The organism is Pseudomonas linyingensis (assembly GCF_900109175.1).
GTDB classification, from domain to species: Bacteria; Pseudomonadota; Gammaproteobacteria; order Pseudomonadales; family Pseudomonadaceae; genus Geopseudomonas; species Geopseudomonas linyingensis.
This window is the reverse complement of the sequence record NZ_FNZE01000004.1, coordinates 263531-318974: the sequence shown is the minus strand read 5'-3', so window position 1 is coordinate 318974 and position 55444 is coordinate 263531. Positions and strand designations below refer to the sequence as shown.

Below are 55444 nucleotides of genomic sequence, written 5' to 3'. Positions count from 1 at the left end.
GCCGGATCTCGACGCGCTGCTGAGCCACCTGCAGGTGCAGCTGCCTAGCTGGCGCGCCGCCGGCCCGCAGGCGTGGATCGGCGTATGCCTGGAGATCCTCCAGCGCCTCAACGCGCAGAGCTTCGACATCGCCCACGCCGCCGTGCACACCACCGGGCAAGGCCTGCCGATGGCCTTCCAGGCCGCCGGCCCGCATTCCCAGGATCGCGGCCTGGAGGCGGTGGCCCAGGCCTGGAAGCTGCTGCGCGAGGTGCCGGAGTCGGCGCGCTGGACCAAGCCGCAGGGCAAGCTCGACCCGCTGGTGGTCGACAAGCGCTTCCATATCGTGCCGCGCGGCATCGCCCTGGTGATCGCCTGCTCGACCTTCCCGACCTGGAACACCTACCCGGGCCTGTTCGCCAGCCTGGCCACCGGCAATCCGGTGCTGGTCAAGGCGCACCCCGGCGCCATCCTGCCGGTGGCGATGACCGTGCGCGTCGCCCAGCAGGTGCTCGCCGAGGCCGGCTTCGACCCGGCGCTGGTCAGCCTGGTGCCGGACACCCTCGATGCCCCAGTGGCGAAAGAGCTGGCCGTCGACCCGCGGGTCAAGGTGATCGACTTCACCGGCTCCAGTGCCTTCGGCAACTGGCTGGAGGACAACGCCCGCCAGGCTCAGGTGTTCACCGAGAAGTCCGGCCTGAACAGCGTGGTGATCGACAGCGTGACCGACCTCAAGGCGGTGGCGCGCAACCTGGCGTTCAGCCTCTGCCTGTACTCCGGGCAGATGTGTACCACCCCGCAGGCCATCTACGTGCCGCGCGGCGGCATCCGCACGCCCGAAGGCGTGCTCGGCTTCGACGAGGTGGCGCAGGCACTGGCCGGCGCGGTGAGCAAATTCCTCGCCGACAACGAGCGCGCCTGCGCGGTGCTCGGCTGCATCCAGTCCGAGGCGACCCTGGCGCGCATCGGCGCCTGCCATGCCCTCGGCGAGGTGCTGCTGGACAGCGAGGCGCGCGTGCATCCCGAGTACCCCGAGGCGCGCGTGCGCACCCCGCTGCTGCTCAAGGTCGACGGCAGCGAGCGCGCGGCCTACGCCGAGGAGCGCTTCGGCCCGATCAGCTTCGTGATCGCCACCGACGACACCGCGCACAGCCTGCAGCTGGTGCGCGAGACGCTGGGCGAGAAGGGCGCGCTGACCCTGGCCGTATACTCCACCGACGAGCAGGTGCTGGAGCAGGCCGAGGAACTGGCGCAGGATGTCGCCGTGGCGCTGTCGATCAACCTGGACAACGGCCTGTTCGTCAACCAGTCGGCGGCGTTCAGCGACTTCCACGGCACTGGCGGCAACCCGGCGGCCAACGCCGCGCTGACCGACGCCGCCTTCGTGGCGCGGCGCTTCGTGGTGGCGCAGAGCCGGCGCCACGTCGCTGCCGAATAACGTACCTGCCCGTAGGGGCGAATTCATTCGCCTGACGCGGCCATGTCGGGCGAATGAATTCGCCCCTACAGGTGCACAACAACAAGAAGAGGAATACCCATGCCCTGCTACCGTTACGCCGGGGTCACCCCGGTGGTCCATCCCACCGCCTTCGTGCATCCCACCGCCGTGCTGATCGGCGACGTGATCGTCGGGCCCGGCTGCTACGTCGGCCCGCTGGCCAGCCTGCGCGGCGACTTCGGGCGCATCGTCCTCGAGGAGGGCGCCAACCTGCAGGACACCTGCGTGATCCACGGCTTCCCGGCCAGCGTCACCCGCGTCGCCCGCAACGGCCACATCGGCCACGGTGCGGTGTTGCACGGCTGCCAGATCGGCGAGGACGCCATGGTTGGCATGAACGCGGTGGTGATGGACGACGCGCACATCGCGCCGCGCTCGATCGTCGCCGCCTGCGCCTTCGTCAAGGCCGGCTTCGCCTGCGAGGAGCAGTCGCTGGTGATGGGCGCGCCGGCGCGGGTCAGCCGCCAGCTCACCGACAAGGAAGTGCGCTGGAAGCAGGCCGGCACCCGCGAGTACCAGGTGCTCGCCCAGCGCTGCCGCGAGGCCATGGAGGAGTGCGCGCCGCTGGCCGAGCTGGAAGCCGAGCGGCCGAGCCTGCCGGCTTCCGAGGTCAAGCCCAAGGATGCCTCCTAATCCGCCACCGGGCGCTGCTCGGCATGCGACATGCCGGACAGCGCCGAGTGCGAGGTGAGCAGCGATGAACACTAGGCAGACCACGGTGGACGAGGCGCTCGACGGCTGGCTGCAGCGGGTCAACGCGCTGTGCGGACGCTTCTGCGCCAAGGCGCTCGGTCCCGAGTTCGCCGGCGCCATCGAGCAGTACCGCGGCGGCGCGCTGCAGATGTCCTTCGTCGACATCGCCCATGCCCGCCTCTACCGCACCCCGCAGGAGGTGGCGGCGAATGACGGCAAGGGTTACTACGCGGTGTTCCAGCTCGCCGGCAGCGCCTGCATGGCGCAGGACGCTCAGCGCATCGTGCTCGAGCCGGGCGACATCACCCTGATCGACGCCGCGCGGCCCAGCGACTTCAGCTATGGCGCCGGGGCGCGCCAGCTCAGTCTGATCCTGCCGCGCGAGGTGGTGGAGCGCAGCCTGCGCTTCGCCGCAGTGCGCAGTTGCGAGGTGATCGCGGCGCACACGCCGGTGGCAGTGCTGGCCAACAGCCTGGTGCACGAGTCGGCGCGCCAGGAGGGGCTCAGCCTGCTGGAAAGCGAGGCGACCCTGGATGCGCTGGTCAGCCTGCTGCGTCCGGCGATCAGCGCCAGCGAGAACGCCGACGACCTGCACGAGCGGCTGTTCCGCCGCGCGCTGGCGTTCATCGACCGGCACATCTGCGAGCCGGAGCTGTGCCCGGAGCTGCTCGCGCGCGAGATCGGCGTGTCGCTGCGCGGGTTGTACCGCATGTTTGCGCGCAAGGAACTGGTGGTGGCGCAGTACATCCGCAACCGCCGCCTCGACCTGTGCGCCGAGGCGCTGCGCCATGCCGGCAGCGACCTCAAGCTGTCGGCGCTCGGCTACGCCTGGGGATTCTCCGACTCCAGCTACTTCTCCACCGCCTTCAAGGCGCGCTTCGGGGTGGCGCCGGGCGAGTACCGCAAGCGTTATCAGTAACGCCCGACCTGGCGACAGCCATGCCATGGCCGGCTGGCGGGTTTCATGCGCATTGCTCAGGCTGGCAGCCTGAGCAATGCGCCTGGCATGCACACACAAGAAGCCCCGCCATCCGCCTGCGCACAATGGCCAACCCATGCCGGACGGGGAGGGGGACTCTCAGCCTCTCTCGCCTTCCGGTGTCCCGTGGCGGCGCAGCCAGCGTCGCCCGTGCCAGAGCGGATACGAGGTGTGAAGATGAGTGTCGTCAGTGTCCTGCCGCAGGTTGCGGCCTTTCTCGAGCGTCGCCACGGCTGTTTCATCGACGGCCGCTGGCTGGTCGACGACAGCCCGCGCAGCCCGGTGGTCAACCCGGCCAATGGTGAGCGCATCGCCGAGGTAGCCGAGGCCGACGAGGCGCTGCTCGACCGCGCCGTGCAGTCGGCCCATGCCGCGTTCAAGAATGGCGTGTGGTCGGGCCTGCGCCCGGCCGATCGCGAGCGCATCCTGCTGCGCTTCGCCGCATTGGTCGAGGAGCACGGCGAGGAGCTGGCGCAGCTGGAAACCCTCAACCAGGGCAAGTCGATCAATGTCTCGCGCATGCTGGATGTCGGCGCCACCGTCGAGTTCATGCGCTACATGGCCGGCTGGGCGACCAAGATCGAGGGGCAGAGCCTCGACGTGTCGATCCCGATCCCGCAGGGCGCGCGTTTCACCGCCTTCGCCCGCCGCGAGCCGGTGGGCGTGGTGGCCGGGATCATTCCGTGGAACTTCCCGCTGATGATCACCCTGTGGAAGGCCATGCCGGCGCTGGCCTGCGGCTGCACCGTGGTGATCAAGCCGGCCAGCGAGACGCCGCTGTCGGCCCTGCGCCTGGTCGAGCTGGCCCATGAGGCCGGGGTGCCGGCCGGCGCCTTCAACCTGGTCACCGGGCGCGGCAGCCGCATCGGCAACGCCCTGGCCGGTCACCCGCTGATCAGCAAGGTTTCGTTCACCGGCTCCACCGAGGTCGGCCGCGGCGTCGGCATCGCCGCCATGCAGAACATGACCCGCTTCGCCCTCGAGCTGGGCGGCAAGAACCCGATGATCGTGCTGGCCGACGCCGACCTCGACAAGGCGGTGCAGGGCGCGCTGCTCGGCGGCCTGCTCAACCAGGGCCAGGTGTGCGCCGCCGCCTCGCGCTTCTACGTGCAGCGCTCGCGCTACGCCGAGTTCGTCGACAAGCTGGGCGCGGCGGTGACCGGCATGAAGGTCGGTCCGGGCATGGATACCGCGGCGGCGATCAACCCGCTGGTGTCGCGCAAGCAACAGCAGAGCGTGCTCGAGCACGTCGAACTGGCCCGCCGCGAGGGTGCCCGCGTGGTTGCCGGCGGCGGCGAGGTGCCCGGCGAAGGCTTCTACGTGCAGCCCACCGTGCTCGCCGACGTGCGCCAGGAGATGAGCATCGCCCGCGAGGAAGTGTTCGGCCCGGTGCTCTCGGTGCTGGCCTTCGACAGCGAGGACGAGGCCATCGCCCTGGCCAACGACAGTCCCTACGGCCTGGCCGCCAGCCTGTGGACCAACGACCTGACCAAGGCGATGAACCTGGTGCCGCGCATCGAGGCCGGCACCGTGTGGGTCAACGCCCACGTGCTGCTCGACCCCAACATGCCGTTCGGCGGGGTCAAGCAGTCCGGCGTCGGCCGCGAGTTCGGCCGCGCGGTGATCGAGGCCTACACCGAGATCAAGTCGGTGTGCATCGCGCACTGATTGGCTGAGTGGTGTTGAGGACGGGCGGGGCAGCGATGCCCCGCCCGTTTCTTATTTCGCTATTGCCAATCAGAAGTTGAACACGTAGTTCAGATAGAAGCGCTCGGCATTGTGGGTGATGATGCCGGCCGGGCCGCGTGTGGTCATGAAACGGGAAATGCCGTCGGGTGTGCCTTCGGTCTCGAACTCGACGTGCAGCCAGGCTGCGCTGAGACCTTTGAGGACGCCGTCGAAGTTGTATTGCAGGACGGTCTGCAATTCGTCGCGCGAGAAGTCGTTGAATCCGGCGGCGTGGCTGGAGAAGGCATAGTGGGCGTCGAGGCGAAGTTGCGGCAGGCCGATATCGGCGAAACTCATGCCGGCACTCAGCTTGAACATTTCTTCGTTCTCCAAGCCGAAGTAGTAGAACAACTTGGCGCTGCTGTTCCAAGTGCCGTGGTCCTTGGCGAAGAATAGGCGGTCGAAGTCATCGCCCCATACCTTGTTGTAGGCAACGCCCGCGTAATAGGCACCGCTGCGATATTTGGCCGACAGGTCGAGATAGCGCGCATCGTGCGACTCCTCGGCCTCGTACAGGCCTTTCACGCCGCCGTATTCGAACAGCTTGCCGGCGTCCTGCTGCAGGCCGCTGGTGGCGTACAGATCGAGGCCGCGGCCTGCGCCGAGATCGAAGCTGTGCTCCAGCTTGACCATGGCCTCGCGCAGGTAGTCGTCCGACTCGGCGTATTCGGCTTGCAGGCTGCTGCCGGTCGGCAGCTTCCAGGCCAGCGCGTAGAGGCGCAGGTCGTCGATCTGCTCGCCGCGGAAGTTGGTCAGCTCGTCGCCCCAGCCGTTCTCGTGGCGCGGGCTGAAGGCGTGGATGCGGCTGAAGCGCAGCTCGACGGGGTCGAGGCGGTAGCCGAGGTCGAAGCCGACGGTGGCCGCCGGCAGGATGCGCGTGGTGTCGTCGCGGTATTGGGCGTAGCGGCGGATCTTCTTGCCGGCGCCGAGGTTCAGCTCGCCAGCCCCGCCAGCGAATTTCCCGCGCAGGTAGGCTTCCACCGGCTTGGCGATGCCGTGCGGCGACTGCACCGAGTCGTCCTTTTCCAGGTTGCTGATGCTGTTGGCGTCGTCGCCGACGTGAATGTCGTTGGCCAGGCCGTAGCTGTAATCGACGCCCAGCATGTCGCGGTACCAGCCGGAGTTGAAGCTGAACTGGGCCGCCTGCACCCACTCGTCGCGGGTCGGACCGAAACCGCCGCCGTCGTTTTCATCCCAGTAGAACTGGCTGTAGCGCAGCGATGTCTTGCTGTCGTCGAGAAAGCCCTCGGCGTGCACTCCGGCGGCCAACAAGCAACCAGTCAAGCCCGCCAGATATTGCCGCTTAATTCTCATGAACCCACCTCTTGTTATTGTGACTTGGTGCATTGATTCGTCCGCTTGGACGGCAACCTAGATTCACGGGAAGAGTTCAAGTGGGCAACGCAATTGGGTTCCGCGGCGTGGAATAGCTTGGGAAGGTTGTCGGTAAGTCGTGCGTGTTGCGGCTGGCGAAAGAAGACGGTGGGGATTTTCCGGAGTTGAGCGGATTAATTATTAAGGGTGCGCAATGAGTGCACCTGGCGGTGCCCCCCGTATGTATCAGTCGAAGCTTTTCTGCAGCTGGCTGACGGTCTCGGCGAGGGTGAGCAGATAGCGGCGCTGGACCTGCTCGACGCTGTCCTGCTCGCGCGGCCAGTGCAGGGCCAGGCCGCCGACCAGGCGGCCCTTGGCGCGCACCGGCAGGGCCACGGCGCGGATCAGGAACGGCAGACGCAGCGGGTATTCCCAGTGGCCCTCGGTGCGCTCGCCGAAGCCCTGGCTGTGGGCCTGCTCCTGCACCTGTTGCAGCTCCTCGGCGCTGACCTGGTGCTGCTGCGCCAGGCGCTCGACCTCGCCGCTGTCCAGCTCGCCGAGGCAGGCCTTGCCCATCGCCGAATGGAACAGGCTGGCGGCCTGGCCGACCACCATGCGGTGCAGTGGGTAGCTCTTGCGCAGCGTCTGGGGGATGGCGCTTTCCAGAACGAAGAGGTTGTCGCCGTCGAAGAACGACAGGTCGGCGACCAGGCCGGTGCGCTCGCTGAGCTCCTGCAGCAGCGGCGCGGACTGCTCGACCAGGCGACGGCTGAGGCGCTTGACCGGATCGCCATACAGGCGCCGTGCGCACAGCCGGTAGCGGCGGTCGCACAGGCCGCGGTAGATCCAGCCCTGCTCCTGCAGGGTGTGCAACAGGCGCGACACCGTGGCCTTGGGCAGGCCGGTGAGGTAGTGCAGTTCCTCCAGGCCGAGCTCCTGATGCTCGCCGAGCAGCTCGACGATGGTCAGCGCCCGTTCCACTGAGCGCACGGTGCCCGCTTCTTCTTTGCCTTGCATCTTCACCTCCCGCGCCTCCCGGCGTTACCTCGAAAAGATGTGCAAGAAACAGGCCCGTACGCTCAGGGAGCGGTGCGGCCGCTAGCGGCCGTCCTTGAGCAGGCCCGGCGGGAAGTCGCGCACCCACTGGGTGAGCTGCTCGTGGGCGTGGGCCAGCTGCAGCACGGCGAGGTCGGCCTGCGCCGGGCCGATGAGCTGCAGGCCCATCGGCAGGCCGGCGGGGCTGAAGCCGACCGGCACGCTGATCGCCGGCAGCCCGGCCAGGCTGACGCCGACCACCACCTCCATCCAGCGATGGTAGGTGTCCATCTCGCGCCCGGCGATGCTACGCGGCCACGGCTGGGTTGCGTCGAAAGGGAACACCTGGGCGCTGGGCAGCAGCAGATAATCGTAACGCTCGAACAGCTTGCCGAGCGCGCGGTACCAGTCGCTGCGGTCGACGCTGGCGCGGTAGACGTCGGCGGCGCTCAGCGCCAGGCCGCCCTCCACCTCCCAGCGCGCCTCCGGCTTGAGCTGCGCGCGCTTGACCGGATCGGCGTACAGCTCGCCGAGCAGGCCCTGCACCAGCCAGTGGCGATGCACCAGCCAGGTCCGCCACAGGCGCTCGGGGGCGTAGTCGGGGAGACAGGCCTCGACCTCGCAGCCGAGCTCGTCGAAGTCGGCCAGCGCGCGCGCGCAGAGGTTCAGCACGCCCATCTCCATCGGCAGGTGGCCACCGAGGTCGCCCAGCCAGCCGAGGCGTGCGCCCTTGAAGTCGCGCTGCAGCGGACCGAGCGGGGCCGCCGGGTCGTCGCGCAGCGACAGCGGCGTGCGCGCGTCGTAGCCGGCCTGGGTGTGCAGCAAGCGGGCGACGTCAGCCACGCTGCGGCCCATCGGCCCCTCGGTGCCCAACTGCTGGACGAACAGCTCGCCGCTGGGGCCGAACGGCACGCGGCCCTGGGAGGGGCGCAGGCCGTAGACATTGTTGAACGCCGCCGGGTTGCGCAGCGAGCCCATCATGTCGCTGCCGTCGGCCACCGGCAGCATGCGCAGGGCCAGCGCCACCGCGGCGCCGCCGCTGCTGCCGCCGGCGCACAGCTGAGGTGCGTAGGCATTGCCGGTGGTACCGTAGATGGTGTTGTAGCTGTGCGAGCCGAGACCGAACTCCGGCACGTTGCTGCGGCCGACGAAGATCGCCCCGCTGGCGCGCACCCGCGCCACCGAGATGGCGTCGTGGCCACTGACCTGCCCGGCGAACAGCGGCGAGCCCATGCTGGTGCGCGTGCCGGCGCAGGCGGCGAGATCCTTCACCGCCTGCGGCATGCCGTGCATCCAGCCCAGCCACTGGCCGCGGGCCAGCAGGCGGTCGCGCTCGTCGGCCTGCATCAGCAGCGCTTCGGGCGACTCGAGGGCGACCAGCGCATTGACCTGCGGGTTGAACTCGTCGATCTGCTCCAGGTAGGCCTGCATCACCTCGCGGCAGGACAGCTGGCGGCTACGGATCGCTTCGGACAGTGGCAGGGCGTCGAGGGCGACGATCTCCCCGCGCAGGCCAGCCGATTGGGCGGTGTGCAGCGCTTGTTTCACGGTGGACATTCACAGGCTCCTGGTGCTGGCGGTGAGCGGGGTGGCGCGGCGCTGCTGGCGGGCCAGCGCGGCAGGGGCCGCTTCGCGCAGCAGGCCGAGGCCGCCGAGGCCGATCAGCGAGGCGAACAGCACGTAGTAGGCCGGAGCCACCGGGGTGCCGCTGGCTTGGGTGAGCCAGGTGACGATGAACGGAGCGAAGCCGCCGAACAGCATCACGGCGATGTTGTAAGCCACCGCCAGGCCGGTGGAGCGCACCTTGGTGGGGAACTGCTCGGCCATGGCGGTCGGCGTTGGGCCGAAGAACAGGCCCATGGCGGAGCACAGCAGCAGCTGCATGATCAGCAGGCGCTCCACGCTGGGGACGGCGGCGACCCAGACGTACAGCGGGTAGATCAGCAGGAAGAACGCCAGCATGCCGGCGAACAGCACCGGGCGGCGGCCGAGGCGGTCGGAGAGCAGGCCGGCCATCGGGATCACCACCGTCATCAGCGCCACCGCCAGCATCTGCACCATGAACACCTGGTCCAGTGGCAGGCCGAGCTGCTTGTGGGCGAAGGTCGGCATATTCACCAGCACCACGTAGAAGGCCACGGTTCCGTTGATGGTGGAGCACATGGTGGCCAGCACTGCGCGCAGGTTGCCGCGGATGGTCGCCAGCAGGCCCTGGCCCGGCTCGCTGCTCTTCTGTGCGGCGACGAAATCCTCGGTTTCCTCCATGTGGCGGCGGATCCACAGACCGACCGGGCCGATCAGCAGGCCGAGGATGAACGGCACGCGCCAGCCCCAGCTGTCCAGCGCCTCGGGCGTCAGGGTGTGGGTGACCAGGGCGCCCATGCCGGCGCCGGCGAACACCGCCAGGCACTGGCCGAACAGCTGCCAGGCGCCGTACAGCCCGCGGCGGTTCGCTGGCGCGCACTCCACCAGGAAGGCGGTGGCACTGGCGTACTCGCCGCCGGTGGCGAAGCCCTGCAGCATGCGCGCGATCACGATCAGCAGCGGCGCGCCGATGCCGATGGCGGCGTAGCCGGGGGCGAAGGCGATCATTGCGATGGACACGGTCATTAGCAGGATGATCAGTTGCATCGCCGCCTTGCGGCCCTTGCGGTCGGCGTAGAGGCCGAGCAGCACGCCGCCCACCGGGCGCATGAAGAAGCCGACGCCGAAGGTAGCCAGCGCCATCAGCAGCGAGGTGTGCTCGTTGTCGGCCGGGAAGAACAGCCGGGCGATGATGCTCGAGAGAAAGCCGTAGACGATGAAGTCGTACCACTCGAGGGCGTTGCCGATGACCGCGGCGGTCACCTGGCGGGAACGCGAAGTCCCGCTCGGGGAAGCGTGCATGGGGATGTCTCCTGTGAGGCGCTGAGGATAGGGGGTTAGTCGACCAAGATGGTCTGCGGTTGGTCGGCGGGTGTCGCCGCCAGCCAGGATTCGGTGAGCGCGGCCCAGTAGGCGGCGCCGCGCACCAGGATGGTGTCGTTGAAGTCGTAGGCCGGGTTGTGCAGGCGTGCGCAGTCGTCGGCGTCGCCGTTGCCGATGAACAGGTAGCTGCCCGGGCAGCGCTGCAGCATCCAGGCGAAGTCCTCGCTGCCCATCACCGTGGGCGCCTCGCTGACCTCTCCGGCGCCGGCCAGTTGCACGCCGACCTCGCGGGCGAAGGCGGTTTCCTGCGCGCTGTTGACCAATACCGGGTAGGCCGGGCGGTGCTCGATGTGCGCCCGGCAGCCGTAGCCCTGCGCCTGCGAGTGGATGATCGCCTGCACCCGCTCCAGCACCTGCTCGCGTACCCCGGCGTCCAGTGCACGCAGGCTCAGGCGCAGCAGCGCCTGCTGGGGGATGACGTTGGCGGCCTCGCCGGCCTGCAGGGCGCCGACGGTGACCACCGCGGCCTGCTGCGGGTCGACGTTGCGCGCCACCACACTCTGCAGGGCCATGACAGTGCCGGCCGCCGCCAGCAGCGGGTCGACGGCCAGATGCGGCATCGAGCCGTGGCCGCCGACACCGCTCAGGCGCACCTCAAGCAGGTCCTGGGAGGCTAGCAGCGGGCCGGCGCGAAAGCCCAGCTGGCCGGCGGGCAGCCCGGGCATGTTGTGCATGGCGAACAACGCATCGCAGGGGAAGCGCTCGAGCAGACCGTCGGCGAGCATCGCCTCGGCGCCGCCCTGGCCTTCCTCGGCGGGTTGGAAGATTAAGGTGAGGGTGCCGTCGAACTGGCGGGTGGCAGCCAGGTAACGGGCCGCGCCGAGCAGCATGGCGGTGTGGCCGTCGTGGCCGCAGGCATGCATGCAGCCGGCATGGCGGCTGCGGTAGGGCAGGCCGCTGGCCTCGTCGATCGGCAGGGCATCCATGTCGGCGCGCAGTCCCAGGCGGCTGGCGCTGCTGCCGACGCGCAGCACGCCGACCACCCCGGTACGGCCGATGCCGGTATGCACCTCGTAGCCCCATTCGCCCAGCCGCTGCGCCACCTTGGTGGCGGTGCGCTGTTCCTCGAAACCCAGTTCGGGGTGGGCGTGGATATCCTGGCGCAGGGCCTGCAGCTCGGCGCGGGTGTCGTCGAGCCAAGCCAGGATGTGCTGGTGTCGAGCCATGCCATTGCTCCTCGTAGCCGGGCTCGTGCCCGGTCTTGTTGATCGGTGGCCGGGCAGCGGGCGGAGTCCCGTGGCGGCCTGTCTCCAGCTAACCGCGGCGGGCGGGAAAGGACAACGAAAGCCGGTTCCACAGGGTGGAACCGGGCGGGGTGCCGCTGTGCGGCCATCCGGGGTAGCGTCCTTGCCGATAGCTGGCGCGGAACTTGCTGTGAATTCGCAGCCTGGCCGGTCGCCTGATTGACCTTTACGTCAACAGAATGCCGTGCAATTCTCTCCGCCCGTCTGCATCGCGCCTCCGGCCTTGTCCGGTCGCGGGCGCAGCGACAAGAATCGAATTGAACGACGGCCATTCGCCGGCCAGGCGATGGTTTCCCCTTGCCGCACGGTGTGCGCCCGAGGGGTGGTTTCTACTCACTCCGGCGTGTACCGGGGCGAGGTTCCGAGTCGTGATTCGCTGGAGTGACCGATGACCCTGTCGACAAGAACAACAGAAGACTTCATCGGGGCTTCTCGCAGGATTCGCCAGGCCTTGTGGTCCGGGGAACGCTTGCCTGAGGGAGCCTTGCGTGCGGAGATCGACGCCTCCTGGCGGCGCAGCCTGGGCCATGGCCTCAGTTGCTGGGACGAGCAGGCGCCCGCCAGCGACAGCGCGGCCGATGCCGAGCGGCTGCTGGGCAGCAATCGTCTGCTGCTGGACGCCGCCACCCCGCAACTGGACTACCTGGCGCGCCAGCTGGGCGAGACCGGGCTGATCATCCTCGGCGACAGCGAGGCGCGCGTACTGGCCATCGAGGGGCAGACCGCCCTGCTGCCCGGCCTGGGCCTACACGATCTGCAGGTGGGCAGCTGCTGGAGCGAGGCGCTGCGCGGCACCAACGCCCTCGGCACCACCCTGGTCGAGGCGCGGCCGACGCTGATCGACTGTGGCGAACACTATCTCGACCGCCTCAGCCCGTTTTCCTGCACCTCGGTGCCGATCCGCTGCCCCCAGGGCGGCGTCCTCGGCGTGCTCGACCTGACCCGCGTCGGCCTCATGCCGCAGCCGCAGGACAACCTCGCCACCCTGCTGCTGGCCGCCAGCCAGATCGAGAGCCGCCTGTTCGCTGCCCTGTACCCGGAGCAGCTGGTGGTGGCCTTCCACTGCCGCCGCCAGTACCTCGACTCGCCCTGGCAGGGCCTCCTGGCGCTGAGCCTGGAGGGCGAGGTGCTGGCCGCCAACGACCAGGCCTGCGCGCTGCTCGAGCTGCCGCGCGAGGCGCTGCTCGGCCGCCGCTGTGCCGAGCTGCTCGGCGGGCAGGGCAGCCAGACGCTGGTCCGGCGCCTGCTGCAGGGCGCACCGCTGAGCGTGCAGACCGCCCGCGGCGAATTCTGCTGCCGCACCCTGCAGGTACCGGCGGCGGCCAGTGCCGGCCTATGGCAGGGCATGCGGCCGACGCCGGCGCGTGCCGACTGCCTGGAGGCCCTGGCCGGCGACGACCCGCGCCTGGCCCGCGCCCTGCGCATGGCCCGCCAGGGGCTGGCCGGTGGTCTGCCGGTGCTGCTGCTGGGCGAGACCGGCACCGGCAAGGAGGTGGTCGCCCAGGCGCTGCACCAGGCCAGTGCGCGGGCCGACAAGCCGTTCGTCGCGGTCAACTGCGCGGCCATCCCCGAGGGGCTGATCGAGTCGGAGCTGTTCGGCTACCGCGAGGGCGCCTTCACCGGCTCGCGCAAGGGCGGCATGGTCGGCCGCCTGCAGCAGGCCAACGGCGGCACCCTGTTCCTCGACGAGATCGGCGACATGCCGCTGACCCTGCAGGCACGCCTGCTGCGCGTGCTGCAGGAACGCAAGGTGCTGCCGCTGGGCGGCGGCGCCGAGCAGGACATCGACGTGGCGATCATCTGCGCCACCCACCGCGACCTGCGCGTCCAGGTGCAGGAAAAGGGCTTTCGCGAGGATCTCTACTATCGCATCAACGGCATCAGCCTGCGCCTGCCGGCGCTGCGCGAGCGCGAGGACCTGACGGCGCTGATCGAGCGTCTGCTGGACAAGCTCGGCGCGCCCGGGGTGCGCCTGGACGCCGATCTGCAGGAGCTGTTCGGCCACTACGACTGGCCGGGCAACATCCGCCAGCTGGAGATGGTGCTGCGCGCCGCGCTGGCCATGCGCGAGGCGGACGAGAGCGTGCTCGGCCTCGACCACCTGAGCGACAGCCTGCTTGACGAGCTGACCGCCAGCACCCGCCAGGCCAGCAGCATCCGCGAGAACGAGCTGAAGCTGATCCGCGACACCCTCGAGCGTCAGCAGGGCAACGTCTCGGCGGCCGCGGAGGCGCTGGGCATCAGCCGGGCGACCCTGTACCGCAAGCTCAAGCAGCTGCGCGGCTGAGCCCTGGCCATGCTGCTGCGTCTGCTCACCCGGCTGATCGAGACCCGCGACCCGCTGCTGCTCGAACAGGCCCTGCGCTGGCTGTTCGGCTTCGTGCGCCCGCACGGGCGGGCGATTGCCGGACTGCTCGGCCTGTCGCTGCTCGCCTCGCTGCTGGTGCTGGCGCAGCCCTGGCTGACCAAGACGCTGATCGACGAGGGCCTGCTGGCGCGCGACTTCGACCGCCTGCTGCAGGTCGCCGTGGCGATGGTGCTGGTCGGGGTGTTCGGCACCCTGCTCGGCGGGGTCAACCGCTACCTGCACACCCGGCTGTCCGGGCGCATCCTGTTTTCCCTGCGCGACGCCCTGTACCGCCACCTGCAGAGCCTGCCGCCGTCGTTCTACGCCCGGCGGCGCATCGGCGACCTGCTGTCGCGCCTCGACGGCGACGTCGCCGAGATCCAGCGCTTCGCCGTCGACGCGCTGTTCTCCGCGGTGTCCAGCGTGATCGGCCTGCTCGGCGCAGTGGCGCTGATGCTGGCGCTGTCCTGGCAGCTGTCGCTGCTGCTGGCGCTGCTGGTACCGCTGGAGGTGCTCTGGCTGCGCTGGATGCGCCGCAAGGTCGAGCGCCACAGTCGCGAACTGCGCGAGCGTTCGGCGGACGTCTCCTCGTTCCTGGTCGAGACCCTGCCGGCGATGAAGTTCATCCAGGCCGCCGGCCAGCAGGAGCGCGAGGCGCAGCGCCTGGAACGCCTCGGCCAGGGCTACATGCGCCAGTTGCTGCGCCTGCAGGTCACCGAATTCTTCACCCACGCGGTGCCCGGCACCCTGACCTCGCTGTCGCGCGCCGCGGCCTTCGTGGTCGGCGGCTACTGGGTGGTGCAGGGCACCTGGCAGCTTGGTGCGCTGATCGCCTTTTCCACCTACCTGGGCATGGCGGTGGGGCCGGTGCAGAGCCTGCTCGGCCTGTACGTCGCCCTGCAGCGCATGACCGTCAGCCTCGGTCGGGTCATGGAGCTGCGCGAGGAGCCGGTGCCGATCAGTCAGTCGCTTGCGCCCCGGCCGCTGGCCGACGGGCCGGGCGAGCTGCGTTTCGAGGATGTCTGGTTCCGCCACGCCCAGCGCAACGAGGCGGTGTTGCGCGGAGTGCAGGCGTGCATTCCGGGCGGGTTGAAGGTGGCGCTCAGCGGCCCCTCCGGAGTCGGCAAGTCGACCCTGATCGACCTGCTGCAGCGCTTCCACGATCCCGAGCAGGGCCGCATCCTGCTCGACGGCATCGAGCTGCGCGAGCTGGACCTCGTGGCTCTGCGCCGCGCCATCGCCGTGGTCAGCCAGGACATCGTGCTGTTCCGCGGCAGCCTGGCCGACAACCTGGCCTATGCCGCGCCCGACGCCAGCCGCGCGCGCATCGAGGAGGTCGCCCGCCTGGCGCGCCTCGACGAGCTGCTCGACAGCCTGCCGCAGGGCCTAGACAGTCTGCTCGGCGAGCGCGGCCAGCAGCTTTCCGGCGGGCAGAAACAGCGCATCGCCATCGCCCGCGCGTTGCTGCAGGAGCCGCGCATCCTGGTGCTCGACGAGGCCACCTCGGCGGTCGACGAGGCCACTGAGCGCGAGGTGATCGCCGCCATCGACCAGCTGTTCGCCGGGCGCACGCGCATCCTGATCAGCCACCGCGCCTCGACCCTGGCTGCGGTCGACCTGCGTTTCGAGCTGGTCGACGGCCAGCTGCAGCTGTGCCAGCCGCAGGGGGTAAGTCATGAAGCCTGAGCTGCTGGTCGGCGTGGTCGACAGCGGCCACGCGCCGCACCAGACCGCCCTGGTGCAGGCGGCGCGCGGCTTTCGCCTGACTCCGGATGCGTTGCTGGAGGAGCCGGCGCAGGCGGATCGCCTCGGCCACGGCACGGCGGTGCTCGAGGCGCTGGCGCTGCAACCGGGCGCCATCCGCTGCTGCGTGGCCCAGGTGTTTGCCGAGCGCTGGCAGACCAGCCCGCTGCAGGTCGCCGCCGCGGTGCACTGGCTGGTCGAGCAGGGCGTGGCGCTGATCAACCTGAGCCTCGGCCTGCGCCACGACCGTCCGCTGCTGCGCGAAGCCTGCGAGCGCGCGCTGGACTCCGGCGTGGTGCTCTGTGCGGCCAGCCCGGCGCAGGGCGAGGCGGTGTATCCGGCCAGCTACCCGGGCGTGCTGCGCATCACCGGTGATGCGCGCTGCACGGCGGGGCAGTGGTCGTGGCTGGACAGCCCCCAGGCCGACTTCGGCGCGCCGGTGACCGCCGGCGGGCTGGCCGGCGCCAGCCTGGCCTGCGCCAACTTCAGCGGGCTGATCGCCCGCCATCTGCACGAGCATCCGGGCAGCGACCGCGCGGCGCTGCTCGAGCATCTGCGCCGCGGCGCGGCGTTCTTCGGTCCGGAGCGGCGGGGGAGGCCGGCATGAATTCTTCGACAACCATCGCGGTGCTCGGCGCCGGCCCGGCCGGGGTGGCGGTGGCCCTCGGCCTGCGCCGCCTCGGCTTCGAGGTGGTCGTGGTCGGCGAGTGGCGGCGCTTCGCCGCGGTGGAGGGGGTGTCGGCGCGGGTGCTCGACGGCCTTCGCCAGGCCGGCCTGCACCACGCGCTGGCCTGCGCCGACCTGGCCTCGCCGCGGCGGGTGCTGTGGAACGGCAGCGAGAGCGCGCTCAACCAGGAATTCCTCCTCGACCGCCCGCGCTTCGACGCCGCGTTGCGCGAGGACCTGCGCGCCGCCGGCGTGCCGCTGCTCGAGGCGCGGGTGCGCGAAGTGCACAGCGACGAGGGCGGCCACCGCCTGCTGCTGGAAGGAAGCGGCGGCGAGCAGGTGCTGCAGGCGCAGTTCCTGGTCGAGGCTCGCGGCCGCCAGGCGCCGCTCGGCAGCCGCCGCCTGCGCGGGCCGGAAACGCTCAGCCTGCTCAACCAGTGGCAGCAAGAGCCCGGGCGCGGCGGTTCGGCGGTGGAGAGCCTGGAAGACGGCTGGGCGTGGATGGCGCGGCTGGCCGACGGGCGCTGCTACTGGCAGATCACCCTGGACGCGGCCAGCAGCTCGCTGCCGGCGCGCGACGCCCTGCCCGACTGGTGCGCGCAGCGCCGTGCGCAATCGGCGCGAGTCGCCGAGCTGTTCGGCGCGCAGGCGCTCGAGCCGGCCAGCCTGCACGCACGCAGCAGCACGGCGATCCTCGCCCTGGAGACCGGCGGGGCCAACTGGCTGCGGGTCGGCGATGCGGCGATGGCGGTCGATCCGCTGTCCGGCAACGGCATCTTCCAGTCGCTGTCCTCGGCGCTGCAGGCGCCGGCGGTGATCAACACCCTGCTCACCTGCCCGGAGCGCGCCGAGCTGGCGCTGAACTTCCACCAGCGCCGGGTCGAGCAGCTGTTCCAGCGCTTCGCCCGCACCGGCCGCGACTTCTACGCTCTTGAGCAGCGCTGGGCGGCGCAGCCGTTCTGGGCGGCGCGGCGCGCCTGGCCGGACACCGAGCCGCTGCACGCGCCGGCCGGCTTCGCCGGCCTGCGGGTGGCGCGCGCGCCGGTGCTGCGTGACAACCTGATCGAGGAGGCCGAGGTGGTGGTCAGCGCCGACCAGCCGCTGGGCATCTGGCACCTGCAGGGCATCGAGCTGGCGCCGCGGGTGCGCTGCCTGCAGCAAGGCGAGCCGTTCGAGCGGATGGCCGCCGATCTGGCCGAACCGCAGCGGGCAATGCTGCGTGGCTGGCTGCAGAGCCAGGGCTATCGTCCCGCGCCCTGAAAAGAAAAGGGCCGGACCACCGCCTGCCACGGGTGATCCGGCCAAGGGGTGAACTCAGAAGAAGGAGGCGAAGACCAGCTGGCTGTAGAGGTTGGTGCCGTCGCCGCCCAGCTGCACGCCGCCGTCGGCTGCACTGCGCTCGGGCTGGTAGACGCCCAGCACCGGGCTGATCAGCAGGTGGTCGTTGACCATCCACTCGGCGTACAGGTCCAGCTCGCGGCCGCCGAGGTTGCCGAGGTCGGTGTCGAGGGTGTCGAAGTCGAAATACAGCGCGCCGACGGTCAGGCTCTCCAGCGGCGTGGCCTTGAGGCCGACGTGGTGGACCTGGGTGTTGCTGTTGAACGGCCCGGCGTAGTTGGCCGCCACCTCGCCCTGGAACCAGGTGCCGTAGCCGCGGCTGAGGCCGTAGAACAGCGGATCGAACTCCTCGGAGAAGCGGCTGTAGCGGTAGGTGGCGGTCGGCGACCAGGGCAGGTCGGCGAAGGTCCAGGCGCCTTCCACATACCAGGCATTCTCGCGGCCGCTGCTCTTGTCCTGGGTGGCGTACTCGAAGGCCAGGTTGAGATTTTCCACGCCCAGACCACCGGCGCCGCGCAGGCTGACGGTGTCCATGCCGTCGCGCTCGGCCTGGGCCGCACTGGCGAAACGCTCGTTGACGTCGAGGCCGCGAATCCAGGTCAGTCCCAGGGTACCCGGCTCGGCGACATGCTCGAAGGTGGCGATGGCCAGCTCGGTCTCGGCCTGGGCGCGGTTGTCGGACTTCAGCCACATCAGGTCGCTGCGCCAGCCCTGCTCGCCGCCTAGGCGCAGCGCTGCGGTCTGGTCGAAGGCCTTGCGCGCGGCGAGGTAGTAGGCACCGCCGCGATCGAAGTCGGCGCCGAGATCGACGTCGCCGAAGTTCACCGAGTCGCCGTTGATCAGGAAGCCGTCGCCGACCACCAGCTTCTGCCGGCCGGCGGAGATGTCCACGCCGTTCTCGCCCAGCGCCGGGAACAGCTGGCCCGAGCGCCAGCCAAGGTAGGCGTCTTCGATATCGGTGCGCCGCTCGCTGCCCTCGGTGAAACCGGCGGCATCGCCGTCGCCCCAGGTGCCGGAGCTGACCAGGCTGAGCGCGCCATAGGCGCTGCCGGCGCCATTCAGGCCTTGGCTGCCGCTCAGGCCGTACTTGATGTAGCCCTCGCGCCAGCTCGAGCTGCCGGCCTCGCGGTTGCCGAACAGGGCGTAGTTCTTGCGGCTGTGCATCAGGCCGAACACCGCCTCGAGGTCGGCGTTCAGCACCGTCTCGTCCTGGTTGTAGAGTTCGTAGGCGTGGGCTGGAGCCAGGCCTACGAGCACCGCGCTCAGGACCACGGCGGGCGGCAGGCGGGACGGTCGGAATAGGGCTCGATTCATGCAGGCAACTCCGTGCGGATCATGGTCGTGTCGGGGGCTTGGCAAGCTGGCCGGCGGCCTTGCGGCGGCCGGCTGCGGACCTCACAGGCGGATCAGCACCGACTTCAGTTCGGTGTAGTGCTCGATGGCTGCCGCGCCCATCTCGCGGCCGAGGCCGGACATCTTGTAGCCGCCGAACGGCAGCGCCGGGTCGAGAGCGCTGTGGCAGTTGACCCACACCGAGCCGGACTTGATGCGCGGCACCAGGCGGTGCACGGCGGACAGGTCGTTGGACCAGATGCTCGCGCCCAGGCCGTAGGGGTTGTCGTTGGCCATGCGCACCACCTCGTCGAGGTCGTCGAAGGGCATCGCCACCAGCACCGGGCCGAAGATCTCCTCCTGCACCAGACGATGCTGCTGGTCGACGTCGACGATCACCGTCGGCTGCACGAAGTAGCCGGGGCCGAAGCGCTCGCCGCCGCAGGCGATGGTGGCGCCCAGCTCGCGGCCCAGCTCGATGTAGTCGTGTACGCGCTGCTGCTGGCGCGCCGAGATCAAGGGACCCATGTCGACGCTGGCGTCCAGGCCGTTGCCGAGCTTCATGCCGTTGGCGATGCCGGCGATGTCGGCCACCACGTTGTCGAAGTGCTTGCGCTGCACGTACAGGCGCGAGCCGGCGCAGCACACCTGGCCCTGGTTGAAGAAGATCGCGCTGGCGGCGCCGGCGGCGGCCTGCTGCAGGTCGGCATCGGCCAGCACGATGGTCGGCGACTTGCCGCCCAGCTCGAGGGTTACCCGGGTCATGGAGTCCATCGCCGCCTTGCCGATCTGCTTGCCGACTTCGGTGGAGCCGGTGAAGGTCAGCTTGTCGACGCCGGGGTGGCGGGTCAGCGCCGCGCCGGCCTGCACGCCGGTGCCGCTGACCACGTTGAACACGCCCTCCGGATAGCCGGCCTCTAGCACCAGTTCGGCCAGCTTGAACGCCGACAGCGGCGTCTCGTCGGCCGGCTTGAGCACCACCGTGCAGCCAGTGGCCAGCGCCGGGCCGAGCTTCCAGCAGGCCAGCAGGAGCGGAAAGTTCCACGCGACGATGGCGCCGACCACGCCGACCGCCTCGCGACGGATGTAGCCGTGGAACTGGTCATCGGGCATCAGCGGCATCGACACGTCGACGGTGCTGCCCTCGATCTTGGTCGCCCAGCCGGCCATGTAGCGCAGGAAGTCGATGGCCAGCTGCACGTCCATAACCCGCGCCACCGCGGCGCTCTTGCCGTTGTTCAGGCACTCCAGCTCGGCGAGCACCTGGGCGTCGCGTTCCATCAGCTCGGCCAGGCGCCACAGCAGGTTCTGCCGCTCGCGCGGGCGCATGCGGCTCCACGGCGAGTCGTCGAAGGCGCGGCGGGCGGCCTGCACGGCCAGCTCGACATCCTCGGCGCCGGCCGCCGGCACCTGGCACAGCGGCTCGGCGGTGGCCGGGTTGTACACCGGCATGCGGGCACCGGCGAGCGCGTCGACCCACTCCGCGCCGATCAGCATCTTCTGCGGACGGTCGAGGAATTCGCGGGTACGGGGATGAACAGGCAGTGAAGCAGACATGGGATGACCTCTCGTTGTGATCTGCAGGTCATGTGGCAACCGCCGTGCCAATCCCGTTTTTATGTGCAAGCAATTGAAAATTAAGGGTTTATTTGCGAACTCCAGAGCCAGGGATGAATTCGCCTGTCGCAGTTTGCGACGCCGTGCTGCGGTGCTGCGACAGTCGCCGGCGGCCGCGTGGCAGTGCGTCTTGCGGCTGTCTCAGATTGCAACCGCTGTCTCGAAATGTGACGGCCGCCGTGCTTCTTCGGCTCTCCTTAAAGGTCGATATTTTTGATTAAGTAATTGTTTTAAAAAGATATTCATGTGTATGGCACGCAATGTGTATCGATGCTGGCAGGGAGCATCAGCCTTGCCGTGATGCCAATCAGAAGAACAGCGTGGAGAGCCGATTTCTATGATGACAAGACTCCGCTACTACCTGGGGGCCGGGAGCCTGGCCATGGCGGTCGCCAGCCTGGCGCAGCCGGCACTGGCGGCCGAGCGTACGGGCGCGCAGATCCTGGGCGAAACCTGCGTGGCCTGCCATGCGAAGGAGGGCGACGAGCAGTTCAGCCGCATCAGCCACCAGCGCAAGACGCCGGAGGGCTGGCTGATGAGCATCGCGCGCATGCAGGTGATGCATGGAGTGAAGATCAGCGACGACGACCGCCGCACCCTGGTCAAGTACCTGGCCGATCAGCAGGGCCTGGCGCCCAGCGAGACCGAGGGCGTGCGCTACGCCATGGAGCGCCGCCTCAACACGGTGGAGCAGTTCGACGACCAGTTCGCTCAGATGTGCGCGCGCTGCCACTCCGGCGCTCGGGTGGCGCTGCAGCGTCGGCCGGCCAAGGAGTGGGAGCATCTGGTCAACTTCCACCTCGGTCAGTGGCCGTCGCTGGAATACCAGGCGCAGTCGCGCGACCGCGACTGGCTGCCGATCGCCCTGGGCGAGATGGTGCCTAAGCTGGCCAGCCAGTATGCGCTGGACAACCCGGCCTGGGCCGACTGGCAGAAGGCCAAGCCCGAGGCTGCCGCGCTGGCCGGGCAATGGAGCTTCAGCGGCCACCTGCCGGCCAGGGGCGACGTGCGCGGGGTGATGAGCGTGGAGTCGGGCGAGGGCGATGCGTTCAAGGTCAGCCTCAAGGGCCAGTACGCCGACGGCAAACCGCTGGAAGGCAGCGGTTCGGCGCTCCTCTACAACGGCTACGAGTGGCGCGCCAATCTCAAGGTCGACGGCGTGGCCATGCGCCAGGTGTTCAGCGCGCTGAACGGCGAGATGCGCGGGCGGATGTTCGAGACCGAGCACGACGAGCGCGGCCTCGACTTCGTCGCCGCCAGGGCCGGCACGCCGCGCCTGCTCGCCGTGCAGCCGGGCTACCTGAAGGCCGGCAGCGAGGCCGAGCTGACCCTGGTCGGCAGCGAGCTGTCCGGCACGCCGGACTTCGGCCCGGGTGTCGAGGTGGTCAAGGTGCTGGAGCAGAGCCCCGAGCGCCTGCGCGTCAAGGTCAGGGCCGCCGCCAATGCCGCCGCCGGCAGCCGCGCGGTCGCCGTCGGTGCGCTCAAGGGCGCCAACTTCGCCGTGTATCGCTCGGTCAGCGAGGTGAAGGTGGTGCCGGCCTTCTCGGTCGCCCGCGTTGGCGACAACGGCGGCTCGACGCCGAAGATGCAGGGCCGTTTCGACGCCGAGGCCTGGGGCCAGGATGCCGCAGGGAAAGCCTTCCGCATCGGCTACTTGCCGGCCAGATGGTCGGTGGAAGCGTTCGACGAGCGTGCCGCGGAGGACGAGGACGTCAAGTACGCCGGGCGCATGCAGGCCGACGGCGTGTTCGTGCCGGGCGATGCCGGCCCCAACCCGGCGCGCAAGATGTCCACCAACAACGCCGGCAACCTCAAGGTGATCGCCCAGCTCGACGACGGCGGCAAGCCGCTCAAGGGCGAAGGCCAACTGATCGTTACCGTGCAGCGCTGGAACAACCCGCCACTGCCATGACCGGCAGGTGCACCGGGCGGCCGCCGGCCGTCCGGTTCCATACACGGGATTGGATTGATTCTGGGAGATTGCCATGGGCGTTATCTTGAATCTGGTCGAGCGCAACCTGCATGAGGTGCGCGTGGAGACCGAGCGGCTGCTGTTCCATGTGCCCAGCAACTCGCTGTTCGCCTCCGACGAGGTGACCGGGGAAATCATCGACACGCTGCGCGATGGCGCCTGCTCCGGCGAGGAGCTGGTGCAGCGCCTGTCGCCGCGCTTCGCCGATGGCGAGGTAAGCGAGACCCTGCGCGAGCTGCTGGCGCTGCAGGTGGTCAGCGACGGCTCGCCGCTGACGCCGGAAATCGCCGTGCAGCGGGTCGAGCGCACGGCGCTGAACACCGTGGTGCTCAACGTCAACACCGGCTGCAACCTGAGCTGTACCTACTGCTACAAGGAAGACCTCGACAAGCCGTCGGCCGGCAAGAAGATGCAGCTGGACACCGCCCAGGCGTCGGTGGAGATGCTGCTCAAGGAGTCGCCCGACGAGGCGCGCTACACCGTGGTGTTCTTCGGCGGCGAGCCGCTGTCCAACCGGCCGCTGATCGAGGCGATGGTGGAGTACTGCGAGGCGCGCTTCGCCGAACTGGGCAAGGCGGTGGACTTCGTGATGACCACCAACGCCACCCTGCTCACCGAGGAGATCGTCGACTGGCTCAACGCCCATCGCTTCGGTCTGTCGGTGAGCATCGACGGACCGAAGACGGTACACGACCGCAACCGCATCACCGTGGGCGGGCAGGGCACCTACGACGTGGTGAGGAGGAAGGTGGACATGCTGCTGTCGCGCTACGACAGCCGCCCGGTGGGCGCGCGGGTGACCCTGACCCGCGGCATCACCGACGTCGAGACCATCTGGAACCACCTGTTCAACGAGCTGGGTTTCGCCGAAGTCGGTTTCGCCCCGGTCACCTCCGGCGACCTCAGCGACTTCAACCTCAGCGGCGAGGAGCTGGTGGAAGTGTTCGCCAACATGAAGGCCCTCGGTCGCCGCTACCTGGACGAGGCGCTGGCGGGACGCAGCATCGGTTTCTCCAACCTGCACCAGCTGCTTACCGACATCCACGAGGGGCAGAAGAAGGCCCTGCCGTGTGGTGCCGGGCTGAAGATGCTGGCGGTGGATCACAAGGGCGAGCTGAACCTCTGCCACCGCTTCACCGGCTCGGAGCTGCCGACCTTCGGCAACGTGCACAGCGGCGTTAAGCAGGTCGAGCTCAACGACTTCCTCTCCCAGCGTCTGGATCGCAGCGGCACCGGCTGCGACAGCTGTCGCATCCGCAACCTGTGCTCGGGCGGCTGTTACCACGAGAGCTACGCCCGCTACGGCGACCCGGCCCACCCCACCTATCACTACTGCGAACTGATGCGCGACTGGGTCGACTTCGGCATCGAGGTCTACCACCGGATCATGGCCGGCAACCCGGCCTTCTTCAGCCGCTTCATCGCACCGAGAAAGGCGCACTGACATGAAACATCTCAAGCCGCTCAACCAGAAAGCCCAGCTGCTCGAACAGGCCGCCGCGGAAGACCGCGTGGAAGAAGTGCTGGCCATGAGTGCCGTGGCCGGCTGCACCGCGACCACCGACCCGGGCTGGGAGATCGACGCCTTCGGCGGCGTCGCCTCGCTGTGCCAGCCGATGGAGTCCGACCTGTACGGCTGTTCCGATCCCTGCTGGTGGCCGGCCCAGGTGCCGGACATGATGAGCACCTACCCGGACTGGAACAAGGACGCGCAGGCCTCGTCCGAGGACTGGCGCAACCTCGGCACCGTATTCCCGAAAGACCAGTGAACGGCCGCAGACCAACAGGGGAACCGACATGAAGCTGCACACCATCAGCGGCCTGGCAGCCGCCATCGCCAGCCTCGCGCTGGGCCTGCCGGCGCACGCCGCCGGCGAAAGCGGTCCGGCGCTCAAGGCCGGCCACGAATACATGATCGCCACCAATTACCCGAACAACCTGCACGTGGTCGACCTGGCCAGCGACAAGGTCTACAAGACCTGCGTGATGCCCGATGCCTACGGCCCCGGCACCACCCAGATCGGTCCCGACCGCAAGACCGCCTACGTGCTCAACAACCACTACGGCGACCTCTACGGCATCGACCTGGATAGCTGCCAGACGGTATTCCACGCGCGCCTGGCGCAGAGACCGACCGAGAAGGCCAAGGCGCTGTTCTCCATCGCCCTGAGCCCGGACGGCAAGGAGATCTACAGCGTCGCCAACCCGACCGAGCTGAAGCTCGACCACTACGTGGTCAAGGCGCCGCGCCTGCAGGTCTACGCCACCGACGCCGGCCTGGACGCCAAGCCGCTGCGCAGCTTCGAGGTGCCGCGGCAGATCTCGATCATGCAGGCCGGCGACGACGGCAGCCTGTACATGGCCGGCGCCGACATCTACAAGCTCGACGTGCAGACCGGGAAATACGATGTGGCGCTGGCCAGCCGCAACTGGCAGCGCCCGCTGTATAGCCCGCCGGACGTGCTCTACGCCTGGAACCAGCAGACCTACCGGCGCGACTTCTCGCTGCTCTACACCGCGGCCAAGTTCAAGGACGGCAAGCAGGATCCGGCGACCGCCGACTACGTCTACGGCTACTTCAGCATCGACTTGAAGACAGGCAAGCCGACCGTGCAGGACTTCGCGCCGCTGACCGAGATCTACTTCACCGGCATGCGCTCGCCGAAGGACCCGAACCAGATGTTCGGCGTGCTCAACCGCCTGGCCAAGTACGACATCAAGGAGCAGAAGCTGCTCAAGGCGGCCAAGCTCGACCACTCCTACTACTGCATCGCCTTCAACAAGGCCGGCAGCAAGGTCTACCTGGGCGGCACCTACAACGACCTGGCGGTGTTCGACGCCGACAGCCTGGAGCCGCTCGGCAAGATCGAGCTGCCCGGCGGTGACATGGCGATCGCCACCACCCAGGTGTTCACCCGCTGACCCTCCCGCGCGGTGCCGATGGTCTCAGATTGTCGGCACCGCTTCTCCTCGCGCCCCCCATTCCTGCTGATACTCCCCACCCTGTGCCCCTGTGCCCCTGTGCCCCTGTGCCCCTGTGCTGGCGCAATCCTTCTGCTGGCGCTGTCCTCCGGGATTGGTCCTTCCCACATGCCCCATTCGGTGCTTCGCTCATCGGGCGTTCGGCCGGCAGAGCAGAACTTGGGGGTTGCGCTGCTGCAGAATATTTCGGGCTGCAAAAGACTCGGGCCGGCATAAGCCGGCCCGAGCGTTGTCACAGTGCCTCCCGCAACGGCTACGGCGTGCCCATGCCATCCTCGATGACGATGCCCTGTTCGCGCATCCGCGCAATCAGCCCGGCGCGGACGCCGGGCCGGTTGAGGATGGCGTGGTGGCGCACCTCGGCGACTTCCGTGGCGCTGTAGGGGCGGAAGTCGGCCGGGGTGCTGGCCCCGGCCATGCCGTGCTGCGGATCGAGGATCCAGTTGAGCAACTCGGCGATCTGCCCGTCGCTGAGCGCCGACTGCGAGACGCCCGGGACGCGCACCAGGAACTCGCGACCGCCCTCGACGCGCAGGAAGTTGCCGACGAAGCCACTCATCCGCGGCGTGCCGTTGCGCGGTGCGCCCTCGCCGCTGCCCAGGTGGCAGCCGGCGCACTGCAACTGGTAGTTGGTCGCAGTGCTGTAGCCGGCCTCGGCGATCGGCGTTTGCGCAGCCTCGTTGCCCGGCGCCGGTTTCTGGTGTGGATCGGGGAAGGCGCGGGCCAGAGCGTGTGGAGCCGCCAGTACGGCAGCCAGTCCGGAGAGGATCAGCAGGCGCATGACGGTTCCCTCCTTCACTGGGCGACGCCTCGGATCACCGAGATGGTGCAGTGGTAGACGCTGTTGGACTTGGCACCGAGGCACCAGTTGACGTCGTTGTTGTTGAACGGCCGGTACATAGGCTCCTCGCTGTCGTTGCGGGTGCAGGCGCAACGGCCGCAGGCGTGCTTACCGCAGCAGTCGTTGTAGGAAATGATGTAGTCCTTGCCGTCGGCCGGGTTGCGGCAGGTGCCGATCCAGGTCACCTGGGATACCTCGGCACCGGGCGGGCAACTGGTCGCGGTGCCGCCGCAGCAGCTGCACTGGAAGCCGTCCATCGAGCAGTAGCGCCAGTAGTCGCAGCTGTTCGGATCGCCCGGATCGCCGGGATTGCCGGTCTCGCCGGCATGTGCCTTGGAGGCGCGGTCGATCGGCAGCAGCAGCGGCAGGGCGGCGCCGGCCACCAGCCAGGAGCCGAGACGGGACAGGGCCTGACGGCGCGAGGTGACGTCTGCGACCCGGCGCGCGGAGCGCTCGAACAAGATATCCAGCAGTTTCATGGGGTGTCTCCTCGGGCCTTGTTATTGATGGATCTTCACGGCGTTGCCGTGAGCGTGATCGGGGCTGTGCAGGTAGTCCTGCAAGGAGGCGATGCCCATGCGTTCGGCCTCGAACAGGCTTTCCAGATGCTCGCGGGAGTTCACCAGGCCCTTGGCGCGCAGGATGCCGGGCTGGTCGATCAGCACGGCGTAGGGCAGCTTGCCGATCTGGTAGGTCATGCCGACTTCCGGGCCGACCACGTAGCGGGCGTCCTCGAGCTTGAACTCGCGGATCAGCGCCGCCTGGGCGTCCGGATCGCCGTCGCTGACGTAGACCACCTCGAGGTCGGGACGCTCCTTGGCCACCGCCTTGATCGCCGGCAGCAGCGACTTGCACACCGGGCAGCTGGGGGAGAGGAAGAACAGCAGCTGGCCCTTGTCGCCGGGGTAGCCGAAGTTCACCGGGCGACCGTTGCGGTCGGCGGCGGTCACCTGGGGGGCCGGTTCGTTGACCGTCACGCCCTTGTCGAGCATCAGCGCGCCAGCCGGCGCGATACGGGCGTGCAGCACGCCGATCTGGCGCACCAGGCCCATGACCACGAAGGCCAGGGCGATCAGCAGTATCCAGAGCAGGATGTTGGAAACGATCAGGGCTTCCATAAGGTTCACCTTCCAGTCAGTTTGAGCAGGCGCGGGGCGTTGGTCAGTAGACCGTCGACCGCCGCGTAGAGCAGCAGGAGTACCGCGGCGGCGGCAATGGCGACGAAGCCGTCGAACAGGCCGAGCTCGCGCGCCAGCGGGGTAGCGGTGGCGAGCAGGGCGAGGCCTAGCAGCACGGAGTTGCGCAGCAGCAGCACTGGGCGTAGCGGCTGGCTTTCGCCGGGGCCGGCGCAGCCGCAGTCGATGTCGCGACGGCCGCGCCACAGGTTGACGGCGATGGCGCCGGCGTAGAGCAGCATCAGCGCGCTGGCGGCCAGCGCCGCGGCGCTGCGGCTGAGCGGCAGCAGCAGACCGAGGGCGACGGCGCCTTCGAGCAGCGGCAGCAGGCGGGCGACCGGTTTGAGCAGTCCCTGCGGCAGCAGTGCGTAGGCCTCCAGCTGCGCGACGAACCAGCGCGGCGCGCGCAGCTTGTGGGTGGCGGCCGTGGCGAGGATCGCCGCCAGCGCCAGGGCGCAGGCGTGAATCAGGATGGGATCCAGTGGCATGGTGACCTCCTCAGTGACTCAGCACCTGGGTCGGCGTCTTGGCGATCTTCTCCACGGTGCCGGTGTGCTTGCCGCTCTTCAGATCGAACACCTCAAGGTCGCCGGTGACGGTGCTGGCGAGCAGCAGCGGGGCGTCGTCGTTGGTGGCGTGCATGCTCCACATCAGGCCGGGCGCCTCCATGGTGCCGATCTTCTTCTGGGTCTTCAGGTCGTAGACCCACACGATGGTGGTGGGGTCTTCCCAGTTAAGCGGCTTGTGGTCGGGGTGCATCAGCACGTACAGACGATCGAGTTTGGGTGCCAGCGCCATCATCTGCCAGCCGCCGGGCGCCCAGCCACCCTTCTTGTCCTCTTCGCTGACCAGCGACCATGTCGGCAGGAACTTCGGCTTTTCGCCGGAGAAGTCGACCGGGTGGATCACTCCCTCGGTGGTGGTGAAGTAGTAGGTGTCGCCCTTGGCTACCGCGCGCTCGACCATCTTGACCTTGTTCGGGTCGAACATCGGCGTCTGGTGACGGGAGACTTCCTTGCCGTTGTCGTCGAGGGTCACCACCTGCAGGCTGCCGTTGCCGCACAGCGAGGCGAAGCGCCGCGTGCCGATCGGGTAGTTGAGGATGCAGCCGCTGATGTCGATCTCGCTCGCCAGCTTGCGGGCCTTGATGTCGACCACCGAGACCGAGGTGGACGGGGTGAAGTTGTAGACGTAGACGAAGCGGTCGTCGCTACTGGTGTTCAGCGCGTAGCGCTCGGTGATGCTGTTGGCGCGCCTGGGCGGAATTTCCACTTCCCACAGCGGCGACAGGGTCGAGCTGTCCCAGGCGGTCAACATGTCGGTGCGGGTGCCGCGGGTATAGCGCGACCAGTAGGTGTCGGCGGTGTACAGGGTCTTCTGGTCGCGTGCGGGTACCATCGGCGCCATGCCGCCGGTGCTGAGCATGCCGAGCATGCGCTTGTTGTCCGGATCGACCACGGTGACGCGGGTGGCGATCATGTTCTCGAATTCGACGTCGACGACGTAGGCGCGGTGCGGTTCCGGGGGGAAGGGCAGGGTGACCTGGCCTTCCTTCTCCACCGGCAGTTCGGCGTGGGCGGTGCCGGCCAGCACGACGCCGAGCGCCAGTGCGGTGCGGGCAAGGATGGGGCTTATTCGCATGGGATGGCTCCATGTTCTAGTTGTTGGGCCGCGGTGATGGCGCGACGAATTGGCCACTTGGAGTCTGCCGGCAGGCGGGCGGCGCTGCATTGTTGTGTCTGCCAAGTGCTTGTCTGCCTGTGCCATGCACCCTCCTGTGCCGCTCGGCGCCGGAATGTCCGAGCGATGCAGTCGGGCGGTAGCATTCGCCCCGACCCCCTAGGTATAGTCGCGTTTTTTCGGCCATTCCCAGTTCCCATGACTTCCCTCGCCCCTCTGGCCAATCTGATCCAGCGCTTCCAGGAACAGACGCCCATCCGTGCCAGCTCGCTGATCGTCACCGTCTATGGCGATGCCATCGAACCCCATGGCGGCGCGGTGTGGCTGGGCAGCCTGATCCAGCTGCTCGAGCCGATGGGCATCAACCAGCGGCTGATCCGCACCTCGGTGTTCCGCCTGACCAAGGACGGCTGGCTGAAGGCCGACAAGGTCGGCCGGCGCAGCTACTACAGCCTGACCGGCGCCGGTCGGCGGCGCTTCGAGAAGGCCTTCAAGCGCATCTACAGCAGCAACGTACCGGCCTGGGACGGCACCTGGTGCCTAGCGGTGCTGTCGCAGCTGGAGCCCAACAAGCGCAAGCAGGTGCGCGAGGAGTTGGAGTGGCAGGGCTTCGGCGCGCTGGCGCCGACCGTGCTGGCCAGCCCGCGCTGCGACCGCGCCGATGTGGCCGCGACCCTGCAGGAGCTGGAGGCGCTGGACGACACCATCCTGTTCGAGACCACCACCCAGGAGGTGCTGGCCTCCCGCGCGCTGCGCCTGCAGGTCAAGGAGAGCTGGAAGATCGACGTGCTCGGCTCCCACTACAGCGAGTTCATCCAGCTGTTCCGCCCGCTGTGGCAGGCGCTGCGCGAGCAGGAGCACCTCGATCCGCAGGACTGCTTCCTCGCCCGCACCCTGTTGATCCACGAATACCGCAAGCTGCTGCTGCGTGATCCGCAGCTGCCCGACGAGCTGCTCCCCGGCGACTGGGAGGGCCGTGCCGCGCGCCAGCTGTGCCGCAACATCTACCGGCTGATTTGCGCGCCGGCCGAACAGTGGCTGGGCCGGGTGCTGGAAACCGCCGAGGGCCCCCTGCCGGAGGCCGGCGAAAGCTTCCAGCGGCGCTTCGGCGGGCTGCGCTAGCGGCCTGCCCGCGGCCGGCGGCGGGTCGCGCGCCCAGATTGTTTATTCGTTAAACAGCTTCCGGTTATATTTTTTGTATCGCTTGGCGGTCGCTCGGCGCGGCCGCACTTTGCCCGTAAATCGCTCTACGGCAACGGTTTTAAGGCGGTTTGCGTGCTGTCCGCGGTCTGGCTGGCCTGCCTGGAGGCGCTGGCCATAAGCGAAAGGGATACTCAAATAGACTTTTTTCTTGTTGCTCTGTATCTCTTTTTGAGTATGCTCGGCGTGTGCGGCTTTGCCTGACTGCCTGTGGCAGCAGCGCATGCAGCCAGAGCCCCCAAAGCCCAACAAGCCGATACAAGAATAATTCGGGAGCACCCCATGATCCGCCTCAAGCTGGCCGCCCTGGTCACCGCCGTTGCTTGCGCCGCCTCCGCCCAGGCCGCCGAGACCTACACCCTCAAGTTCGGCCACTTCCTGCCGTCCACCTCCTATCAGCAGCGCGAGATGTTCGAGCCCTGGTGCGCGAAGCTGAAGGAAGAATCCGCCGGCCGTCTGCAGTGCCAGATCTATCCGTCCATGCAGCTCGGCGGCACCCCGGCCAAGCTGGCCGACATGGTGCGCAACGGCGTCGCCGACATCGTCTGGACCGCGCCGTCCTACTCGCCGGGCAAGTTCCCGCGCATCGAGGCGGTCGAGCAGCCGTTCCTGATGCCCTACGGCGCGCGCAACAGCGATCCGATTATCTGGAAGTTCTACCAGCAGTACGCCCAGGAAGACTTCAAGGGCTACAAGGTGCTGGCCATGCACGGCGACGGCGGCATGGGCTTCCATACCCGCAGCAAGGCGATCGACAGCCTCGACGACCTCACCGGCATGAAGCTGCGCGCCTCCCACCGCGCCTCCGCGCTGCTGGTCGAAGCCCTCGGCGCCGCGCCGGTGAGCATGCCGCCGCCGCAGATGACCGAGTCGCTGTCCAAGGGCGTGATCGACGGCGTGCTGTTCACCTGGAGCACCATCCGCGACGTCAAGGTCGACGAAGTGACCAGCTTCCACAGCGAGCCGCCGGCCGGTTCCCCGTCGCTGACCAGTACCGTGCTGACCATGCTGATGAACGAGAAGAAGTTCGCCAGCCTGCCCAAGGACCTCCAGGAGATCCTCGACCGCAACAGCGGCCCGGCGCTCAACAACATGATCAGCGACGTCTGGGATCAGCACATGGAAGGCGCGATCAAGGCCACGCCGGCCGAGCAGATCGTCAACATCAGTGCGGAAAACTACGCCGCCATGCAGAAGGCCGCCGAGCCGGTGGCGCAGAACTGGGTCAAGGAAGTCGCCGCCAAGGGCGTCGACGGCGCTGTCCTGCTGCAGGGTGTGCGCGAGATCGCCGCGACCCAGAAGCAGGCTCAGGCCCAGGCCCGGTAATTCATCATGTCCGAGTCGCTTTCCTTCGAAGGCGGCCTGGAACTGCAACGCGGCCCTCTGGGCCGCGTTCTTTTTCTGGCCTGCCAAGGCTTTGCCCTGGCCGGTGGCCTGGTGCTGCTGGCGTTGATCAACATGTCGCTGATCTCGATCATCGGCCGCAAGCTGTTCGCCACCCCGATCCGCGGTGACATCGAGCTGATGGAGATGGGCGCGGCGGTGGCGATCGCCACCTTCCTGCCGCTGTGCGAACTGCGCGGCACGCACATCAAGGTCGACGCCTTCACCATGAAGATGTCCGCCGGCGTGCAGCGCAGTCTGGATGCCTGTGGCCATCTGCTGTGCCTGCTCGCCGCGCTGATCCTTGCCTGGCGTACCGGCCTGCAGCTGTTCGACAACCTGGAGTACGGCGACGTCTCCACCCTGCTGTCGATCCCCCTGTGGATTCCGCTGCTGCTGATCGTGCCCAGCCTGATCCTGCTGGCGCTGGCCAGCGCCTACCGGATCTTCATCTGTCTTGCTCCGGGAGTGCGTTCATGAGCGGTCTGAGTCTCGGCCTGATTGCCCTGGCCATCACCATGACCCTGCTGGTGCTGCGCGTGCACATCGGCATCACCATGCTGATCGGCGGCGCGGCCTGCTTCCTGGCGGTCAATGACGGTGATTTCTCCTCGCTGCTGTTCACCCTCAACAACCTGACCTACTCGCGGCTGTCCAACTACGACCTGGCGGTGATTCCGCTGTTCGTGCTGATGGGTCAGTTCGCCACCCACGGCGGCCTGTCGCGCTCGATCTTCCGCTGCGCGGCGGCCTTCGTCGGCCACTGGAAGGGTGGTCTGGGCATGTCGGCGATCGGTGCCTGCGCCGGCTTCGGCGCGATCTGCGGCTCCTCGCTGGCCACGGCGGCGACCATGAGCCACGTGGCCCTGCCGGAACTGCGCCGGCACAACTACTCCGGCCGCCTGGCCACCGCCACCGTGGCGGCCGGCGGCACCCTGGGCATCCTGATTCCGCCGTCGGTGCCGCTGATCATCTATGCGGTGCTGACCCAGGAGTCGATCGCCAAGCTGTTCGTCGCCGCGGTGATTCCCGGCATCCTCGCCGCCATCGGCTACATGGTCGTGCTGCGCATCATGGTCGGCCGCGAGGGCGGTCACGACCACGAGCAGGCCAAGGCCAGCACGGTCGAGCGCCTCAAGGCCTTCGTCAATGTGCTGCCGGTGATCGGCGTGTTCGTGGTGGTGATCGTCGGCATCTACGGTGGCTGGTCCAACCCCACCGAGGCAGCCTCGATCGGCGCCGCGGCCTGCGGCATCCTTGCGGTGATCCAGGGCGGCATGCGCTGGGAAGGCATCCGCACCAGCCTGCTCGGCACCGCGGAAACCACCGCGATGATCTTCCTCGTGCTGCTCGGCGCCGACCTGCTCAACTCCGGTCTGGCGCTGACCCAGATGCCCACCGAACTGGCCGAGTGGGTGAAGAACAGCGGCATGGCGCCGATGCTGGTACTGCTCGCCATCCTGGTGACCTACCTGATCCTCGGTTGCGTGATGGACTCGCTGGCGATGATCCTGCTGACCATCCCGATCTTCTATCCGATGATCATGGGCCTGGATTTCTTCGGTCTGGACGAGTCCTCGAAGTCGATCTGGTTCGGCATCCTGGCGCTGATGGTGGTGGAGATCGGCCTGATCACCCCGCCGCTGGGGATGAACCTGTTCATCGTCCAGCGCGCCGCGGCCGATGTGCCGTTCATGGAAACCGCCCGCGGCGTGGTGCCGTTCCTGATCTCGGACCTGCTGCGCATCGTCCTGCTGGCGCTGTTCCCCGGCATCTGCCTGTGGCTGCTGGCCCTCTGAGTCGGCTGGTGGCGTAACGCCCCTCCCGCCGTGCCCCGGCGCGGCGGGTTGGGTGATGGAGAGCTGTGGTTGTGGCGTGTGGTCAGTCAGGCCAGGCCGACGGCCGCGGCGGCGCGGGTCCATACTGGATCGATGCACGCGACTGGCCATGCCCGGCAGGCGGGCAGTGGATTGCGCGGTGCGGGAAGCCGGTAACCGTCGATGAACGAGTCGTCATCCTTCACGGACGGCAGCGACGCGCCAAGCGGCGTCGTGGGGCGCCTGCTGGCGTGGGGCTGCGAGGGCCTGGCGCTGGCCGGGGGGCTGATCCTGCTGCTGCTGATGGGCCTGTCGCTGGCTTCGCTGCTCGGCCGCAAGCTGTTTGCCGCCCCGCTGCAGGGCGACATCGAGCTGATGGAGATCGGCATGGCGGTGGCGGTCGCCGCCTTTCTGCCCTTGTGCGAACTGCACGGCAAGCACATCCGCGTCGAGTCCTTCACCCTGCAGCTGCCTGCGCGGGGGCAGCATCTACTGGATGCCTTCGCCCACCTATTGTGCCTGCTGGCGGCGCTGCTGCTGGCCTGGCGCACCAGCCTGCAGGCCTGGGACAACTTCCGCTACGGCGACGTTTCCATCCTGCTGTCGATTCCGCTGTGGATCCCGCTGCTGCTGATCGTGCCCTGCCTGCTGTTGCTGGCGCTGGCCAGCGCCTGGCAGGTGGGCCGCCACTGGGCGGCCAGTCGCGCGGCGGCGGCGTGAGGCGCCGGGCCGGGCCGGGACTGTGTCAGACCGCGACGTCCGCCTTGATGTGCGGGTGGGCCTGGTAGCCGACCAGTTCGAAGTCCTCGAAGCGGAAGGCGAACAGGTCCTTCACTTCCGGGTTGAGCTTCATGGTCGGCAGCGGCAGGGGCTGGCGCGACAGCTGCAGGTCGGTCTGCTCCAGGTGGTTGCTGTACAGGTGGCAGTCGCCGCCGGTCCAGATGAACTCGCCCGGCGCCAGATCGCAGACCTGGGCGACCATCAGGGTCAGCAGCGCGTAGCTGGCGATGTTGAACGGCACGCCGAGGAAGATGTCGGCCGAGCGCTGGTACAGCTGGCAGGAAAGCTTGCCGTCGGCGACGTAGAACTGGAACAGCGCATGGCACGGCGGCAGAGCCATCTGCTCGACCAGTGCCGGGTTCCACGCCGAGACGATCAACCGGCGCGAATCGGGGTTGCTCTTGATCATCGCGATCAGCTTGGCGATCTGGTCGATCGACTCGCCGTTGGGCGCCGGCCAGTTGCGCCACTGGTAGCCGTACACCGGGCCGAGGTCGCCGTTGGCGTCGGCCCACTCGTCCCAGATGCGCACGCCGTTATCCTGCAGGTACTTGATGTTGGTGTCGCCCTGGAGGAACCACAGCAGCTCGTGGATGATCGATTTCAGGTGACACTTCTTGGTGGTGACCAGCGGGAAGCCGGCAGCCAGGTCGAAGCGCATCTGGTGGCCGAACACGCTGTAGGTGCCGGTGCCGGTGCGGTCGGCCTTGAAGGTGCCGGTCTCGCGCACCAGGCGCATCAGGTCGAGGTACTGTTTCATCGGGCGGCTCTCATCGGGCAACTGCGGAGTGGGCGGCGCGGCGGTAAGCGTAAACCATCAGCCCCAGGCCGCCGAGGATCATCGGCAGGCTGAGCAGCTGGCCCATGGTCAGCCAGCCGCCGGCCAGGTAGCCGAGCTGGGCGTCGGGCACGCGGACGAATTCGACCAGGAAGCGGAACACGCCGTAGCAGGCGGCGAACAGGCCGGACACCGCCATGGTCGGGCGCGGCTTGCGCGAGTACAGCCAGAGGATGGCGAACAGCGCCACGCCCTCGAGGGCGAACTGGTACAGCTGCGAGGGGTGGCGCGCCAGCTGCTGGGGATCGCTCCACGCCGGGAAGACCATGGCCCACGGCAGGTCGCTCGGCTTGCCCCACAGTTCGGCGTTGATGAAGTTGCCGATCCGTCCGGCGCCCAGGCCCAGCGGCACCAGCGGGGCGATGAAGTCCATCAGCTGGAAGAAGCTCTTGCCGGTGCGCCGGCCGAACCACCACACCGCCAGCATCACGCCGAGCAGGCCGCCGTGGAACGACATGCCGCCTTCCCAGATGCGCAGCAGCCACAGCGGATCGGCGAGGAACTGTTCGAAGTTGTAGAACACCACGTAGCCGAAGCGCCCGCCGAGGATCACCCCGCAGGCCACCCAGAACACCAGGTCGGACAGCGTGTCGCGGGTCCAGGCGGCGTCGAAGCGCGCCAGGCGACGACTGGCCAGCAGCCAGGCGCCGCCGATGCCGACCAGGTACATCAGGCCGTACCAGTGGATCTTCAGCGGGCCGAGGGCGATGGCCACCGGGTCGATGTGCGGGAAAACCAGCATGGTGATTCCTCGGGACGGGAAGTTCGGGTCAGAGCAGGAAGTTCAGGCCGACGCCGAGCATCAGCAGGGCGAACAGGCGCTTGAGGATGTGCGCCGGCAGCCGGTGCGCCAGGTGCACGCCGAGGCGAGCGGACAGCATCGAGGTGGCGGCGATGCCGACCAGCGCCGGCAGGTAGACGAAGCCGACGCTCCACGCCGGCAGCTGCGCCTGCTGGCTCCAGCCGGTGAGCATGAAGCCCAGCGCGCCGGCCAGGGCGATCGGCATGCCGCAGGCTGCCGAGGTGGCCACCGCCTGCTGCATGGTCAGGCTGCGCCAGGCGAGGAAGGGCACGGTCAGCGAGCCGCCGCCGATGCCGAAGATCGACGAGGCCCAGCCGATCACCCCGCCGGCGACGCTCAGGCCGGCCTTGCCCGGCAGCGGGCGGGCGGTTCTCGGCTGGAGGTTGAAGGCCATCTGCGCGGCGACGCAGATGGCGAAGGTGCCGATGATCTTCTGCAGGATGTCACCCTGCAGACTGGCGGCGGTGAGGCTGCCGAGGCCGACGCCGGCGAGCAGGCCGAGGGTCATCCAGCGCACCACCGGCCAGTTCACCGCGCCGCGCTTGTGGTGGGCGCGCACCGAGTTGATCGAGGTGAAGACGATGGTGGCCAGCGAGGTGCCCACCGCCAGGTGGGTCATCACCGCGGGATCGACGCCCATGGCGGTGAAGCTGAAGATCAGCGCCGGGACGATGATCATGCCACCGCCCACGCCGAACAGTCCGGCCAGCACGCCGACAAAGGCGCCCAGCACCAGGTAGACAACAAACTCCATCACCGTTCCCCGCACGCAAAGCGGCATGGTACCGGATGGCTGGCGGCGGCTCTAGGGCTGCGCTGCGGGGATGGTCTGGCGCGGCTCAGTTCTGCACGCTGCTGCCCGGGTTGAGCATGCGGCTCAGGCCGAGGTTGCGCAGGTGCAGCTGCAGGGTGCTGTGGATCAGCGGGGCGTGGTCGAGGGTCATGACCAGGTCGAGCAGCTCGCTGGCCTGCTGCAGCGACACCTGGCGCAGCAGCCACTTGACCTTGGGCAGGTTGGTGGCGTTCATCGACAGCGAGTCGAAGCCCATGGCCATCAACAGCATGGCGGCCGCCGGATCGCCAGCCATCTCGCCGCAGATGCTCACCGGCTTGCCGACGTGGTGGGCGTCGCTCACCACGCGCTTGAGGGCTTGGAGGATCGACGGGTGCAGGTAGTCGTAGAGGTTGGCCACCCGCGGATTGTTGCGGTCCACGGCGAGTAGGTACTGGGTCAGGTCGTTGGAACCGACCGACAGGAAGTCGACCTGGCGGGCCAATTCGCGGGTCTGGAACACCGCGGCGGGAATCTCGATCATCACTCCGACCGGCGGCATCGGCACGTCGACGCCTTCCTCGCGCACCTCGCTCCAGGCGCGGTGCAGCAGGCGCTGCGCCTCTTCCAGCTCGGGCAGACCGCTGATCATCGGCAGCAAGATGCGCAGGTTGTTGAGCCCCTCGCTGGCCTTGAGCATGGCGCGCGCCTGGACCAGGAAGATTTCCGGATGGTCGAGGGTCACGCGGATGCCGCGCCAGCCGAGGAACGGGTTGTCTTCCTTGATAGGGAAGTACGACAGCGCCTTGTCGCCGCCGATGTCGAGGGTGCGCATGGTCACCGGCAGCGGATGGAAGGCCTGCAGCTGGGTGCGGTAGATCGCCACCTGCTCCTTCTCGCTGGGGAAGCGCTCGTTGGTCATGAACGGCACTTCGCTGCGGTACAGGCCGACGCCCTCGGCGCCGCGCTCCTGGGCGCGGGCGATATCGGCGAACAGCCCGGTGTTGACCCACAGCGGCATGCGGTGGCCGTCGGTGGTCTCGCAGGGCAGGCCGCGCAGGGCGTCGAGGCCGAGGTTGAGCTGGCGCTCCTCCTCGGCGATCTCGGCGAACTGGCGGCGCAGGCCGGGCGAGGGGTTGGTGAACACGTCGCCGCGGTAGCCGTCGACGATCAGCTCAATGCCGTCGAGCATGGCGTAGGGCAGGTCGACCGCGCCCATCACCGTGGGGATGCCCATGGCGCGGGCGAGAATGGCGACGTGGGAGTTGCTCGAGCCGGTCACCGAGACCAGGCCGAGCAGCTTGCCGGGCGGCACCTCGCCGAGCATCGCCGGCGACAGCTCCTCGCTGACCAGGATGGTGTTGTCCGGGTAGACCAGCTTCTGCTGGCGGGCCTGCTGCAGGCAGGCGAGCAGGCGCCGGCCGATGTCGCGCACGTCCGAAGCGCGCTCGCTGAGGTAGGCGTCGTCCATCAGCTCGAAGCGCTGCACGTGGCCGTTGACCACCTGGCGCAGGGCACCCTGGGCCCACTGGCCGGTCTCGATCACCTTGACCACTTCGCCGCCGATCGAGGCGTCGTCGAGCATCATCAGGTAGACGTCGAACAGCGCGCGTTCTTCCTGGCGCAGCTGGCTGGCCAGGCGCGCGGACAGCGCATGGATGTCGGCGCGTACCGCCTCGAGGGCGTTGTAGAAGTAGGCGATCTCGCCATCGATATCGTCGATCGCGCGGTCCGGCACCACGTCAAGGTCGGCCGGCGGCAGCACCACCACGCCGGTGCCCAGGGCCACGCCGGGCGAGCCGGGCACGCCGATGAAGCGGGTGTCCGGCGTGGCCTTGCCCTGCTTGCCAAGGCCGCGGATCGAGCCGGTGGCCTCGGCGTGGGCGATGACCCCGGCGAGCTGGGCGCTCATGGTCACCAGGAAGGCTTCCTCGCCCTCGTCGAACTGGCGACGCTCCTTCTGCTGCACCACCAGCACGCCCATCACCCGACGGTGGTGGATGATCGGTGCGCCGAGGAAGGAGGCGTAACGCTCCTCGCCGGTCTCGGCGAAGTAGCGGAAGCGCGGGTGACTGGAAGCGTCCTCGAGGTTGAGCGGCTCCTCGCGGGTGCCGACCAGGCCGACAAGACCCTCGCTGGGCGCCATGCTGACCTGGCCGATGGAGCCCTTGTTGAGGCCCTCGGTGGCCATCAGCACGAAGCGGTTGCTCTGCGGGTCGAGCAGGTAGACCGAGCAGACCTGGGTACCCATGGCCGCGCGCACGCGCTCGACGATGATCGTCAGGGCGGTGTCCAGATCCCGGGCGGAGTTGACCTCCTGGATGATCTTGCGCAGCGTGTGGAGCATGGTCAAAGGGGCGGCGCTCCTATAGGTCGGTCGGGTGCAGTCTGTTGGGTGGTCAGTCGCGGATCGGCAGGCGCGGGGCCAGTTCCCTCAGGGCGCGGCGGTAAACCTCGCGCTTGAAGGACACCACCTGGCCCAGAGGGTACCAGTAACTGACCCAGCGCCAGCCGTCGAACTCCGGCTTGGCGGTCAGGTCCATGCGCACCCGCTGCTCGTCGCCGGTCAGGCGCAGCAGGAACCACTTCTGCTTCTGGCCGATGCACAGCGGCTGGCTGTGGGTACGCACCAGGCGTTGCGGCAAACGATAGCGCAACCAGCCACGCGTGCAGGCGAGAATGCGCACATCCTCGGGCTCGAGGCCGACTTCTTCGTTCAATTCGCGAAACAGCGCATCTTCCGGCGATTCCTGCGGGTTGATCCCGCCCTGGGGGAACTGCCAGGCGTCCTGATTGATGCGCCGTGCCCACATCACCTGGCCGACCTCATTGGCCAGGATGATGCCGACATTGGGTCGGAAACCATCGGGATCGATCACGGCAGGTACCTCAAAACAGATATGCCCGGATTGTTCCACAAAGCCCGTCACAGCGGCAATGCGGATAGCCCGGTGCATGGGCAGGCCAAGCGAAACGGGGTACGCTTGCCACTTCCATTGACTGCCTGAGAGAGCCTATCCGTGCGTCTGGCGCTATTCGATCTCGACAATACCCTGCTGGCCGGTGACAGCGATCACGCCTGGGGCGACTGGCTGTGTCGGCGCGGCATCCTCGACGAAGCCGTCTACAAGGCGCGCAACGACGAGTACTACGAGGACTACCTGGCCGGGCGCCTGGACATCGCCGCCTACCTGAACTTCTGCCTGGCGGTGCTCGGCCAGTACGACAAGGCCCAGCTGGACGCCTGGCATGGCGAGTTCATGGCCGAGTGCATCGAGCCGATCATCCTCGCCAAGGGCGAGGCGCTGCTCGCCGAGCACCGCGCCGCCGGCGACAAGCTGGTGATCATCACCGCCACCAATCGCTTCGTCACCGGGCCGATCGCCGCGCGCCTGGGCGTCGACACCCTGCTGGCCACCGAGTGCGAGATGCAGGGCGACCAGTACACCGGGCGCACCACCGACATCCCCTGCTTCCGCGAGGGCAAGGTGACCCGCCTGGAGCGCTGGCTGCTGGAGAACGACCTGAACCTCGAGGGCAGCACCTTCTACAGCGACTCGCGCAATGACCTGCCGCTGCTCGAGTTGGTTGATCGCCCGGTGGCGGTCGACCCCTGTGCGGAGCTGCGCGCCATCGCCGAGGCGCGCAGCTGGCCGGTGCTCTCGCTGCGCTGAGCGTTGCCCGTAGCATCTACGACGACGGCGCCGATGGGCGCCGTCGTCGTTTGCAGGCCATGAGTCTGGCTTCAGGCCGGCTTGACCACCATCAAAGCGAAGATCACCACGAAGGCGCTGAACGCCGGCCAGCCGAGGGCGAGCCACCAGGCCATGTAGCGCCCGGCGATGGCCGGCAGCGGCGTGCCATCGCGTTCGGCCTGCACCGCCAGGTCGCGCACGCGGATCTGCAGCCACACCACCGGCAGCCAGCACAGCCCGGCCAGCCCGTAGAGGATGAGAGTGACCAGCAGCCAGCTCTGGCTCAGTGGCCAGCCGGCCAGGTGGACCATGGCCAGGCCGCTCAGCGGCTGGATGACCGCGGTCGGGGTGGTGAACAGCCAGTCGGCACTGACCAGGTGACGGAAGGTGGTGGCGATGGTTGTCACCTGGGCGCTCTTCCAGGCCCGCCAGGCGTAGTAGGCCGAGCCGAGGCCGGTGCCGAACAGCAGGGTCGAGGAGAGGATGTGCAGGGTCTTGAGCAGCAGGTAGAGGGTCATGGCCGGGTCCTTCCGGGGAGTGGCTGCAGCCACAGCAGCCAGAGGCTGACCGGCAGCAGCACCAGATTCTTGCCGATGCCCTGCAGGGGATCGAACCAGTAGTGCGGCAGCAGGATGCTGATCAGCGCCGTATAGCCGAGCATCAGGACGATCTGCGCCTGCAGCGCCCGCACCCGCCAGCGAGCACGCAGCAGGCCGATGCCGAGCGCGGCGTCGAGCAGTGCGCCGGCGATCACCGCCAGGCGTGCCGGCCAGCCGTCGATCTCGGCCTCGGCAAGGATGCGCAGGCTCCAGTCGAAGCCGGGGCCGAGACAGGCCAGCGCGGTGCCCAGCCAGACCACTACCAGCAGCGCCAGCAGCAGCGGCTGCACGATCAGGCCGGCGCTGTCCGCCGCCTGCGGCCAGTCGTGCAGGCGAGCCGTCAGCGGCAGGCAGCGGTGGCCGCAGGCCGCGGCCAGTGGCTCGGGCGAGGCGAGGTTGTCACGGCGGACCAGTCGCAGGGTCTGGCGGTTGAGTGCGCGCCATCCAGCGCGCTCGCCCAGCCAGGCACCGAGGGCGGCCAGCGGACGCGGCAGCGTCGAGTAGCGCCCCGCGCCCCAGCCCTGGGCGCCACGCAGGCGGTCGAGCAGCTGGCCCTGGGTCATGGCCTCGGGGCCGACCAGCGCCAGGCTGCACGGCTGCGCCGGCCAGCGGGCGAGCAGGGCGAGCACCGCGGCGCACAGGTCGTCGATGTGCAGCGGCTGCAGGCGTGCACGGTTGTCCAACAGCGGCGTCCATGGCCACGGCGACAGGCGCAGCAGCCAGCGGCTGCTGGCCGCGCCGGGGCCGAGCACCAGCGAGGGGCGCAGCACCACCGCAGGAATGCCGAGGGCCAGCAGGTGGCGTTCGGCAGCGGCCTTGCTGGCGAGAAAGTCGGTGTCCGGGCCGTCCTCGGCGCCGAGCGCGGAGATCTGCAGCACCCCTGCGCCACGGGCGGCGGCCAGCTCGAACAGGGCACAGGCGCCTAGATGCTGCACCTCCTCCAGCTGCGAGCGGTTGGTGGAGAGCAGGCCGGCGGCGTTGATCACCAGCTCGATACCTGCGGGCCAGGCGAACGCGTGCGGATCGCGGGCCAGTGCGGCCAGATCCAGCGCCAACCAGTCGCCGCTGGCGGCCGGATCAGGCTGGCGCGCCGTGGCGACGACCTGGTGCCCGGCGGCGAGGAGTGCGGGGTGCAGGTGGCGGCCGATGAAGCCGCCGGCGCCGACCAGCAGGATGCGCATCAGCGCGTCCTCCGGGTTGGCGGGGTGAGTGGGTGGAGCATGGCGATCACCTCCCTGTGATCGGCCCGGCTCAGCCGAGGAACAGCTTGTAGGCCGGGTCGTCGCTGGCGCACCAGTACGGGTAGCCGATGCCGTCCAGCGCCTCGCCGAGCAGGACCAGGTCGTCCTCCGGCACCTGCAGGCCGACCAGCACGCGGCCATCGGCGGCGCCGTGGTTGCGGTAGTGGAACATAGAGATGTTCCAGCGCCCGCCCAGCTTGTTGAGGAAGTTGAACAGCGCGCCGGGACGCTCGGGGAACTCGAAACGGAATACCCGCTCGTTGTCCGCACCGGGCGCGTGGCCGCCGACCATGTGGCGGATGTGCAGCTTGGCCAGCTCGCTGTCGGTCAGGTCGAGGACCGGGAAGCCCTGCTCGCGGAGCATTTCCACCAACTGCTCGCGCGGGTCGGTTTCTGGGTGGGTCTGCACGCCGACGAAGATGTGCGCTTCACCCGGGTTGTTGTAGCGGTAGTTGAACTCGGTGATCGCGCGCTTGCCGATGGCCTGGCAGAAGGCCTTGAAGCTGCCAGGCTGTTCCGGGATGGTCACCGCGATGATCGCCTCGCGCTGCTCGCCCAGCTCGGCGCGTTCGGCGACGTAGCGCAGGCGGTCGAAGTTGACGTTGGCGCCGGAGTCGATGGCCACCAGGGTCTGCCCGCTGATGCCCTCGCGCTGCACGTAGCGCTTGATCCCGGCCACGCCGAGGGCGCCGGCCGGCTCGGTGATCGAGCGGGTGTCGTCGTAGATGTCCTTCATCGCCGCACAGATCTCGTCGGTGCTGACGGTGACCACCTCGTCGACGTGTTCGCGACAGATACGGAAGGTTTCGGCGCCGATCTGCGCCACCGCCACGCCATCGGCGAACAGCCCCACCTGGCTGAGCACCACCCGCTCGCCGGCGGCCATGGCCGCGCGCAGGCAGTCGGACTCCTCCGGCTCGACGCCGATCACCCTGATGTCCGGGCGCAGGTACTTCACATAGGCGGCGATGCCGGCGATCAGCCCGCCGCCGCCGACCGGCACGAAGATCGCGTCGAGGCGGCCCGGCTGCTGGCGGAGAATCTCCATGGCGATGGTGCCTTGCCCGGCGATCACCTCCGGGTCGTCGTAGGGATGCACGAAGGTGTAGCCCTTCTCCTCGACCAGCTTGAGGCAGTGGGCCAGCGCCTCGGGGAAGGCATCGCCGTGCAGCACCACCCGCGCGCCGCGGGCACGCACCGCCTGCACCTTGATGTCCGGGGTACTGCGTGGCATGACGATGACCGCCTTGATGCCGAGCTTCTTCGCGCTCAGCGCCAGGCCCTGGGCGTGATTGCCGGCGGAGGCGGCGATTACCCCGCGCGCCTTCTCTTCCTCGCTGAGCTGGGCGACCTTGTTGTAGGCGCCGCGGATCTTGAAGGAGAACACCGGCTGCAGGTCCTCGCGCTTGAGCAGGACCTGGTTGTTCAGCCGTTCGGAGAGGCTGCGCGCCGGTTGCAGGGGAGTTTCCACCGCCACGTCGTAGACGGGCGAAGTGAGGATCTTCTTGACGTACTGTTCGAGCATCGGAGAGGCCGCAGGCGGAATGGGCAGAATGGACCGAGTCTACTCCTGCGACCGATGGTCGGCCAACCGCCCGGCCGCTGAGCGCCGGCTTGGCGTTATAATGCGCGGCGATTTTTTCCTCCTTGCGGAAGCCGTCATGAATCAGGATCAGCTCAAGCAGGCGGTGGCCCAGGCCGCCGTCGACCACATCCACCCGCGCCTCGAGTCGCGCAGCATCATCGGTGTTGGCACCGGCTCCACCGCCAACTGCTTCATCGACGCGCTGGCCAAGATCCGCCAGGACTTCGATGGCGCGGTGGCCAGCTCCGAGGCCACCGCCGCGCGGCTGAAGAGCCACGGCATCCCGGTGTACGACCTCAACAGCGTTGCCGAACTGGAGTTCTACGTCGACGGCGCCGACGAGACCAATGCCAACCTCGAGCTGATCAAGGGCGGCGGTGGCGCGCTGACCCGCGAGAAGATCGTCGCGGCGGTGGCCAAGACCTTCATCTGCATCGCCGACGGCAGCAAGCTGGTCGAGCGCCTCGGTGCCTACCCGCTGCCGGTGGAAGTGGTGCCGATGGCGCGCAGCCATGTGGCCCGCGAACTGGTCAAGCTGGGCGGCGACCCCGAGTACCGCGAAGGCTTCGTCACCGACAACGGCAACCTCATCCTCGACGTGCACAACCTGCTGATCGGCGACGCGGTGGCCCTGGAACAGCGTATCAACAACATCGTCGGCGTGGTCACCAATGGCCTGTTCGCCGCCCGCCCGGCCGACCTGCTGCTGCTCGGTACCGCCGAGGGTGTGCGCAGCCTGACCCGCTGACCTGCGTATTGCCCGCAACGCCGGCCCTGCATCCTGCAGGCCGGTGTTTTTCGTTGCTCTCGTTTCCTCCTCGGCCGCGGATATCAGGGCCCTCGACCGGGCCGGCACTGCAGGGTAGGGGCGGAACAGGACGCTGCAGGCTATTCTTGAACGATGTGACCGATCAACTCAGGCAGAAACTGCAGGCCGGAGGTACGTTCCATGTTCAGGCATTGCGTCGCGGGTATCGATTTTTCGGCTGGCTGGGATCAGGTGCAGGCCCAGCTCAAGCGCATGACTTCTTTGCTGGGCATCCAGCAGCTGACACTGGTGCATGTGGACGAGCCTCGCCAGTGGACGCACCGGGACTTCACCGACGCCGCCAGCGGTGTCCGCCTGGAACAGGTAGCGCGTGACGTGCAGGCGGGGCTGGGGATCGAGGTGCATTCCCGGCTCGCCTCGGGCTTTGCGGCCACGGCCATCTTGGAGGTCGCAACCCGCCAGCAGGCCGATCTGATCGTGGTCGCCAACCGCAGCCATTCCCGCGGGCGGGATCTGATCATGGGCAACGTGGCGCTGAATCTGGTGCGCCTGAGCACGCCACCGCTGTTGGTCGTGCCCTTCGATATGGGCGCCACCAACGAGAGCGCCCCCCTGCTGCTGGTCACCGACAATTCACCGCTCTCGAGCGGGGCCCGCACCTGCTTCGCCGGACTGCTGGGGACGCGCAAGGGGCGGGTGATGCTCATCCAGCGCCCGGATCAGCAACCCACGCTGTCGGAAATGGAGGACCTGAATGCACTGGCTGCCAGCCATGCGGACGTCACGATCGACAGCGTGACTGGCAATCCGGTGGCCGAGATCTGCCGGGTCGCCCGCGAGATCGAGGCGCCCTTGATCATTTTCGGCATGCGCGCCGGCACCATCGGCCAGCAGTACCACGACAGCCTGCTGGAGGATCTCTGCCGGCAAACGCTCAGTCCGGTATTGCTGATACCCTCCTGATCCCGCTGTCCGCCCAGCGGCATGAGCCGCAGGCGCGTCACGCCGGCCGGCGCTGTTCGTTCCGCCCGCCGATTCGCTCGCCTGCGTTGTAGATATTCGCGCAAGGATAGCGGCAGCCTGCGTTGATAGCGTCTAGCTTTAGCGGTGAGCAATCCGCCAGCCGAGGAAGCAGACCATGTCCGGCAAGTTTCGCCTGAAGAAGGGCAGCAACGGCCAGTTCCACTTCAATCTGGAAGCCAGCAACGGTCAGGTGATCCTGGCCAGCGAGCACTACAAGTCCAAGGACTCGGCGCTCAACGGCATCGACTCGGTGCGCAGGAACGCGGCGCGCGAAGGTGCTTTTGAGCCGATGACCGCCAAGGACGGGCGGCCGTATTTCGTGCTCAAGGCCACCAACGGCCAGGTGGTCGGCCAGAGCCAGCTGTATGCCAGTGCCGCCAGCTGCAACCAGGGCATGGAGTCGGTAAGGAAGCACGCGCCGGAGGCGACGCTGGTGGACGAGACCCTGACGACAGGCTGAGCAGTGCTCTGCGTCCTGCAACCTATGGCGCAGTGCCCGGGCGCGTGCTGTCCGGCTGGCGGCTGAACACGTAGAAGCGGTTGGGTTCGCCGACCACGTAGATGTTGCCGGCGGCATCCATCGCCACGCCTTCGGCCTGCGCGATGCCGCGCACCAGGCCGTTGAGGCCGCCGAACAGGCTGATGAAGCTGCGCGGCTTGCCCGCTAGGTCGAGCTCCACCAGCAGGCGCGATTCGTCGGAGAGCAGCAGGGTGTGGCCGCTGCGCGGGTCGATGGCCACCGAAGACAGGTCGCGGACCAGCAGCGGCTGCTCGGGCAGCGCCTCGAGGGTGCCGGCGGTGCCGTCCTCGCCGGGGAAAGGCAGGCTGAACAGCCCCTGCGGATCGCGCTCCTTGGCCAGCAGCAGGCGGTGGGTCTGCGGATTCCAGGCCAGGCCCTCGAAGCCCTTGTTGCCGGCGGCGGCAAAGCCGAGGTCGTAGCTGGCCAAGTTGGCCAGGTCGAGGTGCTCCACGCCCGGCTCGAGGTGGAACACCGCGAGCAGATGGCGGCGCTCGTCGACGATCGCCAGACGGCCGTCACCCAGGGCTTCCACCGCTTCCGGATCGGCAAAGCCGTCGAGGCGGATGCGCCGCAGGATCACCCCGCTTGGCGTGAACTCCACCAGCTGCGGGTTTTGCCCGGTGACGGTGAATAGGGTGCCGGTCAGCGGGTTCCAGGTCAGGCCGGAGGTTTCGTCCTCCTCGAGGCCGGCCAGGGTGGTTTCCAGCGCCAGGCGGTAGTCCGGCAGCCAGATGCCGGCGGCGCGGGTCTGCTCGTCCACCGACTGCTCCTCCCAGAGCAGGCGCAACTGGTCGTCCCAGTGCAGGCGCTGGCCGATGGTCAACAGGGCGAGGAGGCCCAGCAGCAGGACGGCCGACAGCAGGCGGTGGAGGCGCGACGGGCGCTTGGCGTGGGCGGGCATGGGGTGACGCACTCCGTTGAGTCGGATGCGACAGCATGCCAGAGCTTGCTTAAGGCAAGCTGAAAAATCATTGCCGGAAATGACCGCGCCGGGGCGGTTGCCCCGGCGCAGGAGGGCTCAGAGCACGCGGGTCTCGAAGCGGCACAGTTCGGGCAGTTCGACCACCAGCTGGTCGCCGCAGGCCAGGCTGCCGACGCCGGCCGGGGTGCCGGTGAGCACCACGTCGCCCGCTTGCAGGGAGAAGTGGCCGCTGATGTGGCGGATCAGCGCGAGGATCGGCGTCAGCATGTCGCGGCTGTTGCCGTCCTGGCGCAATTCGCCGTTGAGGGTCAGGCGCACACCGATGTCGGCCAGGTCCTCGACCGCATCGCCGGGTACGAACGGCGACAGCGGGCAGGCGCCGTCGAAGGATTTGGCGATTTCCCACGGATGGCCCTTGTCCTTGAGTCGGGCCTGCACGTCGCGCAGGGTGAGGTCGAGGGCGACGCCGAAGCCGCTGATGGCGTCGCGGATTTCCTCGTCGTCCGGGCGGGTCGACAGCGGCTTGCCGATCAGTACGGCGATCTCCGCTTCATAGTGCACGCCGCCGCGATCCTGTGGGATGGCGAAGCCGTCTTCCAGCGGCACCACCGCGCTGGCTGGCTTGATGAACAGCAGCGGCTCGCTCGGGATCGGGTTGTTCAGTTCCTTGGCGTGTTCGGCGTAGTTGCGCCCGACGCACACCACCTTGCCCAGCGGGAAGTGGATGGGGGTGCCGTCGACGTACTGGTGCTGGTAGCTCATGCTGACTCCTGATAATCCGTAGGGTGGAAAAAGGCCGGGGCCGTTTTCCACCATTCGCGGCTCAAGGTGGAAAACGCTGCGCGGTTTTCCACCCTACGCGAATCAGGCCGAAAAGATCTTGCCGGGGTTCATGATGCCGTTGGGGTCGAACACCGCCTTGATCGCCTTCATGCAGGCGATTTCTTCCGGCGAGCGGCTGTAGCCCAGATAGTCGCGCTTGGTCATGCCCACGCCATGCTCGGCGCTGATCGAGCCGTGGTACTTGTCGACGGTCTCGAACACCCACTTGTTGACGGTAGCGCACTTGGCGAAGAACTCGTCCTTGGCCATGGCATCCGGCTTGAGGATGTTCAGGTGCAGGTTGCCGTCGCCGATGTGGCCGAACCAGACAATCTCGAAGTCCGGGTAGTGTTCGCCGACGATGGCGTCGATTTCCTTGAGGAAGGCCGGCACCCTGGAGACGGTGACCGACACGTCGTTCTTGTACGGGGTCCAGTGCGAGATGGTCTCGGAGATGTACTCGCGCAGCTTCCACAGGTTCTGCAGCTGCTGCTCGCTCTGGCTCATCACGCCGTCCAGCACCCAGCCCTGCTCGACGCAGTGCTCGAACAGCTCCAGTGCGGCGTTGCTGACTTCCTCGCTGCTGGCCTCGAACTCGAGCAGCGCGTAGTACGGGCAGTCGGTCTCGAACGGCGCCGGCACGTCGCCGCGGGCCAGCACCTTGGCCAGCGCCTTGTCGGAGAAGAACTCGAAGGCGGTCAGGTCGAGCTTGCCTTGGAAGGCGTGCAGCACCGGCATGATCGAGTCCAGGTCCGGCGCGCCGAGCACCATGGCGGTGAGGTTCTTCGGCGCGCGCTCGAGGCGCATGGTGGCCTCGACCACGAAGCCCAGGGTGCCTTCGGCACCGATGAACAGCTGGCGCAGGTCGTAGCCGGTGGCGTTCTTGATCAGGTCGCGGTTCAGCTCGAGGATCTCGCCCTTGCCGGTGACCACCTTGAGGCCGGCGACCCAGTTGCGGGTCATGCCGTAGCGGATCACCTTGATGCCACCGGCGTTGGTGCCGATGTTGCCGCCGATCTGGCTGGAGCCGGCCGAGGCGAAGTCCACCGGGTAGTAGAGGCCCTGCTCCTCGGCGAAGTTCTGCAGCTGCTCGGTGATCACGCCGGCCTGGCAGCGCGCAGTGCGGTCGAAGGCGTTGAACTCGAGAATCTTGTTCATGTAGTCGAAGGACACGACCACTTCGCCGTGGGCGGCGACGGCGGCGGCGGACAGGCCGGTACGGCCGCCCGAGGGTACCAGGGCAACCTGGCGCTCGTTGGCCCAGCGCACGATGGCCTGCACTTCCTCGATGGACTTCGGGAAGGCGATGGCCAGCGGATTGGGCTCGAACTGCTTGGTCCAGTCCTTGCCGTAGGCGTCCAGGGAAGAGGCATCGGTGAGCACCTTGCCGGGTTCGACCAGGGTCTTCAGTTCATCGATCAGGGCAGCTTGGGTCATCTGCGGAAATCTCGGCCAGTTCATGGTCACCCTGAGCAGGCTTCATGCTCGGGGATGGGCGCTTCGCGGGGGCGCTATGTTAGCATATGCACCCCGCCAATCGCGCCCGCCGCCGACTCGCGGGTCGGCCAGCCCGCGCTGTCCACCGCCCAGCCAATTTCCCCGGGACAACAGGTTTACGCAGATGAGCAAGACGACCTCTCTCGACAAGAGCAAGATCAAGTTCCTTCTTCTCGAAGGTGTCCACCAGAACGCCGTGGACACCCTGAAGGCCGCTGGCTACACCAACATCGAGTACCTGAAGGGCGCGCTGTCGGGTGACGAGCTGAAGGAAAAGATCGCCGACGCTCACTTCATCGGCATCCGTTCGCGTACCCAGCTGACCGAGGAAGTCTTCGACTGCGCCAAGAAGCTGGTCGCCGTCGGCTGCTTCTGCATCGGCACCAACCAGGTCGACCTGAACGCCGCCCGCGAGCGCGGCATCGCGGTGTTCAACGCCCCGTACTCCAACACCCGCTCGGTGGCCGAACTGGTGCTGGCCGAGGCCATCCTGCTGCTGCGCGGCATCCCGGAGAAGAACGCTTCCTGCCATCGTGGTGGCTGGATCAAGAGCGCCGCCAACTCCTTCGAGATCCGCGGCAAGCGCCTGGGCATCGTCGGCTACGGCTCCATCGGCACCCAGCTTTCCGTGCTGGCCGAGGCCCTCGGCATGCAGGTGTTCTTCTACGACGTGGTGACCAAGCTGCCGATCGGCAACGCCACCCAGATCGGCAATCTGCACGAGCTGCTTGGCATGTGCGACATCGTCTCCCTGCACGTGCCGGAGCTGCCGTCCACCCAGTGGATGATCGGCGAGAAGGAAATCCGCGCCATGAAGAAGGGCGGCATCCTGATCAACGCCGCCCGCGGCACCGTGGTCGAGCTGGACCACCTGGCCGAGGCGATCAAGGACGAGCACCTGATCGGCGCCGCCATCGACGTGTTCCCGGTCGAGCCCAAGTCCAACGACGAGGAGTTCGTCAGCCCGCTGCGTGGCCTGGATCGCGTGATCCTCACCCCGCACATCGGTGGCTCCACCGCCGAGGCGCAGGCCAACATCGGCCTGGAAGTGGCCGAGAAGCTGGTCAAGTACAGCGACAACGGCACCTCGGTGTCCTCCGTGAACTTCCCGGAAGTCGCCCTGCCGTCGCACCCGGGCAAGCACCGCCTGCTGCACATCCACCAGAACGTCCCGGGGGTGATGAGCGAGATCAACAAGGTGCTCGCCGAGAACGGCATCAACATCGCCGGCCAGTTCCTGCAGACCAACGAGAAGGTCGGCTACGTGGTGGTCGACGTCGACAAGGAATACTCCGATCTGGCGCTGGAGAAGCTGCAGGAAGTCAACGGCACCATCCGTTGCCGCGTGCTGTTCTAAGCGTTCTGCCGCGATGAAGAAGGGAGGCCTCGGCCTCCCTTCTTCGTTTCAACCCCTCACTTGACGGTGATGGTGATCTTCTCCGACAGCACCGGCGGCTGGTGCGGGACGTGGTTCTGGTCGCCGAGCAGCAGCTGCAGGGTGTGCTTGCCCGGTGGCAGGGTCAGCTCCGTCTCGGTCTGGCCCTTGCCGAAGTGGCGGATGTTGTCGGTGGCGGGTAGCGGCGCATCTAGGCCCGGCAGTTCGGCGACATCCACCAGCAGGTGGTGATGGCCGGTGGCCGGGACATCGGTGCCGGCCGGGGCCACGCCCATGCCCTTGAGGCCGAAGCGCACGTTGACCGGGCCGGTGACGCTGGCGCCGTTGGCCGGCGCGATGAAGTACACGCTGGCGCCTTCCGGGGCCGGGGTGCGCGGGGTTTCGGCCAGGGCCGGGGTAGCCAGAGTGACGGTGGCGAGCAGGCCGCAGGCGGCGAGCAGGGTTTTCATCGCAAGGTTCCTTGTGCGTGGGAAAGTCCAGTACAGACTAGCCGGAGGCAGGCAAGGTTCCAGTCGACCGCCCGCTACAGCGGCCCGTTGCCGCGGCGGCGGTACCAGCCGGTGAGCGACAGGCGCTCGCGGCTGGCCGCCAGCACCTCGTGGGGGAAGTCGCCCGACATGAACACCACCAGGGTGCCGGCGGCGGGCAGCACGTCGTGCTCGCGGCCGTCGGCCAGCTCGATGCGCAGGGCGCCGCCGTGCTCGGGGCGCCAGTCGTCATTGAGGTAGAACACCGTAGTCACCGTGCGCCGGTCGTCGTCGCGGAAGCGATCCAGATGGCGGCGGTAGAAGCTGCCCGGCGGGTAGAGGGCGAAGTGGCACTCGTAGTCTTCCAGGCCGAGGAACAGCTCGCGGTTGAGTCGTTCGCGCAGTTCGTCGAGCAGGGCCAGGTAGCTGTCGATGCTGGCGGACTCGCCGGCGTTGAGCCACTGGATGTGGTCGCCGCGAATGCCCTCGTCGATCACCTGTCCGCCACCCCGGCCGACGGAGGCCGGGGCCAGGGCGCCGGCGCTGTGGCGGTGGCGGCATTCGTCGGCCAGCGCGCGACTCAGCTCCGCGGGCAGGGCAAGTGCCTGCTGCGACCAGCCCTGGCTGGCCAGGTCGTCGAGGATGTGTTCGATGAGGGGGTGGTGGGTGCTGTGCTCGGTCATGGAGCATTCTAGGGAGCGCAGCCGGGGCCAGGCAATGCCCGACTGAACCAATCCCGCCGGCAGCGGACAAAACCACTGTTCGTCGGTGCAATGCAATTGTTCGGCCATGGGCGCCGCTAGCGCCTCGACAAGCTGGATGCCCCACCGTGACAATACGCCCCTGTTCCACGGGAGTTGCCATGCGCGTCCTGATTGCCGTTGCCTTGAGCCTTGTCAGCCTGTTCAGCCAGGCCGACGAGCATGACCTGCTCTACGATCTGGCCGGCTGGCCGCAGCAGCGCGAGCACTTCAGTGCCGCTCTGGTCGCTGCCCAGCAGCGTTACCAGGGCAGCCTGCCGCCGGGCGTGTACCAGGCGCTGGTCGACAACAGCAATCGCCGCTTCGCTCCGCAGGCGATGGATCAGCGCGCCCTCGGCAGCCTGCGCCGCAACCTGCCCGATCCGCTGGCGGCGATCCGCTTCTTCGACAGCCCGCTGGGCCGCGCGGTGATCCACAGCGAGGTGCGCGCCACCTCGCCGACCGAGCTTAACCGCCACGCCGACGGCCTGCCGCAGGTGAACGCCTCCGCGGCGCGCCGGGCGCTGGCGCAGCGCCTGGGCAACGCCCTGCCGGCCCGCGAGGCGGGTGCCGAGGTCAGTCTGGCGCTGGCCGGGGTGGCCGCCGACAGCCTCAGCCAGATGCTCCCCGGGTTGCCCGGCATGCTGCTGGGCAACGGCGCGTCGCAGGAGTTGCTGGGCAGTCAGCGCGAGCGGCTGATGCAGCAGATCGGCAGCGAACTGGACAACACCCTGCTGTACGTCTACCGCGAACTCGGCGACGCCCAGCTGGGCGAATACGTGGCCTTCGCCGAGTCGGCGGAGGGCCAGGTCTACTTCCGCGCCGCGCTGCAGGCGATCAGGGCGGGCTTGCTGGTGGAGCCGTCACCGGCGCCGTGACCACCTGCAGGTCCACCGCCAGACGACGGATCTCGGCCTGACGTTCGGCCTGCTGCAGTTCGGCGCCGACATTCAGGCGCGACCACTCGGGATGCGCGCGGGCCTTGTGCAGGGCCGGCGGCAGTTTCCCCTCGCGCCAGGCCTGATCCTGCGGTGTCGCCAGCTGGATGGGCTGCTGCGCGGCATGGCCGCGGGCCTCCAGCGTCGCCAGCAGCTGACGCTGGCGCAGGGCCAGCAGGCGCAGCACGCCATCGTCCACCGACAGCTCGCGCTGGCCGGTCAGCTTGCCCTTGAGGCGCTCGCCGTAGTTGCGCAGGGTCTGCCAGCCGCCACCGGCGATGGCGCCCAGCGCGGCGGCGGCGCCCAGGGTCAGGCCGCCGACCAGCAGGTCGATCCCCGCACCGGCCGCGGCGCCGGCGGCCATGCCGCCACCCACCTTCACGCCAAGCTGCTTGAGGGTTTCCGGATGGAACAGGTCGTTGCCCCAGCGCCCGCCCTGCAGCGGCAGTTCGCCGGCTTCGGCATCGTCGGCGCGGAAGGCGTACAGGCTCAGCAGCTCGTCCACGCAGCGCTGCTCGCAGGCGCGCAGGTCACCGCGCAGGCGCTCGACGGCGGCGGCCAGGCTCTGCTCATCGGCGGCGACCAGGCGCCGACAGGCGGCGGCATCCAGCAGCAGTTCGGCGATCAGCCGCGCACCGGCCTGGCGGCGTGCGGCGCGCTGCGCCTCGTGGTCGGCGATCAGTCGCTGCAGGCGCTCGCGTGCCGGCTCGAGCAGCAGGGCCAGGCTCTCGTACAGGCGCCGCTCGCCGTCCTCGGGCGGCGCCACGCTGTCGAAGCGCACCAGCGCGTGTAGGCCGAGGCGGGCCAGCGCCGCGCGCCAGTCGTCCTCGCGGTGGCCGGGGGCGGCGACGAAGTTGAGCACCGGCAGCAGCGGCCGGCCGCAGTCGGCCAGCACCGCCAGCTCGTCGCGGTACTTGGCCAGCACCGGCTCGCGGGCGTCGATCACGTACAGGCCGGCGTCGGAGACCAGCAGCTGGCGCAGCACCTTGGCTTCCTGCTCGAAGCGCCCGCGCGCCTCGCTGCCGGCCAGCAGGCGCTGGATGCGCTCGGGGCCGTCGAGGCGCTGACCGGGCGGCTCGAGGGCGTCGAGGTAGTCGCGCAGGGCGATGGCGTCCTCGAGGCCGGGAGTGTCGTACAGCTCGAGCAGTGCCTCGCCGTCCACCGACAGGCGCGCGCCCTCGACGTGGCGGGTGGTGCTGGGGCGGTGCGACACCTCGCCGAAGCCGACGTCGCGGGTCAGGGTGCGCAGCAGCGAGGTCTTGCCGACGTTGGTGTGGCCGACCACCGCCAGTTTCAGTGGCGTGCTTTGGCGGGCGTCAGTCATCGCCATTCTCCAGCCAGGTCAGCGGAGCCTCGTCGACCCGGGGCAGCCGCAGTTGGTCGAGGGCGGCGTGCCAGTCGCCCAGGCGTGCCGGGTCCAGCGTCTCGCCGGCGCTTGCCGGCAGCAGCCAGACGCGCGTCTCGGCGGCTGCGCGCGCCAGCTCGCCGAGCAGCGCCAGGGTGCCGCGGTCCGGCGAGCGCCGCGGGTCGCAGGCGATCAGCAGGCGTCCCGGCGGCTGCTGGCTGAGTTGCTCGAGCAGGCGGCGGCGCTGGGCGCCGTCGTCGAGGATGCCGGCATCGATCACCCCGGCCGGCAGCGCCGGCGGCCAGGGACGACGGTCGTCCAGCTCCACCGCGACCAGCAGGGCGCCCTGGCTGGCGGCAGCGACGTGCCCGGCCTGCGGCTGGTACAGCTGCGCCGGCGCCCCATCGCTGACGCCCAGGCGCTCGCTGGACGGCAGTAGACGCTCGCGTAGGCGGCTGTAGCTCGGCAGCTCGAGATCCAGCTGCAGGGTGTTCAGGCCGCGTTGCCACTGGACGAAACACAGCAGGGCGAGCAGGGCGCGCGGCAGCAGGCCATAGACCACGAACACGCCGAGCAGCCAGCCAGCCCAGGTCTGCCGCGCCGTCTCGCCACCCACCACCGCCTCGCCGCTGGCGCGCAGCAGGTCGAGATCGGGCTGCGGGAATCCGAGCAGCGCCGGCAGGGCGCCGAGGCCGTGGATCAGGCTGGCGAAGCTGTCCGCCGGCAGCAGGGTGGTTTCCCAAACGAAGCCGTAGCGGCGGGTGGCCAGCAGGGCCAGCAGCAGGGCCAGCGCGGCGAGCAGGGCGAGCAGCCACAGACCGTGGCTGAGCAGGCCCAGCGCCCAGCGGTTCAACCCGTGGCGGCCGAGCAGCAGGACCAGTGCCGGGCCGAGCTGGGCACCGCGACTGTCGCGCGCCAGACGGGCGCTCAGGCTCAGCCACAGGCGTCCGAGGGCGCTGCCGGCCTCGCCGCCGAAGGCGAAACCCAGCGCCCAGCCAAGCAGGGTCAGCAGGTGCAGGCCGAGCAAGCTACCCAGCGCCCACAGCAGGTTGACCGGGCGCACGCCGTCGCCCAGCGCGGCGAAGGCCAATCCGGCGCCGCTGGCCAGTGCCAGCACGGCGAGCAGGAGCAGACCGAGGCCGGCGCCCTGGCGCCAGTGCTGC

Annotated in this window: 50 protein-coding genes (2 of these 50 cut by a window edge); 23 read left to right on the top strand and 27 right to left on the bottom strand. The window is 68.5% G+C overall.

The genetic code is table 11. The features are described 5' to 3' along the window. The 4 genes from paaN to BMZ19_RS07350 all read left to right on the top strand — a co-directional run. On the top strand, positions 1 to 1417 hold the 3' portion of the coding sequence (paaN, locus tag BMZ19_RS07365; protein WP_090309109.1) for a phenylacetic acid degradation protein PaaN. 266 nt of this gene lie to the left of the window's left edge; the window shows 1417 of its 1683 coding nt (coding positions 267–1683); its start codon lies off the left edge, out of view; its stop codon occupies positions 1415 to 1417. 99 nt (positions 1418 to 1516) lie between these two features. Further along, entirely contained in the window at positions 1517 to 2110 is a 594-nt protein-coding gene (gene paaY, locus BMZ19_RS07360) for a phenylacetic acid degradation protein PaaY (RefSeq protein ID WP_090309106.1), read from the top strand. 64 nt (positions 2111 to 2174) lie between these two features. Continuing rightward, complete coding sequence (gene feaR / locus BMZ19_RS07355; protein ID WP_090309103.1) at positions 2175 to 3089, top strand: transcriptional regulator FeaR; 915 nt, start codon at positions 2175 to 2177, stop codon at positions 3087 to 3089. A gap of 237 nt (positions 3090 to 3326) precedes the next feature. After that, complete coding sequence (locus tag BMZ19_RS07350; protein ID WP_090309099.1) at positions 3327 to 4817, top strand: aldehyde dehydrogenase family protein; 1491 nt, start codon at positions 3327 to 3329, stop codon at positions 4815 to 4817. 69 nt (positions 4818 to 4886) lie between these two features. Here the strand turns inward: BMZ19_RS07350 and BMZ19_RS07345 are convergent, their stop codons facing one another. The 5 genes from BMZ19_RS07345 to BMZ19_RS07325 form a co-directional block, all read right to left on the bottom strand. Continuing rightward, positions 4887 to 6191 carry an OprD family outer membrane porin gene (locus tag BMZ19_RS07345; RefSeq protein WP_090309096.1) on the bottom strand — a complete coding sequence of 435 codons (1305 nt, stop codon included), beginning with the start codon at positions 6189 to 6191 and terminating at the stop codon, positions 4887 to 4889. A gap of 246 nt (positions 6192 to 6437) precedes the next feature. Then, positions 6438 to 7208 (bottom strand): IclR family transcriptional regulator, encoded by a 771-nt coding sequence (locus BMZ19_RS07340; RefSeq protein ID WP_090309094.1) that lies wholly within the window; start codon positions 7206 to 7208, stop codon positions 6438 to 6440. A gap of 81 nt (positions 7209 to 7289) precedes the next feature. Continuing rightward, on the bottom strand, positions 7290 to 8783 hold the full coding sequence (locus BMZ19_RS07335) for an amidase (RefSeq protein WP_090309091.1): 1494 nt from the start codon (positions 8781 to 8783) through the stop codon (positions 7290 to 7292). Beyond that, positions 8784 to 10112, bottom strand: a complete 1329-nt coding sequence (locus BMZ19_RS07330) for a citrate-proton symporter (protein ID WP_090309089.1) — start codon at positions 10110 to 10112, stop codon at positions 8784 to 8786. Positions 10113 to 10147: 35 nt separating this feature from the next. Next, the gene (locus BMZ19_RS07325; protein ID WP_090309086.1) at positions 10148 to 11359 is read right to left on the bottom strand and encodes a M20 aminoacylase family protein; all 1212 of its coding nucleotides are present in this window, start codon (positions 11357 to 11359) and stop codon (positions 10148 to 10150) included. A gap of 466 nt (positions 11360 to 11825) precedes the next feature. On the opposite strand from BMZ19_RS07325, the gene BMZ19_RS07320 reads away from it, so the two are divergent. From BMZ19_RS07320 to qhpG, 4 genes are read left to right on the top strand one after another with little or no spacing between them, the layout of a single operon-like run. Then, positions 11826 to 13724, top strand: coding sequence for a sigma-54-dependent Fis family transcriptional regulator (locus BMZ19_RS07320; RefSeq protein WP_090309083.1), 1899 nt, complete (start codon positions 11826 to 11828; stop codon positions 13722 to 13724). A 9-nt stretch (positions 13725 to 13733) separates the two neighbouring features. Beyond that, on the top strand, positions 13734 to 15470 hold the full coding sequence (locus BMZ19_RS07315) for an ABC transporter ATP-binding protein (protein ID WP_090309081.1): 1737 nt from the start codon (positions 13734 to 13736) through the stop codon (positions 15468 to 15470). Next, positions 15460 to 16134 (top strand): subtilisin-like serine protease QhpE, encoded by a 675-nt coding sequence (gene qhpE, locus BMZ19_RS07310; protein WP_090309078.1) that lies wholly within the window; start codon positions 15460 to 15462, stop codon positions 16132 to 16134. Before BMZ19_RS07315 ends, qhpE begins: the two co-directional genes overlap by 11 nt. Then, positions 16131 to 17453 (top strand): flavin-dependent monooxygenase QhpG, encoded by a 1323-nt coding sequence (gene qhpG / locus BMZ19_RS07305; protein WP_090309076.1) that lies wholly within the window; start codon positions 16131 to 16133, stop codon positions 17451 to 17453. The genes qhpE and qhpG overlap by 4 nt, the downstream gene beginning before the upstream one ends. Before the next feature lie 54 nt (positions 17454 to 17507). On the opposite strand, the gene BMZ19_RS07300 is transcribed toward qhpG, so the two are convergent. After that, positions 17508 to 18845, bottom strand: coding sequence for an alginate export family protein (locus BMZ19_RS07300; protein ID WP_090309074.1), 1338 nt, complete (start codon positions 18843 to 18845; stop codon positions 17508 to 17510). Positions 18846 to 18926: 81 nt separating this feature from the next. After that, positions 18927 to 20420, bottom strand: a complete 1494-nt coding sequence (locus BMZ19_RS07295) for an aldehyde dehydrogenase family protein (RefSeq protein WP_090309071.1) — start codon at positions 20418 to 20420, stop codon at positions 18927 to 18929. Between the two features lie 397 nt (positions 20421 to 20817). Here BMZ19_RS07295 and peaA point away from each other — a divergent pair, with 397 nt between their 5' ends. From peaA to peaD, 4 genes are all read left to right on the top strand, one after another. Then, positions 20818 to 22392 (top strand): quinohemoprotein amine dehydrogenase subunit alpha, encoded by a 1575-nt coding sequence (gene peaA, locus BMZ19_RS07290; protein WP_090309069.1) that lies wholly within the window; start codon positions 20818 to 20820, stop codon positions 22390 to 22392. A 73-nt stretch (positions 22393 to 22465) separates the two neighbouring features. Further along, entirely contained in the window at positions 22466 to 23896 is a 1431-nt protein-coding gene (peaB, locus tag BMZ19_RS07285) for a quinohemoprotein amine dehydrogenase maturation protein (RefSeq protein WP_090309066.1), read from the top strand. A 1-nt stretch (position 23897) separates the two neighbouring features. After that, positions 23898 to 24221, top strand: a complete 324-nt coding sequence (gene qhpC / locus BMZ19_RS07280) for a quinohemoprotein amine dehydrogenase subunit gamma (protein ID WP_090309063.1) — start codon at positions 23898 to 23900, stop codon at positions 24219 to 24221. Positions 24222 to 24249: 28 nt separating this feature from the next. Next, a complete protein-coding gene (peaD, locus tag BMZ19_RS07275) occupies positions 24250 to 25374 on the top strand; it encodes a quinohemoprotein amine dehydrogenase subunit beta (protein ID WP_090309060.1) in 1125 nt (374 codons plus the stop codon). A gap of 313 nt (positions 25375 to 25687) precedes the next feature. Here peaD and BMZ19_RS07270 read toward each other — a convergent pair whose 3' ends face one another. Genes BMZ19_RS07270 through BMZ19_RS07250 form a run of 5 tightly spaced genes read right to left on the bottom strand, consistent with a single transcriptional unit; the run spans position 25688 to position 29091 of the window. Further along, positions 25688 to 26215: a cytochrome C gene (locus BMZ19_RS07270; protein WP_090309057.1), complete on the bottom strand. Its 528-nt coding sequence runs from the start codon at positions 26213 to 26215 to the stop codon at positions 25688 to 25690. Between the two features lie 14 nt (positions 26216 to 26229). Beyond that, the gene (locus BMZ19_RS07265) at positions 26230 to 26754 is read right to left on the bottom strand and encodes a methylamine dehydrogenase light chain (RefSeq protein ID WP_090309054.1); all 525 of its coding nucleotides are present in this window, start codon (positions 26752 to 26754) and stop codon (positions 26230 to 26232) included. Positions 26755 to 26775: 21 nt separating this feature from the next. Next, on the bottom strand, positions 26776 to 27393 hold the full coding sequence (gene mauD / locus BMZ19_RS07260) for a methylamine dehydrogenase accessory protein MauD (RefSeq protein ID WP_090309051.1): 618 nt from the start codon (positions 27391 to 27393) through the stop codon (positions 26776 to 26778). A gap of 5 nt (positions 27394 to 27398) precedes the next feature. Continuing rightward, positions 27399 to 27938 (bottom strand): MauE/DoxX family redox-associated membrane protein, encoded by a 540-nt coding sequence (locus BMZ19_RS07255; protein WP_090309047.1) that lies wholly within the window; start codon positions 27936 to 27938, stop codon positions 27399 to 27401. Between the two features lie 10 nt (positions 27939 to 27948). Next, entirely contained in the window at positions 27949 to 29091 is a 1143-nt protein-coding gene (locus tag BMZ19_RS07250; RefSeq protein WP_090309044.1) for an amine dehydrogenase large subunit, read from the bottom strand. Positions 29092 to 29328: 237 nt separating this feature from the next. Between BMZ19_RS07250 and paaX the strand changes: the two genes are divergently transcribed. From paaX to BMZ19_RS07225, 5 genes are all read left to right on the top strand, one after another. Further along, the gene (paaX, locus tag BMZ19_RS07245; protein WP_090309042.1) at positions 29329 to 30252 is read left to right on the top strand and encodes a phenylacetic acid degradation operon negative regulatory protein PaaX; all 924 of its coding nucleotides are present in this window, start codon (positions 29329 to 29331) and stop codon (positions 30250 to 30252) included. A 360-nt stretch (positions 30253 to 30612) separates the two neighbouring features. Beyond that, on the top strand, positions 30613 to 31656 hold the full coding sequence (locus BMZ19_RS07240) for a TRAP transporter substrate-binding protein (RefSeq protein WP_090309039.1): 1044 nt from the start codon (positions 30613 to 30615) through the stop codon (positions 31654 to 31656). 6 nt (positions 31657 to 31662) lie between these two features. After that, positions 31663 to 32193, top strand: a complete 531-nt coding sequence (locus BMZ19_RS07235) for a TRAP transporter small permease (RefSeq protein ID WP_090309035.1) — start codon at positions 31663 to 31665, stop codon at positions 32191 to 32193. Continuing rightward, a complete protein-coding gene (locus tag BMZ19_RS07230) occupies positions 32190 to 33512 on the top strand; it encodes a TRAP transporter large permease (RefSeq protein ID WP_090309032.1) in 1323 nt (440 codons plus the stop codon). Before BMZ19_RS07235 ends, BMZ19_RS07230 begins: the two co-directional genes overlap by 4 nt. Before the next feature lie 201 nt (positions 33513 to 33713). Further along, complete coding sequence (locus tag BMZ19_RS07225; RefSeq protein ID WP_090309029.1) at positions 33714 to 34250, top strand: TRAP transporter small permease; 537 nt, start codon at positions 33714 to 33716, stop codon at positions 34248 to 34250. Between the two features lie 25 nt (positions 34251 to 34275). Here BMZ19_RS07225 and BMZ19_RS07220 read toward each other — a convergent pair whose 3' ends face one another. The 5 genes from BMZ19_RS07220 to BMZ19_RS07200 all read right to left on the bottom strand — a co-directional run bounded on the left by BMZ19_RS07220 (position 34276) and on the right by BMZ19_RS07200 (position 39601). After that, a complete protein-coding gene (locus tag BMZ19_RS07220; RefSeq protein WP_090309026.1) occupies positions 34276 to 35070 on the bottom strand; it encodes a thymidylate synthase in 795 nt (264 codons plus the stop codon). A gap of 10 nt (positions 35071 to 35080) precedes the next feature. Further along, on the bottom strand, positions 35081 to 35890 hold the full coding sequence (gene lgt, locus BMZ19_RS07215) for a prolipoprotein diacylglyceryl transferase (RefSeq protein ID WP_090309023.1): 810 nt from the start codon (positions 35888 to 35890) through the stop codon (positions 35081 to 35083). A gap of 28 nt (positions 35891 to 35918) precedes the next feature. Next, positions 35919 to 36704, bottom strand: a complete 786-nt coding sequence (locus BMZ19_RS07210; protein WP_090309020.1) for a sulfite exporter TauE/SafE family protein — start codon at positions 36702 to 36704, stop codon at positions 35919 to 35921. Between the two features lie 85 nt (positions 36705 to 36789). Continuing rightward, positions 36790 to 39069: a phosphoenolpyruvate--protein phosphotransferase gene (ptsP, locus tag BMZ19_RS07205; RefSeq protein WP_090309195.1), complete on the bottom strand. Its 2280-nt coding sequence runs from the start codon at positions 39067 to 39069 to the stop codon at positions 36790 to 36792. 52 nt (positions 39070 to 39121) lie between these two features. Next, positions 39122 to 39601 (bottom strand): RNA pyrophosphohydrolase, encoded by a 480-nt coding sequence (locus tag BMZ19_RS07200; RefSeq protein ID WP_090309017.1) that lies wholly within the window; start codon positions 39599 to 39601, stop codon positions 39122 to 39124. A gap of 141 nt (positions 39602 to 39742) precedes the next feature. Here BMZ19_RS07200 and BMZ19_RS07195 point away from each other — a divergent pair, with 141 nt between their 5' ends. Next, entirely contained in the window at positions 39743 to 40396 is a 654-nt protein-coding gene (locus BMZ19_RS07195; RefSeq protein ID WP_090309014.1) for a histidinol-phosphatase, read from the top strand. A gap of 71 nt (positions 40397 to 40467) precedes the next feature. On the opposite strand, the gene BMZ19_RS07190 is transcribed toward BMZ19_RS07195, so the two are convergent. From BMZ19_RS07190 to ilvA, 3 genes are all read right to left on the bottom strand, one after another. Next, on the bottom strand, positions 40468 to 40935 hold the full coding sequence (locus BMZ19_RS07190) for a DUF2269 family protein (RefSeq protein ID WP_090309012.1): 468 nt from the start codon (positions 40933 to 40935) through the stop codon (positions 40468 to 40470). Continuing rightward, entirely contained in the window at positions 40932 to 42197 is a 1266-nt protein-coding gene (locus tag BMZ19_RS07185) for an SDR family oxidoreductase (RefSeq protein ID WP_090309008.1), read from the bottom strand. The genes BMZ19_RS07190 and BMZ19_RS07185 overlap by 4 nt, the downstream gene beginning before the upstream one ends. A 70-nt stretch (positions 42198 to 42267) precedes the next feature. Continuing rightward, on the bottom strand, positions 42268 to 43782 hold the full coding sequence (gene ilvA / locus BMZ19_RS07180) for a threonine ammonia-lyase, biosynthetic (RefSeq protein ID WP_090309005.1): 1515 nt from the start codon (positions 43780 to 43782) through the stop codon (positions 42268 to 42270). Between the two features lie 136 nt (positions 43783 to 43918). On the opposite strand from ilvA, the gene rpiA reads away from it, so the two are divergent. The 3 genes from rpiA to BMZ19_RS07165 all read left to right on the top strand — a co-directional run bounded on the left by rpiA (position 43919) and on the right by BMZ19_RS07165 (position 46094). Next, entirely contained in the window at positions 43919 to 44590 is a 672-nt protein-coding gene (rpiA, locus tag BMZ19_RS07175; protein ID WP_090309002.1) for a ribose-5-phosphate isomerase RpiA, read from the top strand. Positions 44591 to 44791: 201 nt separating this feature from the next. After that, positions 44792 to 45574: a universal stress protein gene (locus tag BMZ19_RS07170; RefSeq protein ID WP_090309000.1), complete on the top strand. Its 783-nt coding sequence runs from the start codon at positions 44792 to 44794 to the stop codon at positions 45572 to 45574. Between the two features lie 175 nt (positions 45575 to 45749). Beyond that, a complete protein-coding gene (locus tag BMZ19_RS07165) occupies positions 45750 to 46094 on the top strand; it encodes a YegP family protein (protein WP_090308998.1) in 345 nt (114 codons plus the stop codon). Between the two features lie 22 nt (positions 46095 to 46116). Here the strand turns inward: BMZ19_RS07165 and BMZ19_RS07160 are convergent, their stop codons facing one another. The 3 genes from BMZ19_RS07160 to BMZ19_RS07150 form a co-directional block, all read right to left on the bottom strand. Continuing rightward, positions 46117 to 47055, bottom strand: a complete 939-nt coding sequence (locus BMZ19_RS07160; protein WP_090308996.1) for an SdiA-regulated domain-containing protein — start codon at positions 47053 to 47055, stop codon at positions 46117 to 46119. Between the two features lie 117 nt (positions 47056 to 47172). Further along, on the bottom strand, positions 47173 to 47838 hold the full coding sequence (locus BMZ19_RS07155) for a fumarylacetoacetate hydrolase family protein (RefSeq protein WP_090308993.1): 666 nt from the start codon (positions 47836 to 47838) through the stop codon (positions 47173 to 47175). A 102-nt stretch (positions 47839 to 47940) separates the two neighbouring features. After that, positions 47941 to 49335 (bottom strand): FAD-binding oxidoreductase, encoded by a 1395-nt coding sequence (locus BMZ19_RS07150; RefSeq protein WP_090308991.1) that lies wholly within the window; start codon positions 49333 to 49335, stop codon positions 47941 to 47943. Positions 49336 to 49519: 184 nt separating this feature from the next. Between BMZ19_RS07150 and serA the strand changes: the two genes are divergently transcribed. Continuing rightward, the gene (serA, locus tag BMZ19_RS07145) at positions 49520 to 50752 is read left to right on the top strand and encodes a phosphoglycerate dehydrogenase (RefSeq protein ID WP_090308988.1); all 1233 of its coding nucleotides are present in this window, start codon (positions 49520 to 49522) and stop codon (positions 50750 to 50752) included. A gap of 56 nt (positions 50753 to 50808) precedes the next feature. Here the strand turns inward: serA and BMZ19_RS07140 are convergent, their stop codons facing one another. Both BMZ19_RS07140 and BMZ19_RS07135 read right to left on the bottom strand, forming a co-directional pair. After that, complete coding sequence (locus BMZ19_RS07140; protein WP_090308984.1) at positions 50809 to 51240, bottom strand: DUF4399 domain-containing protein; 432 nt, start codon at positions 51238 to 51240, stop codon at positions 50809 to 50811. 74 nt (positions 51241 to 51314) lie between these two features. After that, the gene (locus BMZ19_RS07135) at positions 51315 to 51941 is read right to left on the bottom strand and encodes a 2OG-Fe(II) oxygenase (RefSeq protein WP_090308980.1); all 627 of its coding nucleotides are present in this window, start codon (positions 51939 to 51941) and stop codon (positions 51315 to 51317) included. A 179-nt stretch (positions 51942 to 52120) separates the two neighbouring features. On the opposite strand from BMZ19_RS07135, the gene BMZ19_RS07130 reads away from it, so the two are divergent. After that, positions 52121 to 52876, top strand: coding sequence for a hypothetical protein (locus BMZ19_RS07130; protein ID WP_090308977.1), 756 nt, complete (start codon positions 52121 to 52123; stop codon positions 52874 to 52876). On the opposite strand, the gene BMZ19_RS07125 is transcribed toward BMZ19_RS07130, so the two are convergent. Together BMZ19_RS07125 and BMZ19_RS07120 are read right to left on the bottom strand one after the other, a co-directional pair. Further along, positions 52836 to 54260 carry a GTPase/DUF3482 domain-containing protein gene (locus BMZ19_RS07125; RefSeq protein ID WP_090308974.1) on the bottom strand — a complete coding sequence of 475 codons (1425 nt, stop codon included), beginning with the start codon at positions 54258 to 54260 and terminating at the stop codon, positions 52836 to 52838. The genes BMZ19_RS07130 and BMZ19_RS07125 overlap by 41 nt on opposite strands. Next, a protein-coding gene (locus BMZ19_RS07120) for a DUF2868 domain-containing protein (RefSeq protein ID WP_090308972.1) crosses the window boundary here: on the bottom strand, positions 54253 to 55444 show its 3' portion. It continues 188 nt past the right edge of the window; only the last 1192 of its 1380 coding nucleotides appear in the window; its start codon lies beyond the right edge, outside the window; it ends in the stop codon at positions 54253 to 54255. The genes BMZ19_RS07125 and BMZ19_RS07120 overlap by 8 nt, the downstream gene beginning before the upstream one ends.

What these genes read in the sequence shown, in the direction of transcription:
- BMZ19_RS07135 (WP_090308980.1), bottom strand. Translation starts at nt 51,941, where the DNA reads ATGACCGAGCACAGCACCCACCACCCCCTCATCGAACACATCCTCGAC.
- BMZ19_RS07170 (WP_090309000.1), top strand. Translation starts at nt 44,792, where the DNA reads ATGTTCAGGCATTGCGTCGCGGGTATCGATTTTTCGGCTGGCTGGGAT.
- BMZ19_RS07270 (WP_090309057.1), bottom strand. Translation starts at nt 26,215, where the DNA reads ATGCGCCTGCTGATCCTCTCCGGACTGGCTGCCGTACTGGCGGCTCCA.
- BMZ19_RS07350 (WP_090309099.1), top strand. Translation starts at nt 3,327, where the DNA reads ATGAGTGTCGTCAGTGTCCTGCCGCAGGTTGCGGCCTTTCTCGAGCGT.
- BMZ19_RS07250 (WP_090309044.1), bottom strand. Translation starts at nt 29,091, where the DNA reads ATGCGAATAAGCCCCATCCTTGCCCGCACCGCACTGGCGCTCGGCGTC.
- BMZ19_RS07255 (WP_090309047.1), bottom strand. Translation starts at nt 27,938, where the DNA reads ATGCCACTGGATCCCATCCTGATTCACGCCTGCGCCCTGGCGCTGGCG.
- BMZ19_RS07130 (WP_090308977.1), top strand. Translation starts at nt 52,121, where the DNA reads ATGCGCGTCCTGATTGCCGTTGCCTTGAGCCTTGTCAGCCTGTTCAGC.
- BMZ19_RS07330 (WP_090309089.1), bottom strand. Translation starts at nt 10,112, where the DNA reads ATGCACGCTTCCCCGAGCGGGACTTCGCGTTCCCGCCAGGTGACCGCC.
- BMZ19_RS07340 (WP_090309094.1), bottom strand. Translation starts at nt 7,208, where the DNA reads ATGCAAGGCAAAGAAGAAGCGGGCACCGTGCGCTCAGTGGAACGGGCG.
- BMZ19_RS07220 (WP_090309026.1), bottom strand. Translation starts at nt 35,070, where the DNA reads ATGAAACAGTACCTCGACCTGATGCGCCTGGTGCGCGAGACCGGCACC.
- ilvA (WP_090309005.1), bottom strand. Translation starts at nt 43,782, where the DNA reads ATGCTCGAACAGTACGTCAAGAAGATCCTCACTTCGCCCGTCTACGAC.
- BMZ19_RS07315 (WP_090309081.1), top strand. Translation starts at nt 13,734, where the DNA reads ATGCTGCTGCGTCTGCTCACCCGGCTGATCGAGACCCGCGACCCGCTG.
- mauD (WP_090309051.1), bottom strand. Translation starts at nt 27,393, where the DNA reads ATGGAAGCCCTGATCGTTTCCAACATCCTGCTCTGGATACTGCTGATC.
- BMZ19_RS07125 (WP_090308974.1), bottom strand. Translation starts at nt 54,260, where the DNA reads ATGACTGACGCCCGCCAAAGCACGCCACTGAAACTGGCGGTGGTCGGC.
- qhpC (WP_090309063.1), top strand. Translation starts at nt 23,898, where the DNA reads ATGAAACATCTCAAGCCGCTCAACCAGAAAGCCCAGCTGCTCGAACAG.
- BMZ19_RS07165 (WP_090308998.1), top strand. Translation starts at nt 45,750, where the DNA reads ATGTCCGGCAAGTTTCGCCTGAAGAAGGGCAGCAACGGCCAGTTCCAC.
- BMZ19_RS07210 (WP_090309020.1), bottom strand. Translation starts at nt 36,704, where the DNA reads ATGGAGTTTGTTGTCTACCTGGTGCTGGGCGCCTTTGTCGGCGTGCTG.
- rpiA (WP_090309002.1), top strand. Translation starts at nt 43,919, where the DNA reads ATGAATCAGGATCAGCTCAAGCAGGCGGTGGCCCAGGCCGCCGTCGAC.
- BMZ19_RS07300 (WP_090309074.1), bottom strand. Translation starts at nt 18,845, where the DNA reads ATGAATCGAGCCCTATTCCGACCGTCCCGCCTGCCGCCCGCCGTGGTC.
- BMZ19_RS07140 (WP_090308984.1), bottom strand. Translation starts at nt 51,240, where the DNA reads ATGAAAACCCTGCTCGCCGCCTGCGGCCTGCTCGCCACCGTCACTCTG.
- feaR (WP_090309103.1), top strand. Translation starts at nt 2,175, where the DNA reads ATGAACACTAGGCAGACCACGGTGGACGAGGCGCTCGACGGCTGGCTG.
- peaA (WP_090309069.1), top strand. Translation starts at nt 20,818, where the DNA reads ATGATGACAAGACTCCGCTACTACCTGGGGGCCGGGAGCCTGGCCATG.
- peaD (WP_090309060.1), top strand. Translation starts at nt 24,250, where the DNA reads ATGAAGCTGCACACCATCAGCGGCCTGGCAGCCGCCATCGCCAGCCTC.
- BMZ19_RS07190 (WP_090309012.1), bottom strand. Translation starts at nt 40,935, where the DNA reads ATGACCCTCTACCTGCTGCTCAAGACCCTGCACATCCTCTCCTCGACC.
- qhpG (WP_090309076.1), top strand. Translation starts at nt 16,131, where the DNA reads ATGAATTCTTCGACAACCATCGCGGTGCTCGGCGCCGGCCCGGCCGGG.
- BMZ19_RS07345 (WP_090309096.1), bottom strand. Translation starts at nt 6,191, where the DNA reads ATGAGAATTAAGCGGCAATATCTGGCGGGCTTGACTGGTTGCTTGTTG.
- paaY (WP_090309106.1), top strand. Translation starts at nt 1,517, where the DNA reads ATGCCCTGCTACCGTTACGCCGGGGTCACCCCGGTGGTCCATCCCACC.
- BMZ19_RS07150 (WP_090308991.1), bottom strand. Translation starts at nt 49,335, where the DNA reads ATGACCCAAGCTGCCCTGATCGATGAACTGAAGACCCTGGTCGAACCC.
- BMZ19_RS07320 (WP_090309083.1), top strand. Translation starts at nt 11,826, where the DNA reads ATGACCCTGTCGACAAGAACAACAGAAGACTTCATCGGGGCTTCTCGC.
- BMZ19_RS07155 (WP_090308993.1), bottom strand. Translation starts at nt 47,838, where the DNA reads ATGAGCTACCAGCACCAGTACGTCGACGGCACCCCCATCCACTTCCCG.
- lgt (WP_090309023.1), bottom strand. Translation starts at nt 35,890, where the DNA reads ATGCTGGTTTTCCCGCACATCGACCCGGTGGCCATCGCCCTCGGCCCG.
- peaB (WP_090309066.1), top strand. Translation starts at nt 22,466, where the DNA reads ATGGGCGTTATCTTGAATCTGGTCGAGCGCAACCTGCATGAGGTGCGC.
- BMZ19_RS07185 (WP_090309008.1), bottom strand. Translation starts at nt 42,197, where the DNA reads ATGCGCATCCTGCTGGTCGGCGCCGGCGGCTTCATCGGCCGCCACCTG.
- paaX (WP_090309042.1), top strand. Translation starts at nt 29,329, where the DNA reads ATGACTTCCCTCGCCCCTCTGGCCAATCTGATCCAGCGCTTCCAGGAA.
- serA (WP_090308988.1), top strand. Translation starts at nt 49,520, where the DNA reads ATGAGCAAGACGACCTCTCTCGACAAGAGCAAGATCAAGTTCCTTCTT.
- BMZ19_RS07335 (WP_090309091.1), bottom strand. Translation starts at nt 8,783, where the DNA reads ATGTCCACCGTGAAACAAGCGCTGCACACCGCCCAATCGGCTGGCCTG.
- BMZ19_RS07325 (WP_090309086.1), bottom strand. Translation starts at nt 11,359, where the DNA reads ATGGCTCGACACCAGCACATCCTGGCTTGGCTCGACGACACCCGCGCC.
- BMZ19_RS07160 (WP_090308996.1), bottom strand. Translation starts at nt 47,055, where the DNA reads ATGCCCGCCCACGCCAAGCGCCCGTCGCGCCTCCACCGCCTGCTGTCG.
- BMZ19_RS07265 (WP_090309054.1), bottom strand. Translation starts at nt 26,754, where the DNA reads ATGAAACTGCTGGATATCTTGTTCGAGCGCTCCGCGCGCCGGGTCGCA.
- BMZ19_RS07225 (WP_090309029.1), top strand. Translation starts at nt 33,714, where the DNA reads ATGAACGAGTCGTCATCCTTCACGGACGGCAGCGACGCGCCAAGCGGC.
- ptsP (WP_090309195.1), bottom strand. Translation starts at nt 39,069, where the DNA reads ATGCTCCACACGCTGCGCAAGATCATCCAGGAGGTCAACTCCGCCCGG.
- BMZ19_RS07295 (WP_090309071.1), bottom strand. Translation starts at nt 20,420, where the DNA reads ATGTCTGCTTCACTGCCTGTTCATCCCCGTACCCGCGAATTCCTCGAC.
- BMZ19_RS07230 (WP_090309032.1), top strand. Translation starts at nt 32,190, where the DNA reads ATGAGCGGTCTGAGTCTCGGCCTGATTGCCCTGGCCATCACCATGACC.
- qhpE (WP_090309078.1), top strand. Translation starts at nt 15,460, where the DNA reads ATGAAGCCTGAGCTGCTGGTCGGCGTGGTCGACAGCGGCCACGCGCCG.
- BMZ19_RS07240 (WP_090309039.1), top strand. Translation starts at nt 30,613, where the DNA reads ATGATCCGCCTCAAGCTGGCCGCCCTGGTCACCGCCGTTGCTTGCGCC.
- BMZ19_RS07235 (WP_090309035.1), top strand. Translation starts at nt 31,663, where the DNA reads ATGTCCGAGTCGCTTTCCTTCGAAGGCGGCCTGGAACTGCAACGCGGC.